The organism is Pseudomonas sp. FSL R10-0056, assembly GCF_009600105.1.
Classification (GTDB): Bacteria; Pseudomonadota; Gammaproteobacteria; order Pseudomonadales; family Pseudomonadaceae; genus Aquipseudomonas; species Aquipseudomonas bubulae.
On record NZ_WIWL01000178.1, the window covers coordinates 1 to 54,710 of the forward strand.

General features: G+C 58.5%; 61 protein-coding genes, 2 tRNA genes and 1 pseudogene. 27 read left to right on the forward strand and 37 right to left on the reverse strand.

Features of this window, described 5'->3' with window-relative positions; translation table 11 throughout:
• Positions 1-206, forward strand: a pseudogene (locus tag GHO42_RS12405) (hypothetical protein); the annotation flags it as partial.
• Between the two features lie 46 nt (positions 207-252).
• Here GHO42_RS12405 and GHO42_RS12410 read toward each other — a convergent pair.
• Positions 253-975, reverse strand: coding sequence for an SDR family oxidoreductase (locus tag GHO42_RS12410; RefSeq protein WP_095027142.1), 723 nt, complete (start codon positions 973-975; stop codon positions 253-255).
• 414 nt (positions 976-1,389) lie between these two features.
• Between GHO42_RS12410 and GHO42_RS12415 the strand changes: the two genes are divergently transcribed.
• From GHO42_RS12415 to GHO42_RS12420, 3 genes are all read left to right on the forward strand, one after another.
• Positions 1,390-3,057: a sodium:solute symporter family protein gene (locus tag GHO42_RS12415; RefSeq protein WP_095002072.1), complete on the forward strand. Its 1,668-nt coding sequence runs from the start codon at positions 1,390-1,392 to the stop codon at positions 3,055-3,057.
• Complete coding sequence (locus tag GHO42_RS25885; protein ID WP_016781520.1) at positions 3,039-3,170, forward strand: putative transporter small subunit; 132 nt, start codon at positions 3,039-3,041, stop codon at positions 3,168-3,170. Before GHO42_RS12415 ends, GHO42_RS25885 begins: the two co-directional genes overlap by 19 nt.
• 82 nt (positions 3,171-3,252) lie before the next feature.
• Positions 3,253-4,095, forward strand: coding sequence for a PhzF family phenazine biosynthesis protein (locus GHO42_RS12420; RefSeq protein WP_095024373.1), 843 nt, complete (start codon positions 3,253-3,255; stop codon positions 4,093-4,095).
• Positions 4,096-4,098: 3 nt separating this feature from the next.
• Here the strand turns inward: GHO42_RS12420 and GHO42_RS12425 are convergent, their stop codons facing one another.
• The 7 genes from GHO42_RS12425 to gcl form a co-directional block, all read right to left on the reverse strand.
• Entirely contained in the window at positions 4,099-6,036 is a 1,938-nt protein-coding gene (locus GHO42_RS12425; protein ID WP_153327662.1) for a DNA topoisomerase III, read from the reverse strand.
• A gap of 229 nt (positions 6,037-6,265) precedes the next feature.
• Entirely contained in the window at positions 6,266-7,273 is a 1,008-nt protein-coding gene (locus GHO42_RS12430) for a sulfate ABC transporter substrate-binding protein (protein WP_095019582.1), read from the reverse strand.
• A gap of 93 nt (positions 7,274-7,366) precedes the next feature.
• The gene (locus tag GHO42_RS12435) at positions 7,367-8,188 is read right to left on the reverse strand and encodes an ion transporter (protein WP_095002068.1); all 822 of its coding nucleotides are present in this window, start codon (positions 8,186-8,188) and stop codon (positions 7,367-7,369) included.
• A 39-nt stretch (positions 8,189-8,227) separates the two neighbouring features.
• A complete protein-coding gene (locus GHO42_RS12440) occupies positions 8,228-9,115 on the reverse strand; it encodes an urea transporter (RefSeq protein WP_095019581.1) in 888 nt (295 codons plus the stop codon).
• A gap of 143 nt (positions 9,116-9,258) precedes the next feature.
• A complete protein-coding gene (locus tag GHO42_RS12445; RefSeq protein WP_046809691.1) occupies positions 9,259-10,149 on the reverse strand; it encodes a 2-hydroxy-3-oxopropionate reductase in 891 nt (296 codons plus the stop codon).
• Positions 10,150-10,239: 90 nt separating this feature from the next.
• The gene (hyi, locus tag GHO42_RS12450; protein WP_095002066.1) at positions 10,240-11,022 is read right to left on the reverse strand and encodes a hydroxypyruvate isomerase; all 783 of its coding nucleotides are present in this window, start codon (positions 11,020-11,022) and stop codon (positions 10,240-10,242) included.
• Between the two features lie 55 nt (positions 11,023-11,077).
• A complete protein-coding gene (gcl, locus tag GHO42_RS12455) occupies positions 11,078-12,853 on the reverse strand; it encodes a glyoxylate carboligase (protein WP_095002065.1) in 1,776 nt (591 codons plus the stop codon).
• A 267-nt stretch (positions 12,854-13,120) separates the two neighbouring features.
• Between gcl and GHO42_RS12460 the strand changes: the two genes are divergently transcribed.
• Both GHO42_RS12460 and GHO42_RS12465 read left to right on the forward strand, forming a co-directional pair.
• Entirely contained in the window at positions 13,121-13,561 is a 441-nt protein-coding gene (locus tag GHO42_RS12460) for a heme-binding protein (RefSeq protein WP_095002064.1), read from the forward strand.
• Between the two features lie 178 nt (positions 13,562-13,739).
• The gene (locus GHO42_RS12465) at positions 13,740-14,198 is read left to right on the forward strand and encodes a transposase (protein WP_095019578.1); all 459 of its coding nucleotides are present in this window, start codon (positions 13,740-13,742) and stop codon (positions 14,196-14,198) included.
• An 80-nt stretch (positions 14,199-14,278) separates the two neighbouring features.
• Here the strand turns inward: GHO42_RS12465 and GHO42_RS12470 are convergent, their stop codons facing one another.
• Entirely contained in the window at positions 14,279-14,887 is a 609-nt protein-coding gene (locus GHO42_RS12470; protein ID WP_095019577.1) for a TetR/AcrR family transcriptional regulator, read from the reverse strand.
• A 132-nt stretch (positions 14,888-15,019) separates the two neighbouring features.
• Between GHO42_RS12470 and GHO42_RS12475 the strand changes: the two genes are divergently transcribed.
• Positions 15,020-15,961, forward strand: coding sequence for a DUF808 domain-containing protein (locus GHO42_RS12475; protein ID WP_095002062.1), 942 nt, complete (start codon positions 15,020-15,022; stop codon positions 15,959-15,961).
• On the opposite strand, the gene GHO42_RS12480 is transcribed toward GHO42_RS12475, so the two are convergent.
• Positions 15,958-17,160 carry an MFS transporter gene (locus GHO42_RS12480; RefSeq protein WP_095019576.1) on the reverse strand — a complete coding sequence of 401 codons (1,203 nt, stop codon included), beginning with the start codon at positions 17,158-17,160 and terminating at the stop codon, positions 15,958-15,960. The two genes, GHO42_RS12475 and GHO42_RS12480, sit on opposite strands and share 4 nt — an antisense overlap.
• 274 nt (positions 17,161-17,434) lie before the next feature.
• On the opposite strand from GHO42_RS12480, the gene GHO42_RS12485 reads away from it, so the two are divergent.
• Positions 17,435-18,037: a TetR/AcrR family transcriptional regulator gene (locus GHO42_RS12485; RefSeq protein ID WP_095002060.1), complete on the forward strand. Its 603-nt coding sequence runs from the start codon at positions 17,435-17,437 to the stop codon at positions 18,035-18,037.
• A gap of 19 nt (positions 18,038-18,056) precedes the next feature.
• Here GHO42_RS12485 and GHO42_RS12490 read toward each other — a convergent pair whose 3' ends face one another.
• From GHO42_RS12490 to puuE, 8 genes are all read right to left on the reverse strand, one after another.
• On the reverse strand, positions 18,057-18,842 hold the full coding sequence (locus tag GHO42_RS12490) for an outer membrane protein OmpK (RefSeq protein WP_095002059.1): 786 nt from the start codon (positions 18,840-18,842) through the stop codon (positions 18,057-18,059).
• 359 nt (positions 18,843-19,201) lie between these two features.
• Positions 19,202-19,987 (reverse strand): outer membrane protein OmpK, encoded by a 786-nt coding sequence (locus GHO42_RS12495; RefSeq protein WP_095002058.1) that lies wholly within the window; start codon positions 19,985-19,987, stop codon positions 19,202-19,204.
• 152 nt (positions 19,988-20,139) lie between these two features.
• Positions 20,140-21,504: a nucleobase:cation symporter-2 family protein gene (locus tag GHO42_RS12500; RefSeq protein WP_095002057.1), complete on the reverse strand. Its 1,365-nt coding sequence runs from the start codon at positions 21,502-21,504 to the stop codon at positions 20,140-20,142.
• Between the two features lie 84 nt (positions 21,505-21,588).
• Positions 21,589-22,878, reverse strand: coding sequence for a urate hydroxylase PuuD (locus GHO42_RS12505; protein ID WP_095002056.1), 1,290 nt, complete (start codon positions 22,876-22,878; stop codon positions 21,589-21,591).
• Between the two features lie 48 nt (positions 22,879-22,926).
• Positions 22,927-23,430: an ureidoglycolate lyase gene (locus GHO42_RS12510; protein ID WP_016781501.1), complete on the reverse strand. Its 504-nt coding sequence runs from the start codon at positions 23,428-23,430 to the stop codon at positions 22,927-22,929.
• A 121-nt stretch (positions 23,431-23,551) separates the two neighbouring features.
• On the reverse strand, positions 23,552-24,547 hold the full coding sequence (gene alc / locus GHO42_RS12515) for an allantoicase (protein WP_086797829.1): 996 nt from the start codon (positions 24,545-24,547) through the stop codon (positions 23,552-23,554).
• Positions 24,548-24,608: 61 nt separating this feature from the next.
• Positions 24,609-25,124: a 2-oxo-4-hydroxy-4-carboxy-5-ureidoimidazoline decarboxylase gene (gene uraD, locus GHO42_RS12520; protein ID WP_016781499.1), complete on the reverse strand. Its 516-nt coding sequence runs from the start codon at positions 25,122-25,124 to the stop codon at positions 24,609-24,611.
• Positions 25,121-26,050, reverse strand: a complete 930-nt coding sequence (gene puuE, locus GHO42_RS12525) for an allantoinase PuuE (protein ID WP_095002055.1) — start codon at positions 26,048-26,050, stop codon at positions 25,121-25,123. Before puuE ends, uraD begins: the two co-directional genes overlap by 4 nt.
• A gap of 373 nt (positions 26,051-26,423) precedes the next feature.
• On the opposite strand from puuE, the gene uraH reads away from it, so the two are divergent.
• Positions 26,424-26,777 carry a hydroxyisourate hydrolase gene (gene uraH, locus GHO42_RS12530; RefSeq protein ID WP_095002054.1) on the forward strand — a complete coding sequence of 118 codons (354 nt, stop codon included), beginning with the start codon at positions 26,424-26,426 and terminating at the stop codon, positions 26,775-26,777.
• Positions 26,778-27,013: 236 nt separating this feature from the next.
• Here uraH and GHO42_RS12535 read toward each other — a convergent pair whose 3' ends face one another.
• The 3 genes from GHO42_RS12535 to GHO42_RS12545 all read right to left on the reverse strand — a co-directional run bounded on the left by GHO42_RS12535 (position 27,014) and on the right by GHO42_RS12545 (position 29,778).
• A complete protein-coding gene (locus GHO42_RS12535) occupies positions 27,014-27,640 on the reverse strand; it encodes a LysE family translocator (protein ID WP_095019573.1) in 627 nt (208 codons plus the stop codon).
• 60 nt (positions 27,641-27,700) lie between these two features.
• Positions 27,701-29,050, reverse strand: coding sequence for an NCS2 family permease (locus GHO42_RS12540; protein WP_095019572.1), 1,350 nt, complete (start codon positions 29,048-29,050; stop codon positions 27,701-27,703).
• Positions 29,051-29,337: 287 nt separating this feature from the next.
• Entirely contained in the window at positions 29,338-29,778 is a 441-nt protein-coding gene (locus GHO42_RS12545) for a MarR family winged helix-turn-helix transcriptional regulator (RefSeq protein ID WP_095002051.1), read from the reverse strand.
• Positions 29,779-29,860: 82 nt separating this feature from the next.
• Here GHO42_RS12545 and GHO42_RS12550 point away from each other — a divergent pair, with 82 nt between their 5' ends.
• Both GHO42_RS12550 and GHO42_RS12555 read left to right on the forward strand, forming a co-directional pair.
• Positions 29,861-31,027 carry a PLP-dependent aminotransferase family protein gene (locus GHO42_RS12550; protein ID WP_095019571.1) on the forward strand — a complete coding sequence of 389 codons (1,167 nt, stop codon included), beginning with the start codon at positions 29,861-29,863 and terminating at the stop codon, positions 31,025-31,027.
• Between the two features lie 10 nt (positions 31,028-31,037).
• Positions 31,038-31,640: a glutathione S-transferase family protein gene (locus GHO42_RS12555; RefSeq protein WP_095002049.1), complete on the forward strand. Its 603-nt coding sequence runs from the start codon at positions 31,038-31,040 to the stop codon at positions 31,638-31,640.
• A gap of 168 nt (positions 31,641-31,808) precedes the next feature.
• On the opposite strand, the gene GHO42_RS12560 is transcribed toward GHO42_RS12555, so the two are convergent.
• From GHO42_RS12560 to GHO42_RS12580, 5 genes are all read right to left on the reverse strand, one after another.
• A complete protein-coding gene (locus tag GHO42_RS12560) occupies positions 31,809-32,180 on the reverse strand; it encodes a glutathione S-transferase N-terminal domain-containing protein (protein ID WP_095002048.1) in 372 nt (123 codons plus the stop codon).
• Between the two features lie 101 nt (positions 32,181-32,281).
• Positions 32,282-32,827 (reverse strand): GTP cyclohydrolase I FolE, encoded by a 546-nt coding sequence (folE, locus tag GHO42_RS12565; RefSeq protein ID WP_003442011.1) that lies wholly within the window; start codon positions 32,825-32,827, stop codon positions 32,282-32,284.
• Positions 32,828-32,904: 77 nt separating this feature from the next.
• Entirely contained in the window at positions 32,905-33,462 is a 558-nt protein-coding gene (locus GHO42_RS12570) for a Smr/MutS family protein (protein WP_095002047.1), read from the reverse strand.
• A 63-nt stretch (positions 33,463-33,525) separates the two neighbouring features.
• A complete protein-coding gene (locus GHO42_RS12575) occupies positions 33,526-33,846 on the reverse strand; it encodes a hypothetical protein (protein ID WP_095002046.1) in 321 nt (106 codons plus the stop codon).
• A gap of 146 nt (positions 33,847-33,992) precedes the next feature.
• Positions 33,993-34,583: a cysteine hydrolase family protein gene (locus GHO42_RS12580; RefSeq protein WP_095002045.1), complete on the reverse strand. Its 591-nt coding sequence runs from the start codon at positions 34,581-34,583 to the stop codon at positions 33,993-33,995.
• 273 nt (positions 34,584-34,856) lie between these two features.
• Between GHO42_RS12580 and prmB the strand changes: the two genes are divergently transcribed.
• The gene (prmB, locus tag GHO42_RS12585; RefSeq protein WP_153327667.1) at positions 34,857-35,765 is read left to right on the forward strand and encodes a 50S ribosomal protein L3 N(5)-glutamine methyltransferase; all 909 of its coding nucleotides are present in this window, start codon (positions 34,857-34,859) and stop codon (positions 35,763-35,765) included.
• Between the two features lie 167 nt (positions 35,766-35,932).
• Complete coding sequence (locus GHO42_RS12590; RefSeq protein WP_153327669.1) at positions 35,933-37,813, forward strand: glycoside hydrolase family 3 protein; 1,881 nt, start codon at positions 35,933-35,935, stop codon at positions 37,811-37,813.
• Between the two features lie 33 nt (positions 37,814-37,846).
• Here the strand turns inward: GHO42_RS12590 and GHO42_RS12595 are convergent, their stop codons facing one another.
• Entirely contained in the window at positions 37,847-38,638 is a 792-nt protein-coding gene (locus tag GHO42_RS12595; RefSeq protein WP_095021343.1) for a hypothetical protein, read from the reverse strand.
• 53 nt (positions 38,639-38,691) lie between these two features.
• A complete protein-coding gene (locus GHO42_RS12600) occupies positions 38,692-39,696 on the reverse strand; it encodes an alpha/beta hydrolase (RefSeq protein ID WP_153327671.1) in 1,005 nt (334 codons plus the stop codon).
• Between the two features lie 192 nt (positions 39,697-39,888).
• On the opposite strand from GHO42_RS12600, the gene aroC reads away from it, so the two are divergent.
• The 5 genes from aroC (at position 39,889) to mtnC (ending at position 44,140) form a co-directional block, all read left to right on the forward strand.
• Entirely contained in the window at positions 39,889-40,980 is a 1,092-nt protein-coding gene (gene aroC, locus GHO42_RS12605) for a chorismate synthase (RefSeq protein ID WP_095019567.1), read from the forward strand.
• 34 nt (positions 40,981-41,014) lie between these two features.
• On the forward strand, positions 41,015-42,163 hold the full coding sequence (locus GHO42_RS12610) for an MFS transporter (RefSeq protein ID WP_095002040.1): 1,149 nt from the start codon (positions 41,015-41,017) through the stop codon (positions 42,161-42,163).
• A complete protein-coding gene (locus GHO42_RS12615; RefSeq protein WP_153327675.1) occupies positions 42,160-42,780 on the forward strand; it encodes a methylthioribulose 1-phosphate dehydratase in 621 nt (206 codons plus the stop codon). Before GHO42_RS12610 ends, GHO42_RS12615 begins: the two co-directional genes overlap by 4 nt.
• 100 nt (positions 42,781-42,880) lie before the next feature.
• Positions 42,881-43,426 carry an acireductone dioxygenase gene (locus GHO42_RS12620; protein WP_095002038.1) on the forward strand — a complete coding sequence of 182 codons (546 nt, stop codon included), beginning with the start codon at positions 42,881-42,883 and terminating at the stop codon, positions 43,424-43,426.
• Positions 43,427-43,435: 9 nt separating this feature from the next.
• Positions 43,436-44,140 (forward strand): acireductone synthase, encoded by a 705-nt coding sequence (gene mtnC, locus GHO42_RS12625; RefSeq protein WP_153327677.1) that lies wholly within the window; start codon positions 43,436-43,438, stop codon positions 44,138-44,140.
• A gap of 62 nt (positions 44,141-44,202) precedes the next feature.
• Here mtnC and GHO42_RS12630 read toward each other — a convergent pair whose 3' ends face one another.
• Positions 44,203-44,481: a DUF3509 domain-containing protein gene (locus GHO42_RS12630; RefSeq protein ID WP_095002036.1), complete on the reverse strand. Its 279-nt coding sequence runs from the start codon at positions 44,479-44,481 to the stop codon at positions 44,203-44,205.
• Between the two features lie 292 nt (positions 44,482-44,773).
• On the opposite strand from GHO42_RS12630, the gene GHO42_RS12635 reads away from it, so the two are divergent.
• The 5 genes from GHO42_RS12635 to GHO42_RS12655 all read left to right on the forward strand — a co-directional run bounded on the left by GHO42_RS12635 (position 44,774) and on the right by GHO42_RS12655 (position 49,693).
• Positions 44,774-45,307: an ankyrin repeat domain-containing protein gene (locus tag GHO42_RS12635; protein WP_095002035.1), complete on the forward strand. Its 534-nt coding sequence runs from the start codon at positions 44,774-44,776 to the stop codon at positions 45,305-45,307.
• A 68-nt stretch (positions 45,308-45,375) separates the two neighbouring features.
• Positions 45,376-45,906: a hypothetical protein gene (locus GHO42_RS12640; RefSeq protein WP_095019565.1), complete on the forward strand. Its 531-nt coding sequence runs from the start codon at positions 45,376-45,378 to the stop codon at positions 45,904-45,906.
• Between the two features lie 84 nt (positions 45,907-45,990).
• Positions 45,991-46,182 (forward strand): PLDc N-terminal domain-containing protein, encoded by a 192-nt coding sequence (locus GHO42_RS12645; RefSeq protein ID WP_016781476.1) that lies wholly within the window; start codon positions 45,991-45,993, stop codon positions 46,180-46,182.
• A gap of 203 nt (positions 46,183-46,385) precedes the next feature.
• On the forward strand, positions 46,386-47,261 hold the full coding sequence (gene speE / locus GHO42_RS12650) for a polyamine aminopropyltransferase (protein WP_095032289.1): 876 nt from the start codon (positions 46,386-46,388) through the stop codon (positions 47,259-47,261).
• Positions 47,262-47,614: 353 nt separating this feature from the next.
• Positions 47,615-49,693: an LTA synthase family protein gene (locus GHO42_RS12655; RefSeq protein ID WP_095019563.1), complete on the forward strand. Its 2,079-nt coding sequence runs from the start codon at positions 47,615-47,617 to the stop codon at positions 49,691-49,693.
• A 48-nt stretch (positions 49,694-49,741) separates the two neighbouring features.
• Here GHO42_RS12655 and GHO42_RS12660 read toward each other — a convergent pair whose 3' ends face one another.
• Positions 49,742-49,900 (reverse strand): DUF3309 family protein, encoded by a 159-nt coding sequence (locus GHO42_RS12660; RefSeq protein ID WP_095002031.1) that lies wholly within the window; start codon positions 49,898-49,900, stop codon positions 49,742-49,744.
• Positions 49,901-50,101: 201 nt separating this feature from the next.
• On the opposite strand from GHO42_RS12660, the gene GHO42_RS12665 reads away from it, so the two are divergent.
• Both GHO42_RS12665 and csrA read left to right on the forward strand, forming a co-directional pair.
• The gene (locus tag GHO42_RS12665; protein ID WP_095002030.1) at positions 50,102-50,434 is read left to right on the forward strand and encodes a YnfA family protein; all 333 of its coding nucleotides are present in this window, start codon (positions 50,102-50,104) and stop codon (positions 50,432-50,434) included.
• A 135-nt stretch (positions 50,435-50,569) separates the two neighbouring features.
• Positions 50,570-50,773, forward strand: a complete 204-nt coding sequence (csrA, locus tag GHO42_RS12670; RefSeq protein ID WP_095019562.1) for a carbon storage regulator CsrA — start codon at positions 50,570-50,572, stop codon at positions 50,771-50,773.
• On the opposite strand, the gene GHO42_RS12675 is transcribed toward csrA, so the two are convergent.
• From GHO42_RS12675 to GHO42_RS12705, 7 genes are all read right to left on the reverse strand, one after another.
• Complete coding sequence (locus tag GHO42_RS12675; protein WP_095002028.1) at positions 50,770-50,997, reverse strand: YheU family protein; 228 nt, start codon at positions 50,995-50,997, stop codon at positions 50,770-50,772. The two genes, csrA and GHO42_RS12675, sit on opposite strands and share 4 nt — an antisense overlap.
• 45 nt (positions 50,998-51,042) lie before the next feature.
• Positions 51,043-52,044 carry a glycosyl transferase family protein gene (locus GHO42_RS12680; protein ID WP_095032288.1) on the reverse strand — a complete coding sequence of 334 codons (1,002 nt, stop codon included), beginning with the start codon at positions 52,042-52,044 and terminating at the stop codon, positions 51,043-51,045.
• On the reverse strand, positions 52,041-52,376 hold the full coding sequence (locus tag GHO42_RS12685; RefSeq protein ID WP_095002026.1) for a TusE/DsrC/DsvC family sulfur relay protein: 336 nt from the start codon (positions 52,374-52,376) through the stop codon (positions 52,041-52,043). Before GHO42_RS12685 ends, GHO42_RS12680 begins: the two co-directional genes overlap by 4 nt.
• Positions 52,373-52,660 carry a sulfurtransferase complex subunit TusB gene (gene tusB, locus GHO42_RS12690; RefSeq protein ID WP_095002025.1) on the reverse strand — a complete coding sequence of 96 codons (288 nt, stop codon included), beginning with the start codon at positions 52,658-52,660 and terminating at the stop codon, positions 52,373-52,375. The genes GHO42_RS12685 and tusB overlap by 4 nt, the downstream gene beginning before the upstream one ends.
• Positions 52,660-53,022: a sulfurtransferase complex subunit TusC gene (gene tusC, locus GHO42_RS12695; RefSeq protein WP_095002024.1), complete on the reverse strand. Its 363-nt coding sequence runs from the start codon at positions 53,020-53,022 to the stop codon at positions 52,660-52,662. The genes tusB and tusC overlap by 1 nt, the downstream gene beginning before the upstream one ends.
• A 1-nt stretch (position 53,023) precedes the next feature.
• Entirely contained in the window at positions 53,024-53,416 is a 393-nt protein-coding gene (gene tusD / locus GHO42_RS12700; protein WP_095019560.1) for a sulfurtransferase complex subunit TusD, read from the reverse strand.
• Between the two features lie 110 nt (positions 53,417-53,526).
• Complete coding sequence (locus GHO42_RS12705) at positions 53,527-54,198, reverse strand: Bax inhibitor-1/YccA family protein (protein ID WP_095002022.1); 672 nt, start codon at positions 54,196-54,198, stop codon at positions 53,527-53,529.
• Between the two features lie 124 nt (positions 54,199-54,322).
• Between GHO42_RS12705 and GHO42_RS12710 the strand changes: the two genes are divergently transcribed.
• Both GHO42_RS12710 and GHO42_RS12715 read left to right on the forward strand, forming a co-directional pair.
• Positions 54,323-54,421, forward strand: a tRNA-Ser gene (locus tag GHO42_RS12710).
• A 22-nt stretch (positions 54,422-54,443) separates the two neighbouring features.
• A tRNA-Ser gene (locus GHO42_RS12715) sits at positions 54,444-54,531 on the forward strand.
• Positions 54,532-54,710: the final 179 nt, after the last annotated feature.

Consider the following 54,710-nt stretch of genomic DNA (forward strand, 5'->3'; position numbering starts at 1 on the left):
CCTTTGCGCCGCCGCCGGGCGGGCCTAGCCACTGGGATGCGCGTCTGGGCGTGTATGTGCTGGATAACCAGACCAACGTCTTCTACCGCCAGCGCGCCTACTACCGCTGGGACAACGGCTGGAGCCGCGCGGTGAGCCCCAACGGGCCGTGGGAAGAGACCGATATCAGCGGCGTACCGCCGGGGTTGAGTCGGCAGTTCAAGTAAAGCCAAGCGGCGACCTTCGGGTCGCCGTTTTGGTTTGGGGCTGTGGTTAAAACGCCGCCTTGCCCACCGATGCACCACCATCGACAAACAGCGTCTGGCCGGTAATAAAACCGCTGCTCTCAGACAGTAGAAAGGCAATCGCCGAGGCGATTTCTGCGGGCTGGCCCAGACGTGCCATTGGCACGCCTGCCAGATAGCGTGCTTCGCCCGCGGAGCCGGGCGGGTTGTTGGCGCGGAACAGCTCCGTCTCGGTCGGGCCGGGGGCCACGGCGTTTACGGTTATGCCTGTTTGTGCCAGTTCCAGTGCCCAGGAGCGGGTAAAGCTGACCAGCGCCGCCTTGGCTGCGGCATAGGCCGTACGCTGGGTGATGCCGAGTACGGTCAGGCTGGAAATATTCACGACTCGCCCCCAGCCCCGGCTGCGCATGCCGGGCAATAACGCCTGGGTGGCCTGCAGCGCCGAATGCAGGTTAACTCGCATGACGTCATCGAATGCATCCAGATCAATTTCGCCCAATGCTTGCGGGCGCACCAGGCCGACGTTGTTGACCAGCCCGTCGAAGGCGAAACGTTCGCTGAGTTCCTTGAGTACCTGTGCGCTGCGTTCGCGGTCGGCCAGATTAAGGGCGACCAGTGTGCCGGGGAAATCCGGGTCGTCTGCATTGCGGGCTATGCCCACCACGGTGTGGCCTGCCTGGGCCAGATGTTCGCACAACGCGCGACCGATGCCTTTGCTGGCGCCGGTGACAAGGTAGGTACGTTGGGTCATGGTGTGCTCCCTATTTAAAGACGGTGAGCATGATACCTTGGCAAGCGCTTGTGGGAGCGGGCAGGTTTGCGAGGCGCTTTTAGTGGCGGCCTGTCTCGGCCTCTTCCGGTCACCCCCTAAATCTGTATACTTCTTTTCCGTTCGTGTCAGGGCTTTGTGCATCTGATACCGGACTTATCTCCCGGCACCTTGCCGGCCATTGCTGCAAGCACCGGCTCAACGTGCTAGCGCACGCTTTGCCTTTTGACCTGGGACGCCTCTTGCGTTCCGTCACTTGCCAGCCATCACTTTGACAACCCACGGACCGCTGTCCGCTATCGCCTGCCTGTCAGGAAACCAGGGTTGTTGCACCTGCCGATTTCGGCCTTTCGTTGCGTCTGTAACGACTGTGTGCGCATAAGAAAGGAGAAAGGAATGTTCCAACTTTCCACCCTCACCGTGTTGCTGCTTCTGTTCTGTTTTTATGGCCTGACCTTTTTGGTGTCGTTGCGCGTGGGGCGCAAGGACGAAAACGTCGACGGCTATATGGTCTCCAATAACTCCATCGGCTTTGGCATGTCGGCCGCCAGCATGACGGCCACCTGGATCTGGGCCGCTTCCTTTTACGCCGCCGCCAGTGCGGGCTACAAGTTTGGTCTCTCGGGGGCCTTGCACTATGGCTTCTGGGGCGCGCTGATGATTCTGTTTATCTACCCCTTTGGCCGGCGTTTCCGGCAACTGGCGCCCAAGGCCCACACCCTGGCGGAGATCATGCACGCACGGCACGGGCGTTCCAGCCAGATGATTCTGGCGGGCTCCAATATCGTCGGCAGTCTGATCAGCCTGATGGTCAATTTCACCGCCGCCGGGGCACTGGTCGCGGTGCTTTCGCCGCTGAGCTTTACCCATGGTGTGCTTATCGCCGGTGTCGGGATTCTGACTTACACCATCTGGTCAGGGTTTCGCTCATCGGTGCTTACTGATTTCGGCCAGCTATTCGCCATGATCTTCGCTGCGGTGGTGATTATTCCGATTATTTTCTTCCAGTTGGGCGGCCCTGAAATCTTCGCCCAGGGCATGCCGAGGATCACCCCCGAGCAAGCCAGCTTCTATTCGAAAACCGCGATTCTGGAGCAGGGCGCACCTTACTTCGTGGCCGTGCTGGCCTACGCCATTGGTAACCAGACCATCGCCCAGCGGCTGTTTGCCGTGCGTGAAGACTTGATGAAGTCGACATTCGTCACCGCCACCATCGGTTATGCCTCGATTGTGATCGGGCTGGGCATGCTGGGGTTTCTGGCCCTGCTGGCAGGTATCGAGCCGCAGGATGGCGACCTCAATAACCTGATCCCGCAAATGGCCTCGACCTACTTGCCGCCGTTTGCGGTGGGGCTGTTTTTCATCATGGTGATCGGTTCGCTGTCGTCCACGGCGGATTCCGACCTGTCCGCCTTGTCGGCGCTGGTGATGACTGACGTGTATGGCAAGAACATAGCCAAGGGCAAACCCAATCCAAAAACCATGTTGTTTGTCGGGCGCCTGACCATGGTGCTGGCAACCATGCTGGCGATGATTTTTGCCAGCATGAAACTCGATATCCTGACCATGCTGATTTTTGTCGGCGCGCTATGGGGCGCGATTGTCTTTCCTGTTATTGCCAGCCTGTATTGGCAGCGGATTACCAACGCGGCCTTTACCAGTGCAGCGATTGCCGGGTTTGTGATGTTTTTGGTCGCCCGCTTCGAATTGTTGCAGATGCAAGGTGCGGTGGCGCTGTTCTTCGAACTCTGTGCCTCGATCGGCGGCGGGGTGGTGATTGGCCTGATGGCGTTCGGCTTTTTTGGCAAGCGCGTGGGCTTTGTGATGGGCGGATTGGCGTTCTTGGTACTGGCGCCATTCGCGTTCGGTTTTCTCCGCGATTACCCGGTGTTGCTCAGTTCATTGACCGCTTACGGTGTCAGCACCGTGGTGTGTGTGCTGGTGAGCTTGCTGGCCAATGAAACCTTTGATTTTGACTGTATCAACGAACGTGTTGTGGCCTTCCACCACACCGTCGAACCTGCCACTGAAAAAGGAGCCACCCCATGTCCAGTTTCGCTTTGACCCTGTATGTCCTGATCTGGCCGGCCATTGCCGGGGCCGTAATGTTGACCCTGTGCGTCAGCCTGTGGCGCGATATGCGCAAGGCCAAGCGTGAGGGTACGGATCTGGTCTGAATGTTTGATGGGGTAGCCGCTGCCTCGCCAGCGGCTACGCAAATTGTGTAGGGTGCTTGCTGATCACTATCAGGAGCCGGTCATGCGCCCATTCGAATTCAAGCAAGTTGACGTTTTCAGTAGCGTTGCCCTCAAGGGCAACCCGGTGGCCGTGGTGTTGAATGCCGACAGCCTGAGTGACATGCAAATGGCCGACTTTGCGCGCTGGACCAATCTGAGTGAAACCACTTTTGTGCTCAAGCCGCAAAACCCTGATGCCGATTACCGCCTGCGAATTTTTACCACTCTCAACGAGCTGCCTTTTGCTGGCCACCCTACGCTGGGCAGTTGCCACGCCTGGCTGGAAGCCGGCGGCGTGCCCCGTGGTCAAGAGATCGTGCAGGAGTGCGCCGCGGGGTTGATCCGTCTTCGTCGCCAGGCCGGGCAACTGGCTTTTACTGCACCGCCCCTGTTGCGTACGGGTGCTGTTGAGGGGGATTTGCTGCAGCGTATCTGCCGTGGCCTGGGCATCGAGGCGCAGGCGGTGGTGCAGGCGCGTTGGGTCGATAATGGCCCGGGCTGGGTGGCGTTGATGTTGCGTGACCGTGAGCAGGTGCTGGCTTTAGAGCCCGATTACTCGCAGTTGCTCGGACTGTCGATCGGTGTGGTTGCCCCTTGGCAGCCTGAACTCGATGGCGACGAGGCGCAGTTTGAAGTGCGCGCATTCTGTGCCGGCGAGGGCATGCCCGAAGATCCGGTGACCGGTAGCCTGAATGCCGGGCTGGCGCAGTGGCTGATCGGCGCAGGCCTTGCCCCGGCGCATTATGTGGCCAGCCAGGGTACGGCAATGGGGCGGGCAGGGCGGGTGTCGATCGAGCAGATCGGCGAGGATATCTGGGTGGGCGGCCCGGCGGTGACCTGTATTAGCGGGCAATTGACGCTCTGAGCCTCATGCCCCTTTTGCTTTCACCGCCCGCTTGGGTCTGGCCTTGCCCGTAGCGGCCTTGCGTTTCTTCTTCCAGGCTGGCGCCGCACCGGCCGGGCTGGCCGGACCGCTGATCGTCATGGTCATGGCGCTGCAACGTTCGATATGTTTGCTCATCCACGCCGCCTGTTTGGCGACGAATACGTCGAGGGTCATTTCGCCGCTTTGCACCATGTCCAGCGCCTGCTCCCAGATGGCCGTGGTGCCGGGGTCGGCAATGGCGCGCGGTACCGCGTCGATCAGGCTAAAGGCGGGGGCGGTCGCCGTCAGGGCCTTGCCGTTTTTGCTCAGGTAACCGCGATCGAGCAAGCCCTGGATGATGCCGGCGCGGGTGGCTTCGGTGCCGATACCGGTGGTGTCCTTGAGTTTTTGCTTGAGCAGCGGGTCCTGCACCAGCTTGGCGACGTTTTTCATCGCCTTGATCAGGTCGCCTTCGGTGAACGGCTTGGGCGGCTGGGTCCACAAGTCCTTGAGGTTGACCGCGGCAATCGCGCAGTCCAGCCCTTCGCGCAATAACGGCAGGGGCTGTGGAGCAGGGGCTTCGCGACCTTTGGCCGGGGCCAGTGCTTCGGGCAGGGCGCGCTTCCAGCCGGGCTCGACGATCTGCTTGCCGACGGCCCGCAGGTTTTGCCCTGCACAATCAAAGTCGGCCTGGGTGCGGTCGTATTCATGGTTGGACAGAAACTGCGCGAGGTAGCGTGCGCGAATCAGCGTATATACCGCGCGATGTTTGCCGCTCAGGCGTTCAATATTCTTTGCAGCAGCTGTAGGAATGATGCCGTGGTGGGCGCTGACTTTTGCGTCGTTCCAGGCCCGTGAACGGCGCTGCGGGTCCAGATGGCTGGCCAGTGGTGCCAGTGACGGATCGGCCTGCTGCAAGGCGCTGAGAATCGACGCGGCTTCGCCGTGCTGGCTCTGTGGCAAGTAGCCGCAATCGCTGCGCGGATAGGTGACGACCTTGTAGGTTTCGTACAGGGCCTGGGCAATATCGAGGGTTTCCTGGGCGCCGAGGCCGAGCTTTTTTGAACACACTTCCTGCAGCGTGCCCAGATCGAACGGCAATGGCGCGACTTCACGCATGCGCTCGGTGCGCAGCTTGATCACCCGGGCGCTGCTGGCGTTTTGCATTGCACTTGCGGCCTGTTGGGCATGGGCCGGGTTGAGGCAGCGGTCCTGGTCGTCGCAGGTGTCGGGATCGGCCCGCCATTGCGCGGTGAATAACTGCCCGTCGTGCCTGAGCTGTACGTCTATGGCCCAGTAGGCCACGGGGATAAAGTCGCTGATGCTGCGATCACGATCGACCACCAGCCGCAGCGTAGGGGTCTGCACACGGCCCACTGGCAATACGCCTTGATAGCCCGACTGGCGGCCGAGCAGGGTAAACAGGCGGCTCATGTTCATGCCGATCAACCAGTCGGCCCGCGAGCGGCCGAGGGCCGAATGATAGAGGTTGAAGGTGTCGCTGCCGGGCTTGAGCGCAGCCAGGGCCTTGCGGATCGAGGCGTCGTCCAGGGCCGACAGCCACAGGCGCTGGATGGGGCCGCGGTAGCGGCAGTGCTCGACCAGTTCGCGGGCAATCATCTCGCCTTCGCGGTCGGCGTCGGTGGCGATGACCAGTTCTGTGGCTTCACCGAGCAGGCGCTTGACGGCCTTGAACTGGCTGGCGGTCTTGGGTTTGACGCGCATTTTCCATTTTTCCGGAATGATCGGCAGGTCAGCCAGTACCCAGCGCTTGTAGCGCTCATCGTAGGCGTCGGGCGGGGCGGTTTCGAGCAGGTGACCGATGCACCAGGTGACGGTGGCATTGGCGCCCACCCAGCAGCCATCACCGCGGCGGCTGGCACCGAGCACGGCGGCAATATCTTTGGCCTGGGAGGGTTTTTCACACAGAAACAGCCGCATCGCTCAACTCATTCACGCATCGCAGAAGATGCACAGCATGGGCAGAGACAGGCGCGAGAGCAAGTTTTTTTACTGTTGATATGTACAGGCTTTTGCAGGTGCTGCAAAACCTGGGGGAGCTGGCTTGCCTGCGATGCAGGCTAGGGGGGCAGTCAGGCGTGCCGGGGGCATCCCTTCGCGAGCAAGCCCGCTCCCACAATGGAAGGCGGGCTTGCAACAGGACAGGGGATTATTGCGCGTTGTAGATCTGGTCGAACACGCCACCGTCGTTGAAGTACTTTTTCTGCACGTCGCGCCAGTCGCCGAAGGTTTTTTCAACCGACAGGAAGTCGACTTTCGGGAAGCGGTCGTTGTACTTGGCGAGAATTGCCTGGTCACGCGGGCGCAGGTAGTTTTTAGCAGCGATTTCCTGGCCTTCAGGCGACCACAGGTACTTGAGGTAGGCTTCGGCCGTGGCGCGGGTGCCTTTTTTGTCGACCACTTTGTCCACTACCGTCACAGGCGGCTCGGCTTCTGCCGATACGCTCGGGTAGATCACTTCGAACTGGTCGCGACCAAATTCACGGGCGATCATTTCCGCCTCGTTTTCGAACGTCACCAGCACATCGCCGATCTGATTGGTCATAAAGGTGGTGGTGGCTGCACGACCGCCGGTATCAAGCACTGGAGCCTGCTTGAACAACTTGGCCACAAAGTCCTTGGCCTTGGTTTCGTCACCGCCGTTTTTCAGTACATAGCCCCAGGCCGACAGGAAGGTGTAGCGGCCGTTACCCGAGGTTTTCGGGTTGGGTACGATGACCTGTACGCCGTCCTTGAGCAGGTCGGGCCAGTCTTTCAGAGCCTTGGGGTTGCCCTTGCGCACGATGAAAACGGTGGCCGAGGTAAACGGTGCGCTGTTGTCCGGCAGGCGGGTGACCCAGTTTTCCGGGACCAGATGGCCGTTGTCGGCCAGGGCATTGATGTCGGTGGCCATGTTCATGGTGATCACGTCCGCCGGCAAGCCATCGATGACCGAGCGGGCCTGTTTGCTGGAACCACCAAATGACATTTGTACGTTGAGCTTTTCGCCGTTGTGCTCTTGTGCCCAGTGCTTCTGGAAGGCTGCGTTGTAGTCTTTGTAGAAATCACGCATCACATCGTAGGACACGTTTAGCAGTGGCGGTGGGGTCGCTGCACTCGCGACACTGCCAAGGGCCAGGCCAGCGGCCAGAATTGAGGCACTAAAGAGTTTTTTCACTGCGCATTCCTTGTTATAGGGAGCAATAAGGGCAAATTGCCAGTAACTATAGCGACTGTCGCATAGTCCTTAAAAGATTAAAAAGTGCTGTGGTTATGCTTTTTTCGTAAAAAGAGCATTGCCGCACCGTGAACAAAAAGACGCCGATTGTTCGTGAGTGTTCTTTTTGCAGGTCGGGCAGTCGTGCTTGAGTTGCTCGCCACGCATGGCGTTGGCCAATTCGGCAGTGAAGATGCCGGTGGGCACGGCAATGATCGAGTAGCCGGTGATCATCACCATCGCCGAGATCACTTGCCCCAGTACGGTTTTGGGCACTATGTCACCAAAACCAACAGTCGTCAGGGTGACAATGGCCCAATAGATACTTACCGGAATACTGGTAAAGCCGTTTGCAGGCCCTTCGACCACATACATCAGACTGCCGAACACCGTAACCAGGGTGGAGACGCTGACCAGGAACACGATGATTTTTTGCTTGCTGCCGCGCAGCGCCGAGAGCAGATAGTTGGCCTGGCTCAGGTAGGGGCGCAGCTTGAGGATACGAAAAATCCGCAACATGCGAATGATGCGGATGATCAACAGGTACTGCGCGTCGCTGTAATAGATCGCCAGAATCCCCGGCACAATGGCCAGCAAATCCACCAGGCCGTAGAAGCTGAAGGCGTAACGCAGAGGTTTGGGCGAGCAATACAGACGCAGGCCGTATTCCACGGCGAATACAAAGGTGAAACCCCACTCGATATAGGCCAGCAGTTTGGCGTAGTCGCGGTGAATGCTGTTGATGCTGTCGAGCACCACGACCACCAGGCTGCACAGGATGATCAGCAGCAGGGCGGTGTCGAAACGCCGCCCCGCCGGGGTATCGGCCTGAAAGACCATCACATACAAGCGCTGGCGCCAGTCATTGTTATCCATGCAGGTTGCTCGATGCCCAAAGGTCAGAAGGTTCGAGTATTAACGCTCAATGCGCAACCTGCATTGTTCTTGTGCAGGGTGCAGGATGCGCACACTGGCGTGCACCAGCCAGCATCCGAGGATAAAGGGTGCGGTCAGGGGGGCGAGGCCCAGGGCAATAAAGCCCGGGGTGATCAGCAAGGTCACGATAATCCCCGCCACGGGCAGCCAGGGACGCCGTGCTTGCTGACTCAGGGCCAATGCGGCGAGTGCAGGGTTGTAGCCGGCCAGGCCGTCCAGTGCAGCCGCGCTGTCCTGTTGATACAAGGCAAACAGCATGCCGGCCAGTGAACCGGTGATGGCCCATAGTGCCGCGCGCCAGTTGCTCAGCCACAGGCCGATCACAATCAGCAACCCGGCCAGCGGGTGTGGCAGCAGCATGACCTGGGCAATGCCCTTGAATAGCCCCTGTGCCAGTGTGAGGCCATTGACGGCCTGGGTGTGGTCCATGGCTTGTGCAGGCGGGTTGGTCAGGTGCAGCAGGATCCAGCCAATACCCACAAACGGCGCGGTGTAGGCCAGCAGGCTTTGCCCGGGGGTGGCGCGCTTGAGCCACTGGTGCACGAGCATCGTACTCAGTCCGGCACTGGCAATGATCAGCAAGGGCAACAGGGCAGACCATTCAAGCTGGTGGCTTATCAGCAAGCCCAGCAAGATACCGTTGTAGCTGTACAGACCCGCCTGGCGTTCGGCCTTGGGATAGTCGCGCCGTTGCGCGGTGAGGAGCCCGGCAATACCGCCGAGCAAGGCGCCACCAAGCAGGGTGGGGGCACTGATCAGAATGGCCAGCAGGCACAGCACGCCGCACAGAGGATGACGCTGGAGGAAGATCTGGCCGAAACCGGCGCACAGGGCCGTCGCCCAGTCGGGGCAGGGGTTTGAACTCATGATTGTTACCTGGTAGTCGCAGCCGAGGCACGAAGGCTGCGAGCTCTTGATTGGCTCCCTGCATGATCAAGAACTCGCAGCCTTCGTGCCTCGGCAGCGACTACAGGTAGTGCGGTCTCCCCAAAAAGGGCAGACCGGTGGGCTTACTTGTCGCGAATCGAGAAGTTGGCCATGTGCTCCAGGCCCTTGATCAGCGCCGAGTGGTCCCAGTTGCTGCCACCGATGGCCGCGCAGGTGCTGAACACTTGCTGGGCATTGGCGGTGTTGGGCAGGTTGATCCCCAGCTCACGGGCACCGGCCAGGGCCAGGTTGAGGTCTTTTTGATGCAGGCTGATACGGAAGCCCGGGTCAAAAGTGCCCTTTATCATGCGCTCGCCGTGCACTTCGAGGATTTTCGAGGAGGCAAAGCCACCCATCAGCGCTTCGCGAACCTTGGCCGGGTCAGCGCCGTTTTTCGCGGCAAATACCAGGGCTTCGGCCACGGCCTGGATATTCAGGGCGACGATGATCTGGTTGGCTACCTTGGCGGTTTGACCGTCGCCATTGCCGCCCACCAGGGTGATGTTCTTGCCCATGCTCTGCAGCAGCGGCAGGGCGCGGGCGAAGGTTTTTTCGTCACCGCCGACCATGATGCTCAGTGAGCCGGCCTTGGCGCCAACTTCACCGCCGGATACCGGCGCGTCGAGGTACTGAGCACCCTTGGCGTTGATTTTTTCGGCGAACGCTTTGGTGGCCGTAGGCGAGATCGAACTCATGTCGATCACCACCTTGTTCGGGCTCAGGCCCGCGGCGATGCCGTCTTCACGAAACAGCACATCCTCAACCTGAGGGGTATCCGGCACCATGACGATGATGAATTCGGCTTCCTGGGCCACTTCTCGCGGGCTGGCCAGGGCGATTGCGCCAGCGGCAACCAGATCGGCCGGTGCGGCACCGTGATGGGTCGACAGAAACAGGCTGTGCCCGGCCTTTTGCAGGTTGCTGGCCATGGGTGAGCCCATGATGCCCGTGCCGATAAATCCGATTTTAGCCATGACAAATCCTCTTGTTTTTCTTAGGGCGATTCAGAGTAGGTGGTCTGATGTGGGAGCGGGCTTGCTCGCGATGGGATCGCTCCCACAGAGTTACACCGCGTTATGGGTCTTGAGCCACGCCAGACCGGCCTCGGTGCTGGTCAGCGGCTTGTACTCACAGCCAACCCAACCCTGATAGCCGATGCGGTCCAGGTGATCGAACAAAAAGCGGTAGTTGATTTCGCCGGTGCCCGGTTCGTGGCGACCAGGGTTATCGGCCAGCTGGATATGGTTGATCTGCGGCAGATGAGTCTGCATGGTGCGGGCCAGGTCACCCTCCATGATTTGCATGTGGTAGATGTCGTATTGCAGGAACAGATTGCTGCTGCCGACCTTTTCCTGGATCGCCAGTGCCTGCTGGGTGTTGTTCAGGTAAAAGCCGGGGATGTCGAGGGTGTTGATCGACTCCATCACCAGCTTGATGCCGACTGCCTGCAGCTTGTCGGCGGCGTATTTGAGGTTGGCGACGAAGGTTTTTTCGACCGTGGCGTCGTCCACGCCCTGGGGGCGGATGCCGGCCAGGCAGTTGATCTGGTCGTTGCCCAGCACTTGCGCGTAAGCGATGGCCAGGTCGACCCCGGCGCGGAACTCTTCAACCCGGTCCGGCAGGCAGGCAATCCCGCGCTCGCCCTTGGCCCAGTCACCGGCCGGCAGGTTGAACAGCACCTGGGTCAGTTTATTGGCATCGAGCTGGGCCTTGATATCGGCCGAGTTGTAATCGTAAGGGAACAGGTATTCAACGCCATGAAAACCAGCGTTGGCGGCCGCTTGAAAACGGACAAGAAAATCCTGCTCGGTGAACAGCATGGACAGGTTGGCGGCAAAACGCGGCATGGTGAACTCCTGCTTTTTGTCCCCTCTCCTCGGGAGAGGGGGTGAGGGCTATAAATTAATCCAGCATCGAAATGGCGGTCGGTGCATCGTTACCCACCAGCGCCAGGTCTTCAAATTCATTTACGCCGTTGATTTCGGTGCCCATCGAGATATTGGTCACACGCTCCAGGATGATTTCCACCATCACCGGCACGCGGAATTCCTTGATCAGCTCCTGGGCCTTGCGCAGGGCAGGCTGGATTTCACTCGGTTCGAACACGCGCAAGGCCTTGCAACCCAGGCCTTGAACGACGGCCACGTGGTCAACGCCATAGCCGTTAAGCTCCGGTGCGTTGAGGTTGTCGAAAGCCAACTGCACGCAGTAGTCCATTTCAAACCCGCGCTGGGCCTGACGGATAAGCCCCAGGTAGGAGTTGTTAACCACCACGTGGATATAGGGCAGGTTGAACTGAGCGCCCACGGCCAGTTCTTCGATCATGAACTGGAAGTCGTAGTCGCCGGACAGTGCCACCACATTGCGATCCGGGTCGGCCTTGACCACCCCCAGCGCCGCCGGAATGGTCCAGCCCAGAGGGCCGGCCTGGCCGCAGTTGATCCAGTGGCGAGGCTTGTACACATGCAGGAATTGTGCGCCGGCAATCTGTGACAAACCGATGGTGCTGACATAGCAGGTGTCTTTGCCGAACACCTGGTTCATTTCTTCGTACACGCGTTGTGGCTTGACCGGCACGTTGTCGAAGTGGGTCTTGCGTTGCATCGTGGCCTTGCGCTGCTGGCAGTCCTGCAGCCAGGCGCTGCGGTTTTTCAGCTTGCCGGCAGCTTTCCATTCGCGGGCTACTTCAAGGAATACCTTGAGCGCGGCACCGGCGTCGGAAACGATGCCCAGATCCGGGTTGAATACCCGGCCGATCTGGGTCGGTTCGATATCCACGTGAATGAACTTGCGGCCTTCGGTGTACACATCCACCGAACCGGTATGGCGGTTGGCCCAGCGGTTGCCGATGCCCAATACCACATCGGACTTGAGCAGGGTGGCGTTGCCATAACGGTGCGAGGTTTGCAGGCCGACCATGCCCACCATCAGCGGGTGGTCATCGGCGATGGTGCCCCAGCCCATCAGGGTCGGAATCACCGGGATACCGGTCAGTTCGGCGAATTCCACCAGCAGGTCGCTGGCGTCGGCATTGATCACGCCGCCACCGCTGACCAGCAGCGGGCGTTCCGCCTGATCGAGCATGGTCAGGGCTTTTTCGGCCTGCAGCCGGTTTGCCGTTGGTTTGGCCAGTGGCAGCGGTTCGTAGGCGTCAATGTCGAATTCGATTTCGGCCATCTGCACATCGAACGGCAGATCGATCAGCACCGGGCCAGGGCGCCCGGAGCGCATTTCGTAAAAGGCTTTCTGGAAGGCGTAAGGCACCTGGCCCGGCTCCATCACCGTGGTCGACCACTTGGTGACGGGCTTGACGATGGCGGTGATATCCACCGCCTGGAAGTCTTCTTTGTGCATCCGTGCCCGTGGGGCCTGGCCGGTGATGCACAGAATCGGGATCGAGTCGGCCGAGGCACTGTACAGGCCCGTCACCATATCGGTACCGGCAGGCCCCGAGGTGCCGATGCACACGCCGATATTGCCGGCCTTGGTGCGGGTATAGCCCTCGGCCATGTGCGAGGCGCCTTCGACGTGGCGAGCAAGGACGTGATCGATGCCACCGACCTTTTTCAGGGCCGAGTACAGCGGGTTGATGGCGGCGCCCGGGATACCGAATGCGGTATCGACACCTTCGCGACGCATCACCAGAACGGCGGCTTCGATTGCTCTCATTTTGCTCATTGTTTTGTGCCTCTTACGTTTTGTAATTGTATACAAGTGGCTGTTGAGCGAGTGTATTCATCCTCCGCTGTGCAGGTCAATGGCTTTTATCGATTCGATGGTTGATCACAAGCAAGCCTTGTATTCAGGCTTGTGCGCTGGGTTTTGTTTTTTTGATTGCTGAAAAATTGTATACAAAATAGATTTGTATTGTGTTCTATTGGTGTTATTGAGTGCGCCTCGCGAGGTGCGCCGAAGGCTTTCCATAACAAGATAAGGATGGCAACCATGAGTGCTTTAACCTTGAAAGTCGCTTTAGAACTGACCGCTCAGGCCTTGAGCGTCGGGCGTCAGATCAGTGCTGCGCCGCTGACGGTAGTGGTGCTCGACAGTGGCGGGCATTTGCTGGCGTTGCAGCGCGAAGACGGCGCCAGCCTGCTGCGCCCTAGCATTGCGATTGGCAAAGCCTGGGGCGCGATTGCCTTAGGCAAGGGCTCGCGTCTGCTGGCACTGGACGCGCAACAGCGCCCGGCGTTCTTCGCGGCGCTTAATGGCATGGGGCAAAGTGACGTGGTGCCTGCGCCGGGTGGGGTATTGATTCGTGATGAGGCGGGGCAGGTAATCGGTGCTGTTGGTATCAGCGGCGATACGTCGGATATCGACGAGCAATGCGCGATCAGCGCGGTAGAAGCGCTGGGCCTGCGGGCGGATGCGGGGGTGGCGGTCTGATTTGGGCTGAGTGATTGACCGCCTTCGCGAGCAGGCTCGCTCCCACAGATTGTGCGCAGGGTGGGAGCGAGCCTGCTCGCGAAGGCATTGTTGAGACACATTCAGCTAAAAAACGCCCCGTCCTCATTGTTCTTTCAGGGCTAGCCTTTTCATTACTCATCCATGAAAAGGCAAAGGAATGCCGTCTTTAGCTGCTTCACACCGCCTGCGTATCGGCCGCTGTTCCGAGCCAAATCGAATTTACCTGTTGAGCACCAACACGCTCTGCAGAGAGCCCATCTTTAAAGACTTTACCTTGGGACGATTAGTCGTCGCACAATTTCGCGCTGCCCAAGACCAGGGTTTTGCAGACTCGTTGGCCTGGGTCGTCATGCCAGATCACGTTCATTGGTTGATCGAATTACACCGTGGGACGCTCGGTGGCTTGATGCAACGAACCAAGTCTTTGAGTACCCAGGCTGTCAGGCGATCAACTGATCGCAAAATCAGCCTTTGGCAAAATGGCTTCCATGACCGGGCATTAAGGCGAGAAGAGGATCTGGTGAATGTTGCTCGTTATGTTGTCGCCAATCCGTTGCGGGCACGACTGGTCGAGAAGCTCGGTGACTATCCCCTGTGGGATGCAATCTGGGTTTGAAAGGGCTTTGCGAGCAGGCTCGCTCCCACAGATTGTGCGCAGGGTGGGAGCGAGCCTGCTCGCGAAGGTCCCAGCGTGGTTTATCGGTCCGGTTCGCAGCCCTTCAGCACCAACCGGATAATGGTTTGGGTTGCCGCTTCGTAGTCGCTGTCTTCAAGCTTGGTCTTGCCGGTGATGGCTGAGATCTGCCAGTCGAAGTCGGCGTAGGTCTGGGTTGCCGCCCAGATGCTGAACATCAGGTGGTGCGGGTCGATGGCGGCAATCTGGCCGCGGTCGATCCAGGTCTGGATGCAGGCGATGTTGTGTTGGGCCTGGGCATTCAACAGGTCTACCTGTTTCTCACTCAAGTGCGGGGCGCCATGCATGATTTCGCTGGCGAATACTTTCGAGGCAAAGGGCAGGTCACGGGAAATCACGATTTTTGAGCGGATGTAATTGCTCAATACCGTATTCGGCTCGCCATCGGCGTTGAACGGCGTCGAAGCCCGCAGGATCGGGTCGATAATGCTTTCAAGCACCTCGCGATAGAGGTTTTCCTTGGATTTGAAGTAGTAGTAGACATTGGGCTTGGGCACGCCGGCCTTGGCCGCGATATCGCTGGTTTTGCTGGCGGCGAAACCCTTGTCAGCGAATTCTTCGCTGGCGGCACGCAAAATCAGTTCTTTGTTACGCTCGCGGATACTGCTCATAAACCCGATATGTCCTTGCCTGCTGGGGCGGTCGGGCATGGTAGCACCGGGCTTGCAAGTGGCTCAAGATTGCCGCTTTGCGCGCGGCACGCGCTATGCTTGTGTGCATTCCATCTCTCAGGACGTTTTTCTATGGCTGGCAGTAGCTTGCTGATGTTGCTCGATGATATCGCCGCCGTGCTCGATGACGTCGCTCTGATGACCAAAGTGGCCGCCAAAAAAACCGCCGGGGTGCTGGGCGATGACCTTGCGCTCAACGCCCAGCAGGTATCGGGCGTGCGTGCCGACCGGGAGTTGCCGGTGGTGTGGGCCGTGGCCAAGGGTTCGTTTCGCAACAAGGCGATTCTGGTCCCGGCAGCGCTGGCCATCAGTGCCTTTGCGCCCTGGGCGGTGACGCCGCTGTTGATGGTGGGTGGGGCTTATCTGTGTTTCGAGGGTTTCGAAAAGGTCGCCCACAGTTTCACCCACAGCAAGGCCGATGCCCAGAGCCAGCGCCAGGCCTTGCAGGAGTCGCTGGCCGGTGCTGAAGTCGATCTGGCGGCGTTTGAAAAGGATAAGGTCAAGGGCGCCGTTCGTACGGACTTTATCCTGTCCGCCGAAATCATTGCCATCACCCTGGGCATCGTCTCCGACTCACCGCTGATGCAGCAGGTGGTGGTGTTGTCGGGTATCGCCATCGTGATGACAGTCGGGGTATATGGCGTGGTGGGTGGCATCGTCAAACTCGACGATGGTGGCCTGTACCTGAGCAAGAAGACCGGCGACGGCGCCTGGCCGCGGTTCCAGCGCAGCTTTGGCCGTGGTGTGTTGAGCGCAGCCCCGTACATGATGAAAAGTCTGACCGTGATCGGCACGGCGGCAATGTTCATGGTCGGCGGCGGTATCCTGACCCACGGTGTACCGCCGTTGCATCATTGGGTTGAAGGCGTTGCGCAAGGCAGCACGCAATGGCTGGGTGTGGTGTCGGTGATTGTGCCGACCCTGCTCAACGCCGTGGCCGGCATTATTGCCGGCGCGGTGGTGTTGGCCGTGGTGTCTGTCGCGAGCAAGGTCTGGCGGGCCATCAAGTCCTAGGCCGCGATGGCACGGGGCAGGGTACTGTCCTGCAGCAATCGATAGCCCAGCACCGCGAACAGCAGCATGACGCCGCCGGCGGCCAGCGACACGCTAAAACCGGCCTGGGCGCCGTACGCGTCCACCACCCAGCCGCCGAGTACCGCACCGAGGGCCACGCCCATGCCCAGACCGGTGATCATCCAGGTCAGGCCTTCAGTCAGCTTGGCAGGTGGGACAATGTTTTCCACCAGGCCCATGGCGGTGATCAGGGTGGGGGCAAAAAACAGCCCGGCGATCAGCATGCCCACGGCCAGGGTGGCGATGCTGTCGGCCCACAGCAGCGGCACCATGGTGATGGATGTGGCCAGGGCGCCGAGCACAAACAGCCTGGGCAGCGGCATGTTCAACTTGAGCATGCCGAACACCAGCCCGGCAGCGCACGATCCCAAGGCGTACATCGACAATACAATGCTTGCGGCAGCCGGTTGGCCCTGATGCTGGGCAAAGGCCACGCTAACCACATCCACCGTTCCCACAATCGTGCCCAGCCCAAGCAGGGCCAACAGCAAAACCACCACGGCGCCCTGGCGTAAAACTGTGCCCTGGTGCTCGCTGCTACGCGGGTGTACCGGTGGTTCGGTGCTGCGTTGCAGCACAAACACGCTGACGCCGATGGCCAGCAGGATGGCTGCCGCCAGTGGTCCGGCCTGGGGGAACAGCGCCACACTCAGGCCCACGGAAATCGGCGGGCCGATAATAAAGCTCACTTCATCGAGTACCGACTCGAACGAGAACGCCGTATGCAGTTTGGGCGAGCCGCGATACAGCTCGGTCCAGCGTGCCCGCACCATTGCCGACATGCTCGGCATGCAGCCCGACAGGGCGGCGAACACAAACAGCGTCCAGTCCGGCGCGCCAAAATGACTGCACAGCAGCAAGGCCAGCAGGGCGCTGACGCCAATGGCGGTGACACCGGGCAGGATGCGGCTCTGGCCGTAGCGGTCGACCCAGCGTGAAATCTGCGGAGCCAGCAGGGCTGTGGCCAGGGCAAAGGTGGCGGCTACGCCACCGGCCAGCCAATAGGAACCTTGCAGTTGCGCCAGCATGGTGATGATGCCGATGCCGACCATTGAGATCGGCATCCGCGCGATCAGGCCCGCACCGCTGAAAGCCTTGGTGCCGGGGGCGCTGAAAATCTCGCGATAGGGGTTGGCCATACAAGCTCCGGAACAGTGTTGGGGATTGCTTTCGTAGCCGCTGCCGAAGGCTGCGTTCGGCGACGCAGTCGTCGTCAAACCATTGAATGCGGACTTTCAGGAGAACCGCATCTACTGTTTTTACGGTTGCTTCGCAACCGAACGCAGCCTTCGGCAGCTGCTACGGGAATGTGTGATTGCCGAGCATGACATACGCGGCGTATGTAGAAATATACGCATACACAGCGTATGTCAATTAACATACGTCGCGTATCCAAAAATAAAGGTGACAGGCATGGCGCCCAAAGCGCGGTCGCAAATGATCGAAGAAACCCGTGGCAAGCTGCTTGAGGCGGCTCGCCTGGCATTCAGTACGGTGGGCTATGCCCGGACATCGATGGACGAATTGACGGCTTCGGTCGGGCTGACGCGTGGCGCGTTGTACCACCATTTTGGCGACAAGAAAGGCTTGTTCAAGGCCGTGGCCCAGCAGATCGATGCCGAGCTGGATGCGCAGCTGGCGCAGGTGTTTGAGCAGGCGGACAGCCATTGGCAAGGGTTTAAGGATCAGTGCCGGCTGTATCTGGAGATGGCCCTGCAAGTCGAGGTACAGCGCATTCTGTTGCGCGATGCGCCTTCGGTGCTGGGCTCGCAATATGTGCAGAACACCCAGTCGGTGTGCTGCCTGTCGATGGCGTCGATGTTGCAGGGGCTGATGGACACCGAGGTGATTCAGCGCACCGATCCCGAGGCGCTGGCGCGTCTGATTCAGGGCGGGCTGATGGATGCGTCGTTCTGGATTGCCGAGGCCGACAACCCGCCGCAGCGTCTGGCCGCTGCGCTGGACAGCCTGGACCTGATGCTGCGCGGTTTGCTGCGGGTGCCTGAGCCGCGCTGACGCGGCCCGGGCCCGTGCATCAGAAGTGGTACTTGATCAGCAGGCTGGTGGTGTTCTGATTGGTCTTGAACGCGCCGCTGTCTTCGATGCCGTACTTGTTTTTCCAGTAGTCGTATTCTACGCCGACATACAGTTGCTTGGCGCTCCAGCTCAGGGCCTTGCCGAGGTCATATTTAACCTGCGGGTTGAAGTGCAGGTTGGCGTGGTAGGTGCCACGGGAGTTCTCGTCGTTGTCGACCACCCAGTCCATGTAGCCGTCGATCAGCACATCGGAGTTGCCCAGGGGCAGGGTGTAGGACCACACCGGGGTGATCTGCCACACACCTTTGCCGGCGCGGCTGCCTTCCGGGAAGCGTTGGTAGAAGTTCAACTGGAAGTAGTCAAAGCCCGGCACGTTCAGGTCGAAACCCGGGCCGATCAGGTAGGCATCGGTATCGCCTTCGCCAAACTCGTAAGTCATGGCCAGCAGCACGTCTTTGATCGGGCCGAATTCAAACTTCTGGTCGAAGATCTTGCCGAACGACAAACGCGGGGTGAATTCACCGTAGTAGGTGTTCGGGCCGACGTTGCCGTCTTTCTTGCCGTTGTAAAAGATACGGTCAAGGAAGAAGAAGTTGTCACCGTACTTCCAGCTGTCAGCATGCTCGAAGGTCATGGTCTGCTGAATTTTTGGATTGACCTGGAAGTCCTTGCCGTACAAGTAAGTCAGGCTGTTGGTTTGCCATTGCAGCAGGTCGCCGGCGACTGCCGGAGCCCCGCCCAGCATGCTCCCCGCAAGCATCAGGCCGGTAAGTGTGCGCTTCATTCGGTTAGCTCCAAAATATAGAAAGTTGTGCAAGTAGTGCGAACGTGGCGCTCTGTTGTGGCGCCTTGGTTCATGGTTTTAAAAGTTGCCTTTACGGTCAGCTTCAGTGCTTTTAGCAAGTTCGGGGCCATACCTGTTTTATAGCCATGAATAAACCCTCGACTGCGCGTTGGCAGTTGAGTGCAGGGGGCGGCAGGCAGGCCGTAAACCTTTGATATAAAGGCAAAAGTTGGCTTTAAAGTCAGCTTTGAAAAACGTCGCGTTTAAGCGGGCGCGCAGGATACGGGCTCTGGCGCGTGCACTCAAGCGCTCTGTTAAAGACCAGGGCGGGCAATAACAGAGCATGCACAGTCTAGAGCTTAGAAGTGGACTTTGATCAGGGCACTGGCGGTGTTCTGGTTGGTATCAAGACGGCTGCTGCTTTCGATGCCGTACTTGTCCTTCCAGTAGCTGTATTCAATCCCGACATAGAGCTGTTTTTCACCCAGGTTCAGGGCCTTGCCCAGGTCATATTTGATCTGTGGGTTGAAGTGCAGATTGGAGTGGTAGGTGCCGCGTGAGTTCTGGTCGTTGTCCACCACCCAGTCCATATAGCCGTCGATCAACACGTTGGAGCGGCCCAGGGGGATGGTGTAGGAAAACGACGGAGTGATCTGCCAGACCCCGGTGCCAGGGCGTGGGCCCTCGGTATGGCGGCGATAGAAGTTGAGGGTGAAGTAGTTGAAGCCCGGTACCGCCAGATCAAAGCCCGGGCCGATCAGGTAGGCCTCGCTGTCGCCTTCGCCATATTCATAGGTCATGGCCAGCAGCACATCCTTGATCGGGCCATATTCGAATTTGCGGTCGAAGATCTTGCCGAACGACAGGCGCGGGCTGAACTCGCCGTAATAGGTGTGCGGGCCTTTGTTGGGGTCTTCTTTGCCGTTGTAGAAAATACGGTCGACAAACAGGAAGTTGTCACCGTACTTCCATTTGTCCGCATGTTCGAAAGTGACGGTTTGCTGGATCGACGGGTTGATCGCGAAGTTCTTGCCGTACAGGTAGGTCAGGCTGTTGGTTTGCCATAAAAACAGGTCCCCGGCCATTGTCTGGCTGGCAGCCAAAAGTCCACCTGCGAGCGTGACGCCCCAGTGTTTGCACTTCATGGGTAACTCCCTTTTTTATTGTTTTTGTAAAGCGAGAGCCCCTCTCCCTAGCCCTCTCCCGGAGGGAGAGGGGATTGGTCGTGCGAGCACTCAGGAACACCACCGATCAGCCCCCTCTCCCTTGGGGAGAGGGTTGGGGTGAGGGTCAGGGCTCAGTGCTGGTGCACATGCCCGCTCATGGCTGCGCGTTCGGAACCGCCCAGCACATTGAACATCAGGTTCAGGCACACCGCGCTGACAGCGGCCATGGCGATACCGCTGTGGGTGATGGGGTCCATCCACAGTGGCAGGTGGGCGAAAAACTCAGGACGCACCACCGGGATCAGGCCCATGCCGATGCTCACGGCCACCAGCAACTGATTGCGGCGGTCGGCGATGTCGGCTTCCTGGAGGATCTTGATCCCGGTTGCCGCGACCATGCCGAACATGGCAATGGCGGCGCCACCCAACACTGCAGGCGGAATCGAGGCCACCAGGTACGCCGCTTTCGGCAGCAGGCTGAGGGTGATCAGGAAGATACCGGCCATGATGGTTACCGAGCGGCAACGCACGCCGGTCATTTGCACCAGGCCAATGTTCTGGGCGAAGGAGGAGTGGGTGAAGGTGTTGAAAAAACCGGCGATAAAAGAAGCGCCTGCGTCACACAGCAAACCGCGACGCAGCATGCGCGGGGTGACTTCCTGATCGGTGATTTTGCCCAGCGCCAGGAACATCCCGGTGGACTCGACAAAAATGATCACCACCACCAGGCACATCGAAAGAATCGGTGCCAAATGAAACTCCGGCATGCCGAAGTGCAAGGGGGTGACAACCTGGAACCACGGCGTATTGTCCAGCCCGGAGAGGTCGACCATGCCGATGGCGCCTGACAGCACATAGCCCAGGGCCATGCCGATCAAGACCGACACATTGACCCAGAAGCCGCGCATAAAGCGGTTGATCAGCAGGATGGTGCCCAGCACCAGAGCCGCGATGGCCAGGTACACCGGCGAGCCGAATTGCGCCGCAGCACTGCCGCCACCGGCCCAGTTGACCGCAACGGGGAACAGCGACAGGCCGATCGAAGTGATGACAGTGCCGGTGACCAGGGGAGGAAAGAAGCGCACCACCTTGGACATAAATGGCGCAATGATCATTCCGAAAAAGCCCGCGGCGATGGTCGCGCCGAAGATCCCGGTCAAGCCGATACCCGGCATCCCGGCCATGGCCACCATGCTGCCAACGGCGGCAAAGCTGGCGCCCATCATGACCGGCATGCGAATACCCATGGGGCCGATACCCATCGACTGCACGATGGTAGCGACACCCGCCACCAGCAGGTCGGCGTTGATCAGAAACGCGATCTCTTCACGACTCAGGCCTGCAGCCTGTCCGATGATCAGCGGCACGGCCACGGCGCCGCCATACATCAGCAGCACATGCTGCAAACCGACCAGGATCAGTTGCAGCATGGGTAGCCGCGCCAGCGGGGGCGGGGCGGTCACGGCGGGTATGCGCGGTTCGGTTAAATCGGACATGCAACACCTCGGTCATTTTTATTGTTGTGAGCTAGTGGTGTGTTCTTGCGGCCGCAGCGGGGCTGCGACCGCAAAGGCGGTGCGTCAGTTGGTCCGTGCCCCTGCATTGATCCAGGCGCCGACCAGGTCGCGCTCCTGTTGCGTCATTTGCGTGATGTTGCCCAGCGGCATGATCGGCGTGACAACGGCCTGAGCCTGAATGCGCGGGGCCATCAGCTGGATCTGTTGCGCGGTGTCGAACATCACGCCTGCCGGAGCCGCACTGAACAACGGGCTGCTGGGGGTGGCGGAATGACAGACCGTGCAGCGCTCCTGGATCACCTTGTGGACTTGTTCAAAATCGACGGTGGCCACTGGCGCTGCCGCGGGTGCCTGTGCCGGTGCCGCTGGCGGAGCATCTGCAGCCTTGACGCCGCCCAGGGCGGTTTCCGGCAGCGGTTGGTACTTGATCACCTTGGCGGTTTCTGGCGCTGTCGACACAGGCTTTGGACCGGTAACGTAAGCCAGGCAAATCATGCCCAGGGCTGCGACCGGCAGGGTCCAGGCATATTTGTGGCTGTCGTGGCGGGTGTTGAAGTAGTGACGTACCAGCACTGCCAGCACCGCAATCCCGGCCAGGATCAACCAGTTGTACTGGCTGCCATAGGTGCTCGGGAAGTGGTTGCTGATCATGATGAACAGCACCGGCAAGGTGAAGTAGTTGTTGTGTCGCGAACGCAGCAGGCCTTTGGCCGGCAGTGCCGGGTCAGGGCTGCGGCCTTCCTTGATCGCGGCTACCAGGGCACGTTGTGCCGGCATGATGGTGCGGAATACGTTCCCGACCATGATGGTGCCGATAATGGCGCCCACGTGCAGGTAGGCACCGCGCCCGCTGAACACTTTGCTCAGGCCGAACGCTGCTGCAACCAGCAGCACAAACAGGACGAAACCGAGCAGCGCCGGGCGTTTGCCCAGGGCGGAGTCGCACAGAAAGTCGTAAACGAACCAGCCGGCAATCAGCGAGCCGATACCGATGGCAACCGCTTCAGGGCCGCTCATGCTGCTGCCTGGAGCAATCAGGTACAGCGCGGGGTTGAAGTAGAACACCAGACAGAGCAGGGCGATGCCCGACATCCAGGTGAAATAGGCTTCCCATTTAAACCAGTGCAGGTTTTCCGGCATGGTGGGTGGGGCCAGTTTGTATTTTTCGAGGTGGTAAATACCGCCTCCGTGAATCGCCCATAGATCGCCAGCAAGGCCATCCTTGGGGTTGGCCCGGTTAAGGTTGTTCTCCAGCCAGACGAAATAAAACGACGCGCCAATCCAGGCCACACCGGTAATCATATGAATCCAGCGCACGCTCAGATTCAGCCATTCCATTAGATGTGCTTCCACAGTCTTTACCTCTTGCCCGTCACTCTTTTGTGAGTGTTGGACCTTCTCTTATTGGTGGGGGGCGAGGAACAGCAACTGATCCTCTTTAAAGAAATGCTCATCGCAGTTATTACCGCTGCCACTGCGATCAACCACCAGGAAGTCATCCCGCTTTTCGATCGTCAGCACCGGGTGGTGCCAGACGCCGCGATGGTAATTGATGCCCTGCCTGCCATTACTGACAAAGGCGCGGACCAGGTCCGATACAGGTTCATCGCCAACGGGCGCGACCACGATCAGAAAGGGGTTGCCGAGCAGCGGTATAAAAGCCTGGCTGCCCAGCGGATGGCGCTCCAGCATGCGTACGGTGAACGGCATGTCCTGCGCCTCGGCGCGGAAAATGCTGATGATCGCCTTGTCTTCTGGCGTAGCCGTTTCGACCTCGGCCAGACGGTGAAAGCGCATGGTCGAACCGTTATTGATCATGAAGTGGTCGCTGCCATCGGTTTCAATCACGTCACCGAAAGGGGCGAAGGCTTCTTTGGTCAGAGGTTCAATCATCAATGTGCGCATGGTGGTCTTCTTATTCGGGTTTCTGAGGTGTCAGTTTTGTCGCTATCGCTGGTAAGCCCGCTCCCACAGGATGAATACATTTCTAATGTGGGAGCGGACTTGCCCGCGATGGGTGCAGCGCTTATTTGGCGACTTTGCCCAATACGCGGATGCGGCTTACACCACCATCCGGGAACAGGTTGAGGCGAATGTGGGTGATCGGGCCGAGGTTTTTCAGTTGCTCGCTGTAGGTGTGTTCAGCGTGCATTTCCATTTTTTGGCTCGGCAGCAGTTCACGCCAGAACAGCGACTGGGTTTCGATCTGGCTGTCGGTACCGCCCTTGACGTACGCGCCCTGGATCGAGCAGCTGTCCGGGTAGTTGCCCTTGAAGTGCAGGGTGTCGACGATGATTTTTTCGATCTCGCCCGGGTGGCCCAGCGCGACGATGACCCAGTCATTGCCCGGGGTACGACGACGTGCGGTTTCCCAGCCATCGCCCATATTGATGCCGCGGCCAGGGTTGAGGATGTTGCTCATGCGTCCGAAGTGTTCGTCGGAGCAGGCGAGGGCGCGGCCACCGTTGAGAGCTGCGGCCAGATCGACCTGTTCGTTGTCGCCTACTGCCGACCAGTCACGGAACGGCACGCCGTACACGCGCAGACGCGCTACGCCGCCATCCGGGAAAATGTTGAAGCGCAGGTGGCTGAAGGCCTGGTCATTGTTGATTTCGTGGTAGTGATGGCTGTTGCCCTGCAGCTCGACGGCCGACAGTACTTCCACCCACTGGGTGTTTTCATTCGGTTCGCCCGAGGCCAGGAAGCAGGCTTCCAGCGAGGCCGATGGTGGAAAGTTGCCGGTGAAGAATGAAGTGTCGATGTCCACACCCTTGATCGAGCCCGGAACGCCAAGACGGATGACGGCACTGTCATAGCCTTCGAAGCGCTTGCGGCGGGACTCCCAGCCGTCCATCCACTTGCCGTTGTCATCGAAAACGCCCTCCTTCCATACGGCCGGGGTCGGCTGGAACATGCGGTTGGCGTCGGCAAACCAGTCATCGGTTACCGAAACGATTTTGGTGCCCAGGCGGGCATCGGCCAGGTTGACGAACTTCTCGAAAGGTACGGCGTAAGCTTTCATTCTTCTTGTCTGCCTTTAAATGAGTGGCTGGAGATGCGTCATCGGCGGGTGCCGGTTCGGCTTAGAGCTGGAGTAATCGGAACAGGGCGATCTTGTTGATTTCTGCCAACGCGCACTTGAACTCGACGTCTGCCGGGTTATGGATGCGGGTTTCGAACGCGGCGAGGATCTGGTGCCGGTCGCTGCCTTTTACCGCCATGATGAAGGGAAACTTGAACTTGGCTTTGTAGGCCTCGTTCAGCTCGGTGAAGCGTTGAAACTCTTCGGCCGTGCATTGGTGAATACCGGCGCCAGCCTGTTCATTGGTGCTGGCTTCGGTCAGTTGGCCCTGGACGGCTGCTTTGCCGGCCAGGTCCGGGTGAGCGTTGATCAATGCCAGCTGGCTGGCGTGATCGGCGCTCAACAAAATGTCACTCATGCGCTGGTGCAGGGTTTCGATCTGGTCGACGCTGCTGTCCAGGCCCAGGTCGTAGGCCTTTTCGGCAACCCAGGGCGAGTGTTCGTAGATATCGGCAAAAGCCGCCACGAAGGCTTCACGGCTCAGTTGTGAAGGCTTGAGGGTCTTGAAGGCGCTCATTTGGCGGTCTCGGCAACAAAAGGGTGGGTGGCGTGCCAGTGGCGGGCAATGTCCACGCGGCGGGTGAACCAGACCTGTTCGTGGCCCTTGGCGTACTCAATGAAACGCTTGAGGGCGGCGAGGCGCGCAGGGCGGCCAATGAGGCGGCAATGCAGGCCGATGGAAAGCATCTTCGGCGACTCTGCGCCTTCGGCGTACAGCACATCGAAAGCATCCTTGAGGTACTGGAAAAATTGCTCGCCGGTGTTGAAGCCCTGCACCTGGGTAAAGCGCATGTCATTGGTATCCAGGGTATAGGGGATCACCAGATGCGGTTTGCCGGTGGGATTGTTGGGTTCCCAGTAGGGCAGGTCGTCGTCATAGGTATCGCAGTCGTACAAAAAGCCGCCTTCTTCCATCACCAGGCGCCGGGTATTGGGACCGGTGCGGCCGGTGTACCAACCCAGCGGGCGTTCGCCGCTGATTTCGGTGAGGATGCGGATGGCTTCGAGCATGTGTTCACGCTCTTGCGCTTCATCCATGTACTGGTAGTCGATCCAGCGATAACCGTGGCTGCAGATCTCGTGCCCGGCCTCGACCATGGCGCGGATCACATCCGGATGGCGCTGGGCGGCCATTGCCACGGCAAACACCGTGAGCGGAATATCGAACTCGCGAAACAGCTTGAGGATGCGCCACACGCCTGCACGGCTGCCGTACTCATACAGCGACTCCATGCTCATGTTGCGCTCGCCCTGCAATGGTTGGGCTGAGACCATTTCCGACAGGAAGGCTTCAGACTCCTTGTCACCGTGCAGGATGTTGCGCTCGCCGCCTTCTTCGTAATTGAGAACAAAAGACAGGGCGATGCGGGCGTTGCCCGGCCAATGCGGGTGTGGAGGGTTTGGACCGTAACCAATCAGGTCGCGTGGGTAGTCAGCGCTCACTGCAGTCTTCCTTATTGTTCGTGGTAACAGTCGATTGGCCAGACCTGGCGTCACTGCGATGAGCTGATTGTATACAACTTTACATTTTATTTGTAACCCTGATTTTTGCTATTTCTACCACGATTTGTACAGAAAGAGTACTTGCAAGAAACCTGCCTGATTGGTCAGTTTATGGGCGAAAGGTCTCTGAGGACTGCGGCTTTGACGATTAATGCCGTGCAGGCCCCGTAGCGTCGGGGGATGCGCAGATTGTCATTTTTAATTGTGTACAATTTTTTTGATAAATGTCTTAATCGTTTCTTCGCCGAGCCTTTTGGTGCGCCAAAAGAGGGCGGCAGCCGTTTTTTTCACGACTCGGGAGGTCGCACAATCAATGGGACGTTTGACTACGCACGTTTTGGATGCCGCACACGGCTGCCCGGGCAGCTCGATCAAGGTCGAGCTGTATCGGGTTGAAGGTTCGGGGCTGGAGTTGGTCGCTACAGCCCTGACCAACAGCGATGGCCGTTGCGACGCGCCGTTGCTGGAGGGGGAGGCCTACCGTTCCGGGGTTTACCAGGTGCAGTTCAGTGCCGGTGATTACTACCGCGCACGGGGTGTGAAATTGCCGGAGCCGGCGTTTCTGGATGTGGTGGTACTGCGTTTCGGGATCAGCGCCGAGCAGGATCACTACCATGTACCGCTACTGATTTCGCCGTACAGCTACTCGACCTATCGCGGTAGCTAATCGTTTTCGATCTGCGCATGTGGTTATTTGCCCGCTCACACTGCGGGCTTTTTTTTGCCTGTCTAAATGCCATGTCCGTAGCAGCTGCCGAAGCAACGAGGCTGCGTTCGGCGGCGTAGCCGTCGTAGAACCTGAATCCGCTGTCCATCAGATAAATCGCGAACTCAGGTCTTACGATTGCTTCGCAATCGAACGCAGCCTCGTTCCTTCGGCAGCTGCTACGGGCTTGTGTGCAATCAGCGGCTCAACAACGACGCCGTGCCTGCCACGCTGAACAGCCCGGCACTGACCCGGTTGAACCAGCTCTGGCCCTTGCCGCTGCGCAGGTACCCCGCCGCACCGTGGGCACCCAGGCCGTAGGCCAGCTTGCACAGCAGGTCGAGCACGGTCCAGGTGGCGATCATCACCAGTAACTGGTTGAGGAACGGTAGATCGGGGTTGAGAAACTGCGGCAAAAAGGCAGCAAAGAACAGAATGTCCTTAGGATTGCTGGCCCCCAGCACGAACGCGCGCCCAAACAGGGCGCTAAAGCGCGGTATTGGTGCGGCTTCGGGCACATTGGTGACGGTGGCCGGCTGGCGCGATTGTTTCCAGCTTTGCCAGGCCAGGTAAAACAGGTACAGCGCGCCCACGATCTTCAGGGCGCTGAAGAGTTTTTCCGAGGCCAGCAGCAAGGCGCCCAAACCCAGTGCCGAAGCGCTGAGCAGGCAGATCGAGGCAAATACACCTCCCAGAAAAGCCGGGTACGAACGGCGCAAGCCGTAGTTCAGACTGTTGCTGATCATCAATAACGACAGCGGCCCTGGAATCAGGATTACCACCAATGCCGCGCTGCTGAACAGCAGCCAGGTTTCCAGACTCATCACTTCCTCCCAAACAACAAAGGCCCCGCGTCATTGCGGGGCCGATTGATACCGCCCGGTTTACAGGAAAATAAACTTGGCGATGAAAATAGCGCAGAGCACCCACAGGCTGACGGAAATTTCCCGGTATTTGCCGGTGCCTGCCTTGAGTGCGACAAAGCTGATAAAGCCCAGGGCTATCCCGTCGGCGACCGAGAAGGTCAAAGGCATCATGATCACGGTCACTATGGCCGGGATGCAGTCAGTGGGTTCGTCCCAGTTGATGTGCTGCATGCCGCCCATCATCAGCATGGCCACATAAATCAGAGCGCCTGCCGTGGCGTAAGCGGGGATCATGCCAGCCAGAGGGGCAAAGAACATGGCGGCCACAAACAACACGCCCACGGTGACGGCAGTAAGCCCGGTACGCCCGCCTGCCGCAACGCCTGCGGCGCTTTCCACGTAGCTGGTCACGGGTGGCACGCCGACCACGGCACCGAACACGCTGGAGGCGCTGTCGGCCTTGAGGGCCCGGGACAGGTTTTCGATCCTGCCATCGGCCTTCACCAGCCCGGCACGCTGGGCCACGCCCATCAGGGTGCCGGCCGTATCGAACATGTGTACAAACAGAAAGGCCAGCACCACGCTGATCATGCTGATGTTGAAAACGCCCTTGAGGTCCATGGCCATCCAGGTCGGTGCAAGGCTTGGCGGTGCCGACATGATGCCGTTGTAATGCACCAGGTCCAGGCCCCAGCCGGCGAGGGTCACGGCGATAATGCTGATCAGGATGGCGCCGAAGACGCGGTGATAGCTCAGAATCGCAATCATCAAAAAGCACACCGCTGCCAGCAGCGGGGCAGGGTCGCGCAATGAACCGAGCTTGATCAGGGTGGCCGGGCTGTCGACGATAATGCCCGAGGTTTTCAGGCCGATAATCCCCAGGAACAACCCCACCCCGGCACCCATCGCGTACCGCAAGCTGACGGGAATGCTGTTGAGCAGCCATTCACGCACCCGCGACAGGGTCAGAATCAGGAACAGCACACCGGAGACAAACACGGCACCCAATGCTGTTTCCCAGCTGTAACCCATGGTTCCGACCACGGTGTAAGTAAAAAACGCATTCAGTCCCATACCTGGCGCCAGGCCTACTGGCCAGTTGGCGTAAAGCCCCATCAACAGGCTGCCGAGAGCGGCGGCAATGCAGGTGGCGACGAAGGCTGCACCATGATCGATCCCAGCATCGGCCATGATGTTGGGGTTGACGAAGATGATGTAGGCCATGGTGATAAAGGTGGTCAGCCCGGCAATCAGCTCGGTTTTGACCGTGGTGCCATGCAGTGACAGTTTGAACAGGCGTTCCAGCCAGCTGCGGGCGGCGGGCGTGGCAAGTTCGACAACGGGTATTTCTGACTTTTGGCTGTCCACGGTGATTTCCTCAGGCTTTTATTATTTTTAAGGGCACTGGGTGTGGCGGGAGATGTTTTTCTGACTTTCGGGTCAGAAACGCAGGCGAAGTGAATTATGCTTTTGTATACAAAAAAAGCAAATAATGTTTTTCAGATTGTGATCAGAAAGTGATGGGTGGGTGTCTGTTTTCTGTGGGAGCGAGTTTGCTCGCGATTGGATCGCTGCGGTACAACTGGAGTACTGCGGCGCCTGCATCGCGGGCAAGCCCGCTCACAGAACAAGCCACCTTCCACAGGAACCCTGCTCTAGAGCTGGCGGCTTTGTCCCAGGGCATGATTGACCGCCAGCCAGCCATTCACCGCGTCTTCACCTGCCTGAGCAAATACCCTTTGCAGCAGCTTGACCTGTTCGCGGCGCAGGCTCTTTTCGAAGGCCACACCGTCGGCAGTCAGTTCCAGCAGGCGTTTGCGCTTGTCGGTCTCGGGCGCGACGCTGCGCACCAGGGCCATCTCGATCAACTGGCGTAATGGCGTATTCAGGGCCTGCTTGCTCACGCCCAGTAAGGTCAGCAGTTCCTTGACGCTGACACCGGGGTGGTGGGCGATAAAAAAAACAATACGCTGATGCACCCGACTCAGCCCACGACGTGCCAGCATTTCATCCGCTTTGGCGGTAAATGCTTGATAGCCAAAGAAGAAGGCTTCCATGGCGGCGCGCTGAGTGGTCGGATTTTTAAGGTCAAGCATATTGACGTATCTAGGGTTCGCGGCGTAGTTTCGGTCAAACAGTTTGACTTATTTCCAATTACTTCCGCTACCGGTGATCTGTATGGCCTTCTCCGAACGTGTTTCCCGCCTGAAAAGCTCCTTGATTCGTGAAATTCTGGCTGCGGCCCAACGTCCGGAAGTCATGTCTTTCGCTGGCGGGCTACCGGCCGAGGCCATGCTGCCCAAGGTCGACTGGACCGATATGCCTGCCTCGATGGGTCAGTACGGCATGAGCGAAGGTGAGCCGGCACTGCGTGAAGTACTGGCTGCAGAGGCTCGCGCACTGGGGGTTGATTGCGATGCCAGCCAGGTGATGGTGTTGAGCGGTTCGCAGCAGGCGCTGGATCTGGCAGCCAAGCTGTATATCGACAAGGGCACCGAAATCATGCTCGAAGCACCGACCTACCTGGCGGCGCTGCAAATCTTCCAATTGTTCGGCGCCGAATGCCTGACGTTCCCGCTGCAAGCTGATGGCCCTGATCTGGCTGCGTTGCGCGTGCAGCTGGAAAAACACAGCCCGGCGTTCATCTACCTGATCCCGACGTTCCAGAATCCGTCTGCTGTGCGTTACAGCGAAACCAAGCGCGACGCGGTTGCTGCCTTGCTCGACGAGTTCGGCGTGACCCTGATCGAAGACGAGCCTTACCGCGAGCTGAACTTCGACGGTGGCAGCGCCACACCGATCGTCAGCCGCCTGAAAAAAGCCAGCTGGATCTATACCGGCACGGTGTCCAAGACCCTGTTGCCGGGCCTGCGTGTTGGCTTCCTGATTGCCAGCCCCGACCTGTACCCGCACTTGCTGCGCCTCAAGCAATCGGCTGACCTGCACACCAACCGCGTTGGCCAGTGGCAAGCCTTGCAGTGGATCGGCACCGAGAAAATGAGTAATCACCTGGCCGAGCTGCGTGATTTCTACCGCGTGCGCCGTGACGGTTTTCAGCTGGCGCTGGAAGAGCATTTCTCGGATCTGGCTGACTGGCATGTGCCACAGGGCGGTTTGTTCTTCTGGCTGACCCTCAAGCAACCGTTCGATACCCGCACTTTGCTCAAGCCTGCGCTGGAACAGAACGTGGCCTTTATGCCTGGCGAGCCGTTCTTCGCCAACCCGGACCAGAACGTGGGCAGCCTGCGCCTGAACTTCAGCCACATCGATCCGGCACGTCTGCATGAGGGCCTCAAGCGTCTGGCCAACGTGATTCGTCAGGCCCAGGCTGCCCAGGCGGCCTGAAGGAGGCGCAATGCTCAAGGTTTATGGCGATTACAACTCGGGCAACTGCTACAAGATCAAGCTGATGCTGCATTTGCTGGGGCTTGAGTATCAGTGGTTTGCCGTGGACATTCTCAAGGGTGAAACCGAGACCCCGGAGTTTCTGGCGAAAAACCCCAACGGCAAAGTGCCGGTGCTGGAGCTGGAAGACGGTACGTGCCTGTGGGAGTCCAACGCGATTCTCAACTACCTGGCCGACGGCAGCGAGTTTTTGCCGACCGAACCGCGTTTGCGCACGCAAGTGCTGCAATGGCAGTTTTTCGAGCAGTACAGTCATGAGCCTTATATTGCGGTGGCGCGCTTTATCCAGTTTTACCTGGGGCTACCCGAAGAGCGCCTTGAGGAATACCGCAAGCTGCAAAAGCGTGGCTACAAGGCGCTGGACGTGATGGAGCAACAGCTCACGCGCACGCCGTATCTGGTGGGTGAGCAATACTCGATCGCCGACGTGACGCTGTATGCCTATACCCATGTGGCCCATCAGGGCGGGTTTGACCTGAGCGGCTACCCGGGTATTCAGGCGTGGCTGGCGCGGGTGGCCAGCCATCCGCGGCATGTGGGAATGCTCGATTGAGCAAATCGCCCCTTTAAAAAAACCGGCCAAGTGCCGGTTTTTTTGTGCGCGCATTCTGTAGCCGCTGACGAGGTCTGAAGGAAACTTCAACTGTGGGAGCGAGCCTGCTCGCGAAGGTCGTTCGCGAGCAGGCTCGCTCCCACAGAGAGGGTAGACCGGGGGATGGCCTTAAACGTTGGCAAAGCGCTGGTTCAGGTAGTCAATGATCACCTTGGACTCATACATCCAGGTGGTTTTGCCGCCTTCTTCGATGCGCAGGCAAGGCACTTTGATCTTGCCCCCTTGCTCCAGCAGGGTCTGGCGATCCTGCTCGTTGTTCTTCGCGTCACGCAGGGCCACTGGCACATTCAGGCGGCGCAGGGTGCGGCGCGTTTTTACACAGAAAGGGCAGGCGTGGAACTGAAACAGGGTCAGGCCCTTGGCAGCCTGGTCGACCTGCGCCTGAGCGGCGGCAGGGCGCTGCTTTTTGCTTGGACGTGTCACGAAATCGCCAGCGATAATGAGCTGACCCAGGCCTACGCGAAGCGCTTTGATAAACACAGTAAAAGCCTCATGGGCAAATTAATAAGGGACGCAGCTTACCTGAAATTGTGCAGGCGAAAAAAAACCGGCGATAAACGCCGGTTTTTTCTGTGCCGCAGTTACTTGATCAGGCTGAGAAACTCGCTGCGCGTGGCGGCGTTTTCGCGGAACTCACCCAGCATCACCGAAGTGATCATCGACGAGTTCTGCTTCTCGACACCGCGCATCATCATGCACATGTGCTTGGCCTCGATCACAACGGCCACGCCCAGGGCGCCGGTGACTTGCATCACGGCGTCGGCGATCTGGCGACTGAGATTTTCCTGGATCTGCAGGCGACGGGCATACATGTCGACAATACGCGCCACTTTCGACAGGCCCAGCACTTTGCCGCTCGGAATGTAGGCGACATGGGCCTTGCCGATAAACGGCAGCAGGTGGTGTTCGCACAGCGAGTACAACTCGATGTCCTTGACCAGCACCATTTCGCTGTTGTCTGAGCTGAACAAGGCACCGTTGGTGACTTCTTCCAGGGTTTGTTCATAGCCGCGGCAAAGGTACTGCATGGCCTTGGCGGCACGCTTTGGCGTATCCAGCAGGCCTTCACGGGAAACGTCTTCGCCGAGTTGACCGAGGATCGCGGTGTAGTTTTGTTCCAGGGACATTAATCTACCTGTGGGATTTTTCGCAAAGAGTAAGGGTACGGGGGCTGACACGACGCTGCAAGCGTGATGACACGCTGTTACTCGTCACGCCCCTCCATCATGGTGCGCTTGAGCATCACATAGACCGCGCCGGCGCCGCCATGCCTGGCCTGGCAGGAGCAGAAGCCCAGTACCTGTGAGTGCTGGCGCAGCCAGGTGTTGACGTGGCTTTTGATCATCGGGCGCTTGCCGTCCAGACGCACGGCCTTGCCGTGGGTAACGCGCACGCAACGTACTTCAAGGCGCACGGCTTCACCGAGGAATTCCCAAAGGGTTTCGCGGGCCTTTTCAACGGTCATGCCGTGCAGGTCAAGGCTGCCTTCAAAGGCGATCTGCCCCAGCTTGAGCTTGCGCATCTGGCTTTCCTGCACGCCGTCACGGGCCCAGCTCAGCTGGTCCTCGGGGCCAACATCAATCACAAACTGGTCTGACAGGCCGTCGATGATGGTCGCGTTGGTGCGCACAATGGCGTTCTGGCGCAACTTGGCCAGCTGCGCACGGTCAGCCTTGGGTTTGCCGGTGTCGGCACGATCATGCTTGATCGGTTTGACACCGCGAATCTCGTTTTTGAACAGGGAAAAATCGTCGTCTTGCATGTCAGCCTCCGCGAAGGGCTGCCAGTTTACCCAAGTCGACGACAATCGGGCGGCGGATATGCGTCAGTCGTGTTTTTTCATCAGGTGCGGGGCCATGTTCAGGCCAAATGGCTTGCGCATCAGGCGCCGGCGTCGACGCCACATCCATACCCCTAGCCAGCACACCAACAGGCCGGACACCAACACCAGTGTTGCACCTGCGGGGCTGGCATTGAGCTCGCCCAGTGCCGTTGGATGGCCAATCAGGCTGGCGGCACCCGCCAACAGCAACAGCATGCCAAGCAGTGCCAGCAGCGCTGCAAACATCAGTACCAGGCGCGAGCGCCAGTCGCGATGAGCCTTGGGGCGCAAACGCCGAGCATCAAAACCATCGGAGATCTTCATTCCGATCTTTCCTTAAAGGGTATCGGCCCTTCGGCAGGGACTTCGTCAGGTTGTTCCTGAGTGTAGTGAAATAGGAAAGCGCCCGCAGGCTGGAGCTGGTCCGGGATGGGCGGTTGCAGGGGCCGCCCGTCAACGTCCGGTTCAGATCAAATCAGGTTTTGGGTCAACGTCAGGGTGGCAAAGTTGTCGTTCATGATGGCCATTTCGGCTTTTTGCACTTGCTCGGCGCTGATAATGCCGTCCGCGGTCGGCAGGTCGCGGGTGGCGCAGGCGTCTTCCACCAGGGTGCAGCGCAAGCCGTAGTCCTTGGCCGCACGCACGGTAGTGCTGACGCTGGAGTGGCTCATGAAGCCGCAGACGATCACATCCAGCGAGCCGAGGTTTTCCAGGGCCTTTTGCAGCCCGGTGTCGTTGAATGCGTTGGGCATGCGCTTCTCGATAATCTGCTCATCACCCTGTGGTTCCAGGCCCTTGATAAAGGCGCCACGCTCGCCCTGAGGGTCGAACATACCGCCAACGGTGCCCAGGTGACGGATATGGATGACCGGGCGCTTTGCCTTGCGGGCAGCTTCAAGCAGACGGGCAATGTTGGCGGTGGCCGCGTCCATGCCGGAAAGGGCCAATGGCCCGCTCAAGTACTCATTTTGCGCATCGATGATCAGCAGGCTGGCGTTGCTCAGATTGGCTGCGGCATAGCCACGTCCTGTGAGTTGAAACATCGTCTTTAAAGCGGGCATTCGGGGGCTCCTTTGAATGGGGCTTTTGCGACATTCTCCACTGGCGGAGCGTTTATGTGAATGACTAGTCGTGCAGGCCTTGTGGTTGCTGGCCTGTAGCGATGTCAAGCAAATATGTTGTAGCCATAAAATGTACAAAATGGAGCGATTTCAGGTTTTTATTGTACACGGTCTTACTTTTTGAAACGCCGTCACGTGTAGTCGTCCGGCTCACCTTTGGCGCGTCGGAGTTTGGCTGTTAGAATCGCCAATCGATTTTGAGGAGTAAGACCATTGATCACTTCCCGCCTGCGCACTTTGCGCGACCATATTCGCTGGGCCGTTAGCCACTTTCATGGGGAAGATCTGTTCTTTGGTCATGGTACCGACAATGCCTGGGATGAAGCCCGTCAACTGGTGCTGGGTGCGCTGAACCTGCCGTGGGAAATTGCCGATAGCTATCTCGACTGCCGCCTTGAAGACGATGAGCTGGTCAACCTGCAACATCTGCTCAAGCGCCGTATCGAAGAGCGCGTGCCCACGGCCTATCTGTTGGGTGAGGCCTGGTTCTGCGGCATGTCGTTTATCGTCGATGAGCGCGTGCTGATCCCGCGCTCGCCGATCGGTGAGCTGATTGAAAAGCGTTTTGAACCGTGGCTGGGTGCTGAACCTGCACGCATTCTTGACCTGTGTACCGGTTCGGGCTGTATCGGCATCGCCTGTGCCTACGAGTTCCAGAACGCCGAAGTGGTACTGGCTGACCTGTCCTTTGAGGCCCTTGAAGTGGCCAACCAGAACATCGAGCGCCACGGTGTCGACGCACGGGTTTACACCGTGCAGGGCGACGGCTTTGATGGCTTGCCGGGGCAGCGTTTCGACCTGATTGTGTCCAACCCGCCGTATGTGGATGCCGAAGATTTCGCCGACATGCCGGCCGAGTATCAGCACGAGCCGGAATTGGGGCTGGCCTGCGGTGACGACGGCCTGAACCTGGTACGCCGGATGCTGGCCGAAGCGGCTGATCATCTGACCGAAAAAGGCTTGCTGATCGTTGAGGTAGGCAACAGCCAGATACACGTTGAGTCGCTGTACCCGGAAGTCGACTTCGCCTGGCTTGATTTTGAGCGCGGGGGGCACGGTGTATTCATGTTGACCGCCGAACAGTGCCGTGCCCATCAGGGGCTGTTTGCTTCTCGAATCTGATCAGGCAAGAGCATTACAAACGCTGCAATACCTCTTCGCTTTTTGTTCGTCCGCAACTCGATACATTCGACAACGGCTGGGCATCAAGCGAAGCGGTTTTGGCACGCATCTCCCTGAAGTGGCTGCCTGCTTGATGCCCGTATTGGTTTGTATACGAGGATCAAAGCATGACACAAACGTCCCGGTTTCCTTTGGCTCCCAGCGACACTGATCTCGACACGCGCGCCCGATGCCTCCTTGAGGGCTTGACCCTGCGCGAAAAAATCGGGCAGAAGTTGCTCGTGGCCTTTCGTTATTGGTGTCCTGACGACCAGCCAGCGTGCACCCTGAGTACCACCCGGTTCAATTCCGCCATGGGCGATGCCCTGCGTAACAACGCCATTGGCGGGGTTATTTTGTTTGGTAACAATTTGAGTTCGCTTGAGCAGGGCAGAACCCTTCTGGATGATCTGCGCGCTGTGCCCCCGGTCGCGGGTGAACTCGGCCTGTTGCTGGGGGTGGACGAGGAGGGGGGGTCAGTGTTTCGCCTGCCGCGCAGGGCGGCCACGGTTTTCCCGGGCAACATGGCATTGGCTGCGGCCTGGCACGGCGGTGGTGACGAGCGGATGGCTTATGACCAGGGTGTGGTGTTGGCCGCCGAGATTGCGGCTCTGGGGTTTAACTTGAATTTTGCCCCGGTGGTGGACGTCAACAGCAACCCGTTCAACCCCGTCATCAATGTGCGCGCTTTTGGTGATGATGTACGCACGGTCAGCCTGTTGGCCCGACGCATGATGCAAGGTATGGCTGCACAGGGCGTGATCGCGGCGTACAAGCATTTCCCGGGGCATGGGGATACGGAAACGGACTCGCATATCGGGCTGCCGGTGGTGAACAAGTCCCGTGAAGATGCCTGGGCAATTGATCTGGCGCCCTATCGTTTGGCCATTGAAGCGGGTGAAGCGCCAGAAATGGTCATGACCGCCCATATTCAATATCCTGCGCTCGATAGCACCCTGGTTCAGACGCGCACCGGTGAACCGATTATTGCACCTGCGACCATGTCGCGGAAAATTCAGCACAATATTCTACGGGGTGAGCTTGGCTTTCAGGGCGTGAGCATCACGGATGCGATGGATATGAAGGCCATTGCCGGTTTTTTCGGTCAGGCCGACGCCGTGATAAAGGCTTTTCAGGCGGATGTGGATATCGCCCTGATGCCCATTGAATTTCGTACCGCTCGCCAGGCCGGGCTCCTGTCCGGGTTGGTTGATCAGGTGGTAGCGGCTGTCGAGGCGGGCGATATTGATCGACAGGAACTGGATCAGTCGGTATTGCGGATTGTGCGAATGAAGTTGCGCAACGGGATTACCGCCGAGCAGGGCGCCAGGCCTCGACCTGAGTTGAATATAATTGGCAGCCCGGCACATCGTGCGCTCGAGCAACGTATTACCGCGCAATCCATTACATTGATTCGTAATCAGTGCGCCGTGTTGCCTCTGAAGAACCAGTGCGCGCGGATCTTGATCCTGACCCCGAGGAATGAGCAGGCCGAAGCCTTGCGCCGCAGGTTCGAGGAGGCCGGCTATCCTGCGCTCCTGTTGACAGGCAAGGCGCTGAGAGGCGTTGGCTGGGTTGAGATAAAGCGGGCGATCAACGCCGCAGAAACGGTGATTCTCGGTACCTCTTCAATCGGTGTCAGTGCTGTCGTGCGAAATGCGCATGCCGATCAGTTGTTGTCAGGAGCAACCGTGCAGAGCAGTTTGCAATGGCTGCGCTGTGCCATGGAATACGCCACGTCCCGCGGCAAGCTGGCTATTCATCTGACGATGAACTCGCCCTACGATGTGGTGGAATTTGACGATATCGCCGGCGCCACATTGGCGACCTACTCGTCCAGGGGGTATGACCGAGGTCTGCTGGGGCCAGCCTTGCCGGCTGCTGTGGATGTCATGCTGGGGCGGAGCGTCCCCGTGGGGCGTTTGCCGGTTGATATTTTTGCCCTGGCCGATGGCAGCCAGCCGGGGGCGTTGCGCTACCCCAGGGGAACAGGTCTTGGCTATCCGTAACCCATAGTGACCCTGTGCAGCGGGTGGGTACCATCAGCGGTGCGTCGCAATCCAGATCAACAACCCTGCCTGGAACACCGAAAAGGCTACCAGGCAGGTGATGGTAAAGCGCAGGCCCATTTCTTCGCGCTGGTACCTGCCGAGTTTTTCTTCTTTTTCCCGCAGTTTTACCTCTTGTTCCTGCAAGTTCTGTTCGGCTTGCTGGAGCATTTGCGCAGTCTCAAGAATGTCGAGGAACTGAAGCTTTTCGCCATTCCAGCTGTCCAGCAACTCGCCCACTTGCACGTCTTCGATCCGTGCCTTGAGAAACTGGGCGTCGGCATACACCACATCAAAGCCCTGCACCCGCAAAACATGATCGCGGCGCAGGCGGCTGTCTTCATTCAGGGCGTCCCGGCTGGCCAGGTCGGTGCCGTCAACGCGGTAGTGCGACCATTTTTTCTGCGCCCACAACGCGGCCTGAGCCAGCAGAAAACGGCCGATCCCGCGGTTCGCCGGTTCAACTTGCAAACCGCGCTCAGGGCTGAAACGCACGCGGTGGGTGCTATGGTCGACCCACAGGTCAAGCTGGTTCTGTTCGCTGCGCACGCGCTGGCCCGGCAGGGTGATGGTCATGCGCAGCAGGCTGAGGTCTTTGCTGTGGCGTGTGGCGTGGCCAAACTGCACAAAGCGTAACGGCCGTGCCCCGGTGTTGCGGTCAGTGGGCAGGGGGGCGAGGCGCAGCATGCGCAAATGCTCGGGCTGCACATCGGCCCAAGGCAGCGGCGGGGCCTCGGGCACTTCCGGTGCCTCGGGCCCGGCGGGTTGTGTTGGGGTGTCGCTCATAACGGCTCGATCCTGTGCTGGATGTCAGCCAAGCAAAGACGGCCGACACCGGTTTATCGGCCGTTGTGCGCAGTACTGTAGGGCTGGCCCGCATTGACTTTCGTGATAAAGCGCACAGTTCGGTCGCCCAGTTCGCCTGCCAGACGCTGATTGGGGTCGTTATAGGACTGCACCTGGCGCTTCATGTCCATTGGCACGATGCGCATTACGTGGTTCATGCCATTGATCAGTGTCAGTACGGCATCGGGCTTGGCGGCCTTGAGCAGGCGGGCATCCTTGACCTCTACCTGAATGTCGTGGGTGCCCTGAATGATCATGGCCGGCATTTTCAGTGCGGCGAAAGCGGCTGCCGGGTCATGGCGCAGCAGGCTGGTCATGTACGGCTGCACGCTGGGGCGGAAGATCACTTGCAGATCCTTGGGCACCTTGTCGTCGGTCTTGCCGGCTTCCAGGCTGCTGATCAGCTCAAAACTGCGCTTGAGCAGGGCAGGTGGCAGGTGATTGCGTTGCAGTTGCTCGCGCAACAGCACGCCCACCGGGCGCCCTGTACCGGCAATCGAAACCACGCCGGCAGCACCGATTTGTGGGGCTGCCAGGCTGGCGATCATTGCGCCTTCACTGTGCCCGAGTACAAACACCTTGCCAAAGCGCGGGTCGCTTTTGAGTTTCTCGCCCCATGCCACGGCGTCGGACACATACTGATCGAAGTTGAGCTTTTGCTCGTCAGGCCCGGCAGGCTGGCTCTGGGCGATGCCGCGCTTGTCGAAGCGGACGCTGGCAATATTGCTCTGGGCCAGGCGCCAGGCCAGTTTTTTCAGGGCGTCATTGCGCCCGCCGATAGGGTTGTTGCCGTCGCGGTCAGTCGGGCCGGAACCGGCAATAATCAGCACCACGGGTACGGGCTTGTCGCTCTTGGGCAAAACCAGCGAGCCATACAACGTGCCGGAGCCGGTATCGAGCTCAATGGGCCGCAGCAAGACATTGGAGAGCGGGGCCGCCAGGGCCTGGGTGCCAAAGCCAAACAGGGTCAGTGCTAATAAAAGTATTCGCAGCATCATAGCGCCATCATTGTCTAGTGTGCCGGTTGGACAAACCCGGATGAGTAAGGTTCGAGGATGAACTACAGAGGTAGCCTGCGTATACTGGCGCTTTTGGTTATCTGGGATCTGTTCAACATCTGTTGTGTTGCAACAAGACTTGAACTGATCCCGGGCTGAACTTTATCGGCTGATTTTCGCGGAGCGCCCTGCATGTCCGGCAATACCTACGGCAAGCTGTTCACTGTCACCACCGCTGGCGAAAGCCATGGTCCGGCGTTGGTCGCCATTGTTGATGGCTGCCCGCCAGGGCTGGAGCTGTCCCTTGAAGATTTGCAACGTGATCTGGATCGACGCAAGCCCGGCACCAGCCGCCACACCACCCAGCGCCAGGAGGCCGACGAAGTTGAAATCCTCTCCGGGGTGTTTGAAGGCCGCACCACTGGCTGCGCCATTGGCCTGCTGATCCGTAACACTGACCAGAAGTCCAAGGATTACTCGGCGATCAAGGATCTGTTCCGCCCGGCCCACGCTGATTACACCTATCACCACAAGTACGGCGAGCGCGATTACCGCGGTGGCGGGCGCAGTTCGGCGCGTGAAACGGCCATGCGTGTGGCCGCCGGTGCCATCGCGAAAAAGTACCTGGCCACCCAAGGCATCGTGATTCGCGGTTATATGAGCCAGCTGGGCCCGATTGAAATCCCGTTCAAGACCTGGGACTCGGTTGAACAAAACGCCTTTTTCAGCCCTGACCCGGACAAAGTGCCGGAGCTTGAGGCCTACATGGATCAACTGCGCCGTGACCAGGACTCGGTTGGCGCCAAAATCACCGTGGTCGCCGAAGGCGTGATCCCGGGGTTGGGCGAGCCGATTTTCGACCGTCTGGATGCCGAGCTGGCCCATGCGCTGATGAGCATTAATGCCGTAAAAGGTATTGAAATCGGCGCCGGTTTTGCCAGTGTTGCCCAGCGCGGCACCGAGCATCGCGACGAGATGACCCCTGAAGGTTTCCTGAGCAACAACGCCGGCGGCATCCTGGGCGGTATTTCGTCTGGCCAGCCGATCGTTGCCCACCTGGCGCTCAAGCCAACCTCGAGCATCACCACCCCGGGCCGCTCGATCGACGTGCATGGCAATCCGGTGGACGTGATTACCAAGGGTCGTCATGACCCGTGCGTGGGTATCCGTGCCACGCCGATTGCCGAAGCCATGATGGCCATTGTGCTGATGGATCACCTGTTGCGTCATCGCGGCCAGAACGCCGACGTACGCGTCAGCACGCCCGTACTGGGCCAGTTGTAATGCAAGGATTGTTGAGCGTCACGGTCTGACGGCCGTGGCGACACTTCCTTACTGGCGTCTGTCAGGCTTCTATCTTTTCTATTTCGCCTTGCTGGGTGCCACAGCGCCGTTTCTGGCGCTGTACTTCAATCACCTGGGGTTTTCCAGTGCGCGTATTGGCGAACTGGTGGCCATCCCGATGCTGATGCGCTGCGTTGCGCCCAACCTGTGGGGCTGGCTGGGGGACTACAGCGGTCAGCGTCTGCTGATCGTGCGTCTGGGTGCGCTCTGCACCTTGTGCAGTTTTGCCCTGATCTTTGTCAGCCAGAGCTATGCCTGGCTGGCGCTGGTGATGGCGCTGCATGCGTTCTTCTGGCATGCGGTGTTGCCGCAGTTTGAAGTCATTACCTTTGCCCACTTGCGTGAGCAGCCTGAACGTTACAGTCAGATTCGTTTGTGGGGCTCGATCGGTTTTATCCTTACCGTGGTGATCCTGGGCCGCCTGTTCGAATGGCTGAGCCTGGATATCTACCCGGTGGCGCTGCTCGTGATCATGGCTGGCATTGTGCTGTGCAGCCTGTGGGTGCCCAATGCGCAGCCCTCCAGCCTGGGCCGCAAGCAGGTGGAAGGCGGGTTCTTGAAGCAACTGTTCAGCCCGGGCGTGCTGGCGTTCTATGCCTGTGTGGCGCTGATGCAAATGAGCCACGGCCCGTACTACACATTTCTGACTCTGCATCTGGAACACCTCGGCTATAGCCGTGGTGTGATCGGCTTGCTCTGGGCCCTGGGAGTGGTGGCCGAAGTGCTGATGTTTTTGGCCATGCGCCGTATCCTGCTGAAATTTTCCGTGCGCCGGGTGCTGATGTTCAGTTTTATCCTCGCTGCCTTGCGCTGGCTGTTGCTGGGGTCTTTTGCCGAGCACCTGTGGGTGTTGCTGTTGGCGCAGCTGCTGCACGCCGCCACCTTTGGCAGTTTTCATGCCTCGGCCATGACCTTTGTGCAACGCAGTTTCGGTCCCGGCCAGCAAGGCCAGGGCCAGGCCCTGTACGCCACGCTGGCCGGTATCGGTGGCGCCGTGGGGGCGCTGTACTCCGGTTACAGCTGGAACACCCTGGGCCCCGCTTTCACCTTTAGTATGGCGAGCGTCGCAGCGCTGGCTGCAGCCGTTATCATTGCCACCCGACTGCAAGAGGACAGGCCATGAGCCTTACCCGTGAACACCTGAGCCTGGAAATCATTGAAGCCGGGCGCTTTTTATATGCGCGCGGCTGGTCACCGGCCACCAGCAGCAACTATTCCACCCGGCTTTCGGCCAGCCAGGCGCTGCTGACGGTTTCGGGCAAGCACAAGGGCCAACTGGGCCCGGACGATGTACTGGCCACTGATCTGGCGGGCAACAGCCTCGAGCCGGGCAAGAAACCGTCCGCCGAAACCCTGCTGCATACCCAGCTGTATAGCTGGCGCCCCGAAATTGGCGCAGTGCTGCACACTCACTCGGTGAATGCCACGGTGCTGTCGCGCCTGACGCCGGCTGACAGCATCGAATTTGAAGACTACGAACTGCAAAAGGCCTTCAGCGGCGTTTCGACCCATGAGTCCAGGGTGCGGGTGCCAATCTTTGACAATGACCAGGACATCGCGCGTCTGGCGGCCAAGGTCCAGCCATGGCTGGAAGCACACCCAGACTGCGTGGGTTATCTGATTCGCGGGCATGGCCTGTACACCTGGGGTGCGCGCATGAGCGACGCCTTGCGCCAGATCGAAGCCTTCGAGTTTTTGTTTGAATGCGAACTGAAAGCTCGCGCAATACTCAATCGTTAACGCTGACTTCACCGTGAAGAAGCTCACACCCTGATTTGAACGGTCTGCCTGAACGGCCTGTAAAAGCCGAATGCGCGCCGAAGCCGAGGAACCACGCCCCATGAGCAGTTTGTCCGTTTATCACGTATCGAGCCCGGAACTCCCCAACAAGGTGCTCACCCATTTTGATGATATCGCTTCAACACTGGCCGAGCAGGGCGTGCGCTTTGACCGCTGGCAGGCCGCCACGCAGATCCAGCCGGGGGCCAGTCAGGATGAAGTGATCAACGCCTATCGCGTGCAGATTGACCGGCTGATGAGCGAGGGTGGTTATGTCACCGTGGACGTGATCAGTCTCAACAGCGATCACCCGCAAAAAGCCGAATTGCGCGCCAAATTCCTCGACGAGCACCGCCATGGCGAAGATGAAGTGCGTTTTTTCGTCGCCGGTCGTGGCTTGTTTACGCTACATATTGGCGACTATGTGTATGCGGTGTTGTGCGAAAAGAACGATCTAATTTCAGTACCCGCAGGCACGCCGCACTGGTTCGACATGGGTGAGCATCCGCATTTTGTCGCCATCCGCCTGTTCAACAACCCGGAAGGCTGGGTTGCCAACTTTACCGGCGAAGACATCGCTGAACGCTTCCCGCGCCTCGAAGACTAAGGATCTCCCATGCCGATCAAAGCCATCCTGACCGATATCGAAGGCACCACCAGCGCTGTCAGCTTCGTATTTGACGTGTTGTTTCCGTATGCGGCCAAACATCTGCCCGGGTTTGTGCGCGAGCATGCCGAAGACCCTGAAGTGGCCATGCAGCTGGGCGCAGTACGCCTGGATAGCGGCGAGCCTGAGGCCGATGTCGAACGGGTCATCGAGATCCTCCAGCAATGGCTGGCCGAAGACCGCAAGGCCACACCACTCAAGGCCTTGCAAGGGATGATCTGGAAGCAGGGATACGCCGCGGGTGAGCTTAAGGGCCATGTTTACCCGGACGCGGTCGAAGCGCTGCGCGAGTGGCATGCCAAAGGGTATGACCTGTATGTCTACTCGTCAGGCTCGATACAGGCGCAAAAGCTGATTTTTGGCTGTTCCGAGGCGGGTGACCTGACGCCACTGTTCAGTGGCTACTTTGACACCACCTCCGGGCCCAAGCGTGAGGCGCAATCCTATCGCCACATTACCGAGGCCATAGGCTGCCCGGCCGGGAAGATCCTGTTTTTGTCGGATATCGTTGAAGAACTCGATGCTGCACAGGCGGCCGGCATGCTGACCTGCGGCCTGGCCCGTGAGGGTGGGGAACTGGCGGGACATAAAACCGTGAGCAGTTTTGCCGAGATTGACCCTGCCGCAATTAAAACAACACTGCTGTGGGAGTGAGCCTGCTCGCTCCCACAGTCATGCCGTTCTCTATCGCGGACTGCTTTGCACTACCCTTGGATTTAGCGGGTGTGATAGGTCGGCAGGGCAAAACGATGCTGGCTTTGCAGCAGCGAAATGGTCGGCAATTCACTGGCAGTGCCTGCCAGGTCACGACGAATCGCGCTGATGGCCCAGGTCAGTTCCTCGGCGGTATGCAGTTGGGTGTAAGAAAGTGTGCGCTGGGTCTGTTTGCCTTCGTTGTCACACAATGTCAGCAGCACGCCGCCATCCGGGCGGGGTTTAACGGTGACAGTGTGGTTGGAGAACAACGATGCGAATTTTTCCTGGATCAGGCTCATATGTTCAGCTCCATTAGCGCTTGAATGCTTGTATGGAGTAGAGATTGCAGTGATTGTGCCACTATTCTTTTTTTAAAAAACCCATATAAATCAACAGCTTATAATTTATGCAAAAAGCATTTGTCGTGCATTTTGCATGAGTGGCCATCGTGCATCCTGCATTTTGCCCAGTCGGTATCAGGCTCAGGCAGCTGATTGATTGTTCCTATGGGTGTATTGAGCAAAAAAGGGGTGACACCGTGTCTGCGTCTCAGGAAACTAGGTTTTTTTTGTAGCCAGGGTGGAACCTTACATGTCAGAGAACAAGCCAGCAGACCAGAGCCGCCAGATGACCCCGGAAGAGGCCGCCGACTTTGCCGAGCAGGTGTTCAACAAGGCACGGGATGGTGATGCTGCAATGCTGGCAGCCTTGCTGAGCAAGGGCTTGCCGGCCAATTTGCGCAACCACAAGGGCGATACCCTGTTGATGCTGGCCAGCTATCACGGCCACGTTGAAGCGGTGAAGGTGCTGCTTGAGCACAATGCCGACCCCGAGATCCGCAATGACAATGGCCAGAGCCCGATTGCAGGTGCTGCCTTCAAGGGCGACCTGGAAATGGTCAAGACCCTGGTTGAAGGTGGCGCACAAGTTGAAGGCGCATCATTTGATGGCCGTACAGCGCTGATGATGGCCGCCATGTTCAATCGTGGGGAAATCATCGATTACCTGATCAGCAAGGGCGCCGATCCAAAAGCCAAGGACGCCAATGGCATCACCGCCCTGGATGCCGCCAGGACCATGGGCGCAGCCGAAACCGTGGCGCAACTTGAGAAGCTGTTGGGCTGATCGCCCCTTGAAGGGCGCAATTGATATATCCTGCGCGCCCTTAATTTTCCTTGTGACAGGCCTCGCCCATGAAAACCACTCTCGTTGAACTCATCAGCAAAATCAGCTCTGGGTGCATGGGCGACGACGAAATCGCCTCCATCGCGGACGAGGCGGCTCAAGCCTACGCCGATCAGGCAGCATTTCTGCTTGCCAACCCGGACATCAACTACGACGACAGCTTCCCGATCCCGCTGGGTGAATGGGTTGTGGTGGGCAGCTTGCCGGAAACTGTGTTGTTCCAGGCCGATACCTGGATGGACCTGTTTGCCCAGATCGTCGCCTCTTTCGGTCCTGATGTAGCGTTCAATATCAAGCCAAAGCAATTGGCCAAGACCGAAGCGCTGACCGCGCTCAACCGCATCCAGATCCAGATGGGCAGCATGAGCCCGGAGCAGGGCGGTTATGTGCTGGTCAACCTGAGCCAGCCGCTGGACGACGAAATCCAGGTGGTGCTGGTTTACGGCAATGACGTGCCGCGCGTGCTGGAACTGTGTGCCGAAGTCGGCATCGCCGCTGCGCCATCGCTGGAAGCCCTCAAGGTTGCCGTCCACGTCTGAAACCCTGGCTGCTGCAATAAAAAACGGAACCCTGGCCGTGGGTGACTATCCTATGAGCACAAGTACTCAATCGGGAGCGTCATCATGGGTTCAACGTTTAATGGTCTGATCGGTCTGATTATTCTGGCCCTGGATATTTGGGCCATCATCAACGTAATCAAAAGCGGCGCCGGGACGGGCGCGAAAGTGCTTTGGGTGCTGCTGATTCTGTTCCTGCCGGTACTGGGACTGGTGATTTGGGCCATCGCCGGGCCGCGGGGCAATGTGCGTATTTGAGCTGCTTGCCAGCGGGCAGCGACGGTAAATCGTGGTTGCCCGCTTAGATTGTCGGCGTCAAGGTTCGACCTGTCATGTTCCTCGACGTAGAATGCGCGCCTTTCTTGGGCAGTTGGACCCGTGTCGCGATAGCGGTATGAGGTTTGGCTGTCGATCATGGGCGGGTGACCGTCCGTTGCCACCAGCATTCAAGGGGACTACCCATGGCCGAATCGCTTGACAACCACTATCTCGAAACCCTTTACGAAGGCTATGGCCAACGCTTTCGCATGGACAAGCTGCTCCATGAAGTGCGAACCGATCACCAGCATCTGGTGATCTTCGAAAACCCGGTCATGGGCCGCGTAATGGCTCTGGACGGCGTGATCCAGACCACCGAAGCGGACGAATTCATCTACCACGAAATGCTTACCCATGTGCCGATCCTGGCCCACGGTGTGGTCAAGCGCGTGCTGATCATTGGCGGTGGTGATGGCGGCATGTTGCGCGAAGTCACCAAGCACATTGGCATTGAGCACATCACCATGGTCGAGATCGACGGCACCGTGGTGGACATGTGCAAAGAGTTCCTGCCCAACCACTCCAAGGGTGCGTACGACGATCCACGTCTGAACCTGGTAATCGACGACGGCATGCGCTTTGTCGCCACCACCGAAGAAAAATTCGACGTGATCATCTCGGATTCCACCGACCCGATCGGGCCGGGCGAAGTGCTGTTCTCCGAGAACTTCTACCAGGCTTGCCACCGTTGCCTGAATGAAGGGGGTGTACTGGTCACCCAGAACGGCACGCCATTTATGCAGTTGCAGGAAGTGCAGACCACCGCCGGGCGCATGCGCAGCCTGTTTGCTGACTGGCATTTCTACCAGGCTGCCGTGCCTACCTATATCGGCGGCTCCATGACCTTCGCCTGGGGTTCGACTGATGCGAGCTATCGCAAGTTGCCGCTTGAGACCCTGCGTCAACGTTTTGCCGGTAGCGGTATCGTGACCCGCTACTACAATCCGGAAGTTCATATCGGTGCTTTCGCCTTGCCGCAATATGTTTTGCAGGCTATCAACAAGCCAAGCAACGACTGAGGCTGTGCAGTAGCAAGGCAGGGCGTCAGTTGTAGAACTGTGGGAGCGGGCTTACCCGCGATGCAGGCGACGCGGTTTAAAGTTGGACCGCGTTGCTCCAATCGCTAACAAGCCCGCTCCCACAGGGAATGAGCGCCCTTTCTTATGTTTCAAGATGTGCTCTGCACGAAATTTTCACGGTACCTTTAAGACAATTCGCACGCAAAATTTTGCCTGTCTACTCGTAAACGCCTCAGTTCAGGCGTTTCTGGTGGGTCTCGGGTCAAAATCTGTGTAATTAAAGAGCGATGCACCCGTGGCAAGCCACCGGTGATAAAGCCACTTCAACTTGAACCAATGGGTCCTAAAACGACATGGCAAACCCGGACGCCCCAAGCCAACAGCACGCGGCCACGCGTGTGTTGCAACCGACCGTCAAATCGCATCTGGCGTTTACGCTGCTCTGTGCCTTGATCATGATGGTGATGTTCACCCTGTTGCGGGTGGCATTGCTGGTTTACAACCGGGAAATGATCCTCGACACCCCGGCATCGACGTTCCTTGAAGCCTTCGGCAACGGTCTGCGCTTTGACGCCCGGATTGTCGTGTACTTCAGTATTCCGCTGCTGCTGGCGGTGCTCAGTGTCAAGGCCATGGCCATGCGCGGTGTGCTGCGTTTCTGGCTGACTGCAGCATCCAGCCTGGCGCTGTTTTTGGGCCTGATGGAGATGGACTTCTACCGTGAGTTCCATCAGCGTCTTAACGGTCTGGTTTTCCAGTATGTGAAGGAAGACCCGAAAACCGTGATGAGCATGCTTTGGTATGGCTTCCCGGTGGTGCGTTACCTGCTGTCCTGGGCTGTCGGCACTGTCATTTTGTACTTTGCCTTCCGCGGCGCCGACCGCGTGACCCGTTCCAGCGCTACCCGCGCGGCTGCTGGCACTTCGCGTGCGGTGGCGCCCTGGTACGGCCGTGCAGCGGTATTTGTCGTGCTGCTGCTGGTGTGTGTGGTCCTGGCCCGTGGCACATTGCGTCAGGGTCCTCCGCTGCGTTGGGGTGATGCCTACACAACCGACTCCAACTTCGCCAATCAGTTGGGGCTCAACGGCTCTCTGTCATTGATTGCCGCTGCGAAAAGCCGCTTCGGTGACGATCGCACCAATATCTGGAAGGCTACCCTTGAGCAGCCCGTAGCGACGCAGACCGTGCGCGACATGCTGCTGACTGAAAATGACAAGCTGGTTGATCCTGATACCGCTCCTGTGCGTCGCGATACCACGCCGCCTGCGGAAAAAACCCTGCCTATCAAGAACGTCGTCGTAATCCTGATGGAAAGCTTCGCCGGTCACTCGGTCGGTGCGCTGGGTCGTCCGGGCAATATCACCCCGTACTTCGATGAGCTGTCCAAGCAAGGCTTGCTGTTCGAGCGCTTCTTCTCCAACGGCACCCATACCCACCAGGGCATGTTTGCCACCATGGCGTGCTTCCCGAACCTGCCGGGTTTTGAATACCTGATGCAGACCCCGGAAGGCAGCCACAAGCTGTCCGGCTTGCCGGAACTGCTCAGCGCCCGCAAGTTCGATGACGTGTATGTCTACAACGGCGACTTTGCCTGGGACAACCAGTCTGGTTTCTTCAGTAACCAGGGCATGACCACTTTTGTAGGTCGTAACGATTTCGTTGACCCGGTGTTCTCTGATCCTACCTGGGGTGTGTCCGACCAGGACATGTTCAACCGCGGCCTGGAAGAGCTGAAAAAGCGTGAAGGCAAAGAGCCTTTCTATGCGCTGCTGCAAACCCTGTCCAACCACACGCCGTATGCCTTGCCTACGCCATTGCCGGTCGAGCCGGTAACCGATCGCGGTTCGCTCAACGAGCATTTGACGGCGATGCGTTATTCCGACTGGGCGCTGGGGCAGTTCTTCGAAAAAGCGCGCAAAGAACCCTACTTCAAGGAAACCCTGTTTGTGATCGTGGGCGATCACGGTTTCGGTAACGAGCAGCAGATTTCCGAGATGGACCTGGGGCGTTTCAACGTGCCGTTGCTGCTGATCGGTCCTGGCATCCAGGAGAAGTTTGGTACACGCACTGATATCGTGGGCACTCAGGTCGACATCGTGCCAACCATCATGGGGCGTCTGGGTGGTGAGTTCCGTCAGCAATGCTGGGGCCGTGACCTGCTGACTCTGCCTGAGGGTGACAAGGGCAGTGGTGTGATCAAGCCGTCTGGCAGTGACCAGACCGTGGCGATCATCAGTGACGACCACTTGCTGGTGCAGCCTAAAGACATGCCGGCCAAGGTTTGGCAGTACAAATTGGGTGCCAACCCTGAAGCGACCGTGGTCACTGACTCGCCTGAAGCGACCGAGCTGAAGAAAAAGCTCGAATCCTTCCTGCAGACCGCGACCAAGAGCCTGCTGGACAACACCGCAGGTGTGGCTGATCCGAAATAATCAGCCAGTTAAATAAAAAAGAGGCCTCAGGGCCTCTTTTTTATTGGGTCAAATCTTGCCGAGCAACAGTAATATCAACAGTACAACCAGTACGGTACCGATAATCCCTGAGGGGCCATAGCCCCAGCTTTTGGAGTGCGGAAACACAGGTAATCCGCCGATTAACAGCAAAATCAGGACGATCAGAAGAATTGTGGTCATGAGCATTTCCTTTTTGTGGTGTTCCGCCAACGTTCAGTTTTACGGGGCGCCGCTTCAGGAACAAGGATGGGCAGTGCTTATAAAATCCGACTCTCCAGCTCGATGAATAATTCAACTTTTTTCATGCCGTACTCAAAAACAGTTCTGCCTTGATCGGTGGCAGGTGCGCAGGTAGGGTGGCGCGCTGCCCACCTGGAAACACTGCACATGCTCAATTACGTTTGGTTTTTTTTGGCTGCCCTGTTTGAAATTGCAGGCTGCTACGGGTTCTGGATGTGGCTTCGTCAGGGCAAAAGTGCCTGGTGGGCTTTGCCCGCTATTCTGAGCCTGGTGCTGTTTGCCCTGCTGCTGACCAAGGTTGAGGCAGCCTATGCCGGGCGGGCCTATGCGGCCTATGGCGGGATTTACATCGTGACATCCATTGCCTGGCTGGCAGTAGTGGAACGTATCCGGCCACTGGGCTCAGATTGGCTCGGGGTAGGACTGTGCGTGATTGGCGCGACCATCATCTTGCTGGGACCGCGTTTTACCCCCTCGTAAAGGGAAAATTCCGTAGGGAGTACGTAGGAATAAGCCTTGTATGCAGTAGGTTGTAACTGAATTAACTTGTAAGTATTGAAGCCGGTTTTTATGCCGTGCAGTCTTTGTGGCTCCCCACCCTTGAGGATGAGAGCCATGCAGATACTGAGTCGAACCGTCGGAGAGCATTTTTCAATCGGGGAAGATATAACGCTGTTTGTCATCGCCGTTAACGGCAACAACGTGCGCCTGGGGATTGAAGCTCCCAGGCATATCAGCGTGCATCGCTCGGAAATTTATGAGCGGATAAAAAACCAGCCCGTCGGGCAGCAGGCAACCGGATCTTCGGCCAAGGTTTAATCAAAAAATTCCTTCGGTACCGCGTGCCTGGGCATCAGTTGGCATTGCTGGCTTTCCAGATCGAAGAAAATTACTGCCTGGCCTTTGCTCAATGCATGTCGAACCCGTAGTACACGGGTTTCTTGGGGAGTGTCATCGCCGTTGTCCGTGCCGTCGCGACTCACAAAGTCCTCGATCAGGCGGGTGAGGGTGTCGGGTTCAAGCTGGTCGTAGGGGATAAGCATCTTGGGCTCTCGTAAACAAGCGTGTTGAGGTGGTTGGCCTTGGGCTTAAATCGCCTTGTTGCGGTTGTCCCAGTAATGCTGAGCCAGTTCAAAAGCTTGCGCCCGGGGTGTGCCCAGGCCGCGCAATGCCAGGGCCATGGTCGACAGCAAGGCCAGTTGCGGGTAGCTGTCCTGGACTTCTCCACGCCACAACGCCTTGAGGTGTTCAGGGTCTAGCGACGCTGGTTTGACATGGCGCTGTGAAGACAGTGCTGGCCATTCTTCATCCCAGTCAACACCAGCTGTAGTGCCGTAAAGATGGCTTGCGCTATCGGGGTTGATTTCGACTTCGCCGCCATCACCCTTGATCACAATACTGGTGTCACCCAGCAAGCCGCTGGCTTCGCGATGCACGCTTTGATAGCCCGGATGGAAGATGCTTTGCAGGCCGCAGCGCGCACCCAGCGGGTTGAGTATGCGAGCCAATGAATGAATCGGCGAGCGCAGCCCGAGGGTGTTGCGCAGATCGATCATGCGTTGCAATTGTGGCGCCCAGTCCTGCAGCGGCATAAAGGCCGGATTCCCCGTATCCAGGGCCTCGTTGACACTTTGCCAGTTGCGACACAGTGGAATGGCCAGCGCGTCGAGAAGCTGCTCGCTGTACATTCGGCCCGCCGTATGGGCGCCGCCGCCATGCATGAAAATGCGTACACCGTGCTGTGCCAGGCACTTGGCTGCCAGCAAGTACCAGGGCAGGTGGCGTTTTTTACCGGCGTAAGTCGGCCAGTCAATGTCGACCTTGATCGCGGGAGGTGTCAGTCGCTCCCTGACGGCCTCGGTAAAACCGGCCATTTCCTCTGCGCTTTCTTCTTTATGCCGCAGCAACATGAGGAAGGCGCCCAGTTGCGTGTCTTCTGCCTTGTCGTCAAGCAGCATGCCCATGGCTTCGCGGGCTTCTTCCCGAGTCAGGTTGCGGGCACCCCGTTTGCCTTTGCCCAGGATGCGTACAAATTGCGCAAAAGGGTGTTCGGCGGGAGTTTCAAGTGTCAGCGCAGCGGGAGTGTTCATAGGCAATTGGTCGGTTTGGGCAGGCCCGCCAGCTTGGCGGCGAGTTTGGCAGGGGTGCCGTTAAACAGTCGGTTGAGATGCAGGCTATTGCCCTTTTCTGGACCCAATTTGAGTGCCGTGTACTTGATCAGAGGGCGAGTGGCAGGCGATAGCTCGAACTCCTGATAAAAGCTGCGCAACAACTCGAGGATTTCCCAGTGTTCGGCGCTCAACTCAATACCTGCCTGCGCCGCCAGTGCCTGAGCAACATCAGCGGACCAGTCGTTGAGATCGAGCAGATAACCGTCCTTGTCCAGCTCGATATTTTTACCGTTGAGGGTGAGCGTATTCATAGCCAGCTGTTGACCTTGTCGTAACGAATCGACAGCTCGACGAAAGCCGGGTAATCAACGCAGGCCGCCCATGGCGGACATTCCAGGTTGCGTGCCTGCAAGTCCTCTTCAAGGATAAATACGGTTTTTCCAGTCAGGGCTGTGAGAGCAGTGCCTTGAAGCTGCAGGGCATACACCGCGTCGCCACAGAGCAAAAGGGCATCGTCGCTGCCTAACACGCGAAGACAGCTGCTCAGGCGTATGTCAGAAAATGGTGAGTGGCTCACAACATGTAGAGTCGACATCAGAGGGTGATCACTTGGTCATAACGGTCAATAAGAGCGCGGACAGCTTCAGTCGACAAGGGCTGCACATCAATTGCCGCAAGCCCCTCGGTTGAGATGCCGCGTTCGTCAAGGCTGTGGTTGCAGGCAAACAGATCGTCAACGCCGAACATGGACAGGGCCTGCAGATTGGCCGTTAGATTCTTCTGCTGGATGGCTGCGGCATTTTGAGTCGCCAGCAGCTGAAAAATACCGTCATCCATAAACAGCAGGGCAATCGGCAAATCAAATGCACCGCCTGCCAGCACGATATCCAGTGCTTCTTTGGCGCCGGGCCCCGACCACGGTGCCTGACGGCTGATAATCAATAGTGACTTGGGCATTTCAAGGTCCCCCGAAACAGATCAATCGATCGGCCGATTGAATGGCATCGTGCAATTGGCCCAGTCCGGACAACTCCCAGGGTGCATGAACATTGACCCCGGGGCGCTGATAGCGTGCGGACTCGTCTTCATTGAGTACACCGCGGCGCAAGGCAGCGGCAATACAGACCACACCATCGAGTTGGTGCTGGCTGACAAAAGTTGCCCATTGTTGCGCAAGGTCCTGCTCGTCTTGCGGCGTGACGATATTGCTCGAGGCAATATGAACACCGTCCTGATAGAAGAACAAACGGACAATTTCATGGCCGCCTGCCAGCGCTGCCTCGGCAAAGCGCAAGGCTCGACGGGAGGAGGGGGCATGGGCCGCTGAATAAAGGGCAATGGCGAATTTCATGGTGGGCTCTGTCGGCAAATCTGGGGCAATGATAAAGCCAGATGCCCAAAGATGCTTGTGGCAGACAACAAAAAGCCCGCCGAAGCGGGCTTTTATATAGCGGTTGTTGATCAGTCGTCGCGGCTCATGATGCCGAAAATTTGCAGCAGGCTGATAAACAGGTTGTAGATCGATACATACAGGCTGATGGTAGCCATGATGTAGTTGCGCTCGCCGCCATGAATGATTGCACTGGTCTGGAACAGAATGCAGACCGAAGAGAACAGTACAAAACCGGCGCTGATAGCCAGCTGCAGGCCGCTGATCTGGAAGAAGAAGCTCGCCAGCGTAGCGCCCAGCAGAACAAAGAAACCGGCAGTGATGAAACCGCCGAGGAAGCTCATGTCCTTGCGAGTGATCAATACATAGGCAGACAGGCCGCCAAATACCAGAGCCGTCATGGCAAAGGCAGAACTGACCACCTCGGCGCCGCCCTGCATGCCCAGGTAACGGTTGAGAATAGGGCCCAGCAAGAAGCCCATGAAACCGGTAAGGGCAAAGGCAGAAACCAGGCCCCACGCGGAGTCACGCAACTTGTTGGTCAGGAAAAACAGGCCGTAGAACCCGATCAGCACAACGAAAATATTGGGATAGCCGACCCGCAACTGTTGCGAGACATAAGCCATCACACCGCTGAAAGCCAGGGTGAGGGCCAGCAAACCGTACGTATTGCGCAGGACGCGGCTAACCTCTAGCTGCTCGGCCTGCACGCTGCTATTAACTGCGTAATCCTGTTCGCGCATGGCGATACTCCTGTGTTTAGAAATGTTAAGTAGCAAAGATCATAGCAGAGGCTCTGAAACAAGCGATCAAGAGAGTTTGACAACGTGTTTCATTCAGGTATTATGGCGCCCGAAACAACGTATAGGAGGTGTGGCCGAGTGGTTTAAGGCAACGGTCTTGAAAACCGTCGACTGTAACAGGTCCATGAGTTCTTATCCAAGGCTAGCTTCTGTTGCACCTTTGCAAAGCGTTTTATCGGAACATCGGGGAATTGGCAGAGTGGTTGAATGCACCGGTCTTGAAAACCGGCGAACGTTAATAGCGTTCCCAGGGTTCGAATCCCTGGTTCCCCGCCGAGAATCAGTAAAATCAAGGGTTTAGGTGTTACCTAAGCCCTTTTTTTTCGCCTGCAAGAAAGTAGTTTTTGATTCCTTAGTCGGGTTTCCGTCGCCTCTTTGGCAAGGCGCAGCATTCTGGTTGCTACTTGTAGCGCCTTATGCGGGGATTCGCGTTGTCGTAGCACCTTCAGGTT

Bases quoted from the DNA above. Each gene is read 5' to 3' on its own strand.
- GHO42_RS12475 (WP_095002062.1), top strand. From the start codon at position 15,020: ATGGCTGGCAGTAGCTTGCTGATGTTGCTCGATGATATCGCCGCCGTG.
- GHO42_RS12435 (WP_095002068.1), bottom strand. From the start codon at position 8,188: ATGGATAACAATGACTGGCGCCAGCGCTTGTATGTGATGGTCTTTCAG.
- GHO42_RS12675 (WP_095002028.1), bottom strand. From the start codon at position 50,997: ATGCTTATCCCCTACGACCAGCTTGAACCCGACACCCTCACCCGCCTG.
- folE (WP_003442011.1), bottom strand. From the start codon at position 32,827: ATGTCCCTGGAACAAAACTACACCGCGATCCTCGGTCAACTCGGCGAA.
- GHO42_RS12470 (WP_095019577.1), bottom strand. From the start codon at position 14,887: ATGAGCAGTATCCGCGAGCGTAACAAAGAACTGATTTTGCGTGCCGCC.
- GHO42_RS12535 (WP_095019573.1), bottom strand. From the start codon at position 27,640: ATGAGTCTGGAAACCTGGCTGCTGTTCAGCAGCGCGGCATTGGTGGTA.
- GHO42_RS12580 (WP_095002045.1), bottom strand. From the start codon at position 34,583: ATGCCCGCTTTAAAGACGATGTTTCAACTCACAGGACGTGGCTATGCC.
- GHO42_RS12420 (WP_095024373.1), top strand. From the start codon at position 3,253: ATGCGCCCATTCGAATTCAAGCAAGTTGACGTTTTCAGTAGCGTTGCC.
- GHO42_RS12630 (WP_095002036.1), bottom strand. From the start codon at position 44,481: ATGAGCCTGATCCAGGAAAAATTCGCATCGTTGTTCTCCAACCACACT.
- GHO42_RS12665 (WP_095002030.1), top strand. From the start codon at position 50,102: ATGCTCAATTACGTTTGGTTTTTTTTGGCTGCCCTGTTTGAAATTGCA.
- GHO42_RS12480 (WP_095019576.1), bottom strand. From the start codon at position 17,160: ATGGCCAACCCCTATCGCGAGATTTTCAGCGCCCCCGGCACCAAGGCT.
- GHO42_RS12415 (WP_095002072.1), top strand. From the start codon at position 1,390: ATGTTCCAACTTTCCACCCTCACCGTGTTGCTGCTTCTGTTCTGTTTT.
- GHO42_RS12485 (WP_095002060.1), top strand. From the start codon at position 17,435: ATGGCGCCCAAAGCGCGGTCGCAAATGATCGAAGAAACCCGTGGCAAG.
- GHO42_RS12440 (WP_095019581.1), bottom strand. From the start codon at position 9,115: ATGAGTTCAAACCCCTGCCCCGACTGGGCGACGGCCCTGTGCGCCGGT.
- GHO42_RS12425 (WP_153327662.1), bottom strand. From the start codon at position 6,036: ATGCGGCTGTTTCTGTGTGAAAAACCCTCCCAGGCCAAAGATATTGCC.
- GHO42_RS12465 (WP_095019578.1), top strand. From the start codon at position 13,740: ATGCCGTCTTTAGCTGCTTCACACCGCCTGCGTATCGGCCGCTGTTCC.
- GHO42_RS12615 (WP_153327675.1), top strand. From the start codon at position 42,160: ATGAGCCTTACCCGTGAACACCTGAGCCTGGAAATCATTGAAGCCGGG.
- GHO42_RS12575 (WP_095002046.1), bottom strand. From the start codon at position 33,846: ATGAAGATCTCCGATGGTTTTGATGCTCGGCGTTTGCGCCCCAAGGCT.
- tusB (WP_095002025.1), bottom strand. From the start codon at position 52,660: ATGTCGACTCTACATGTTGTGAGCCACTCACCATTTTCTGACATACGC.
- GHO42_RS12490 (WP_095002059.1), bottom strand. From the start codon at position 18,842: ATGAAGCGCACACTTACCGGCCTGATGCTTGCGGGGAGCATGCTGGGC.
- GHO42_RS12550 (WP_095019571.1), top strand. From the start codon at position 29,861: ATGGCCTTCTCCGAACGTGTTTCCCGCCTGAAAAGCTCCTTGATTCGT.
- GHO42_RS12500 (WP_095002057.1), bottom strand. From the start codon at position 21,504: ATGTCCGATTTAACCGAACCGCGCATACCCGCCGTGACCGCCCCGCCC.
- GHO42_RS12445 (WP_046809691.1), bottom strand. From the start codon at position 10,149: ATGGCTAAAATCGGATTTATCGGCACGGGCATCATGGGCTCACCCATG.
- GHO42_RS12495 (WP_095002058.1), bottom strand. From the start codon at position 19,987: ATGAAGTGCAAACACTGGGGCGTCACGCTCGCAGGTGGACTTTTGGCT.
- GHO42_RS25885 (WP_016781520.1), top strand. From the start codon at position 3,039: ATGTCCAGTTTCGCTTTGACCCTGTATGTCCTGATCTGGCCGGCCATT.
- alc (WP_086797829.1), bottom strand. From the start codon at position 24,547: ATGAAAGCTTACGCCGTACCTTTCGAGAAGTTCGTCAACCTGGCCGAT.
- GHO42_RS12595 (WP_095021343.1), bottom strand. From the start codon at position 38,638: ATGAGCGACACCCCAACACAACCCGCCGGGCCCGAGGCACCGGAAGTG.
- gcl (WP_095002065.1), bottom strand. From the start codon at position 12,853: ATGAGCAAAATGAGAGCAATCGAAGCCGCCGTTCTGGTGATGCGTCGC.
- GHO42_RS12680 (WP_095032288.1), bottom strand. From the start codon at position 52,044: ATGAACACTCCCGCTGCGCTGACACTTGAAACTCCCGCCGAACACCCT.
- GHO42_RS12555 (WP_095002049.1), top strand. From the start codon at position 31,038: ATGCTCAAGGTTTATGGCGATTACAACTCGGGCAACTGCTACAAGATC.
- GHO42_RS12640 (WP_095019565.1), top strand. From the start codon at position 45,376: ATGAAAACCACTCTCGTTGAACTCATCAGCAAAATCAGCTCTGGGTGC.
- csrA (WP_095019562.1), top strand. From the start codon at position 50,570: ATGCAGATACTGAGTCGAACCGTCGGAGAGCATTTTTCAATCGGGGAA.
- GHO42_RS12620 (WP_095002038.1), top strand. From the start codon at position 42,881: ATGAGCAGTTTGTCCGTTTATCACGTATCGAGCCCGGAACTCCCCAAC.
- hyi (WP_095002066.1), bottom strand. From the start codon at position 11,022: ATGCCGCGTTTTGCCGCCAACCTGTCCATGCTGTTCACCGAGCAGGAT.
- GHO42_RS12545 (WP_095002051.1), bottom strand. From the start codon at position 29,778: ATGCTTGACCTTAAAAATCCGACCACTCAGCGCGCCGCCATGGAAGCC.
- GHO42_RS12660 (WP_095002031.1), bottom strand. From the start codon at position 49,900: ATGCTCATGACCACAATTCTTCTGATCGTCCTGATTTTGCTGTTAATC.
- GHO42_RS12645 (WP_016781476.1), top strand. From the start codon at position 45,991: ATGGGTTCAACGTTTAATGGTCTGATCGGTCTGATTATTCTGGCCCTG.
- GHO42_RS12600 (WP_153327671.1), bottom strand. From the start codon at position 39,696: ATGATGCTGCGAATACTTTTATTAGCACTGACCCTGTTTGGCTTTGGC.
- GHO42_RS12590 (WP_153327669.1), top strand. From the start codon at position 35,933: ATGACACAAACGTCCCGGTTTCCTTTGGCTCCCAGCGACACTGATCTC.
- uraH (WP_095002054.1), top strand. From the start codon at position 26,424: ATGGGACGTTTGACTACGCACGTTTTGGATGCCGCACACGGCTGCCCG.
- tusC (WP_095002024.1), bottom strand. From the start codon at position 53,022: ATGCCCAAGTCACTATTGATTATCAGCCGTCAGGCACCGTGGTCGGGG.
- GHO42_RS12705 (WP_095002022.1), bottom strand. From the start codon at position 54,198: ATGCGCGAACAGGATTACGCAGTTAATAGCAGCGTGCAGGCCGAGCAG.
- GHO42_RS12510 (WP_016781501.1), bottom strand. From the start codon at position 23,430: ATGCGCACATTGATGATTGAACCTCTGACCAAAGAAGCCTTCGCCCCT.
- GHO42_RS12635 (WP_095002035.1), top strand. From the start codon at position 44,774: ATGTCAGAGAACAAGCCAGCAGACCAGAGCCGCCAGATGACCCCGGAA.
- GHO42_RS12655 (WP_095019563.1), top strand. From the start codon at position 47,615: ATGGCAAACCCGGACGCCCCAAGCCAACAGCACGCGGCCACGCGTGTG.
- GHO42_RS12410 (WP_095027142.1), bottom strand. From the start codon at position 975: ATGACCCAACGTACCTACCTTGTCACCGGCGCCAGCAAAGGCATCGGT.
- GHO42_RS12460 (WP_095002064.1), top strand. From the start codon at position 13,121: ATGAGTGCTTTAACCTTGAAAGTCGCTTTAGAACTGACCGCTCAGGCC.
- aroC (WP_095019567.1), top strand. From the start codon at position 39,889: ATGTCCGGCAATACCTACGGCAAGCTGTTCACTGTCACCACCGCTGGC.
- mtnC (WP_153327677.1), top strand. From the start codon at position 43,436: ATGCCGATCAAAGCCATCCTGACCGATATCGAAGGCACCACCAGCGCT.
- uraD (WP_016781499.1), bottom strand. From the start codon at position 25,124: ATGAGCGCCTTCAAGACCCTCAAGCCTTCACAACTGAGCCGTGAAGCC.
- GHO42_RS12570 (WP_095002047.1), bottom strand. From the start codon at position 33,462: ATGCAAGACGACGATTTTTCCCTGTTCAAAAACGAGATTCGCGGTGTC.
- tusD (WP_095019560.1), bottom strand. From the start codon at position 53,416: ATGAAATTCGCCATTGCCCTTTATTCAGCGGCCCATGCCCCCTCCTCC.
- GHO42_RS12685 (WP_095002026.1), bottom strand. From the start codon at position 52,376: ATGAATACGCTCACCCTCAACGGTAAAAATATCGAGCTGGACAAGGAC.
- speE (WP_095032289.1), top strand. From the start codon at position 46,386: ATGGCCGAATCGCTTGACAACCACTATCTCGAAACCCTTTACGAAGGC.